General features: G+C 57.7%; 53 protein-coding genes and 1 tRNA gene (2 of these 54 running past the window's edge). 24 read left to right on the top strand and 30 right to left on the bottom strand.

All coding sequences use genetic code 11. The annotated features are described in order from the left end of the window. On the bottom strand, window positions 1–86 hold the beginning of the coding sequence (locus ABVF61_RS14325; protein WP_353994224.1) for an undecaprenyl-diphosphate phosphatase. Its footprint begins 721 nt before the window's first position; 86 of the gene's 807 nt are visible here — the first part of the coding sequence; its start codon is at window positions 84–86; its stop codon lies off the left edge, out of view. A 188-nt stretch (window positions 87–274) separates the two neighbouring features. Here ABVF61_RS14325 and ABVF61_RS14320 point away from each other — a divergent pair, with 188 nt between their 5' ends. The 3 genes from ABVF61_RS14320 to ABVF61_RS14310 all read left to right on the top strand — a co-directional run bounded on the left by ABVF61_RS14320 (window position 275) and on the right by ABVF61_RS14310 (window position 4,424). Then, the gene (locus ABVF61_RS14320) at window positions 275–967 is read left to right on the top strand and encodes a glutathione S-transferase family protein (RefSeq protein WP_353996430.1); all 693 of its coding nucleotides are present in this window, start codon (window positions 275–277) and stop codon (window positions 965–967) included. A gap of 17 nt (window positions 968–984) precedes the next feature. Continuing rightward, on the top strand, window positions 985–2,142 hold the full coding sequence (gene queG / locus ABVF61_RS14315; protein WP_353996429.1) for a tRNA epoxyqueuosine(34) reductase QueG: 1,158 nt from the start codon (window positions 985–987) through the stop codon (window positions 2,140–2,142). 176 nt (window positions 2,143–2,318) lie between these two features. Continuing rightward, window positions 2,319–4,424, top strand: a complete 2,106-nt coding sequence (locus ABVF61_RS14310) for an aq_1923 C-terminal domain (RefSeq protein ID WP_353994223.1) — start codon at window positions 2,319–2,321, stop codon at window positions 4,422–4,424. A gap of 216 nt (window positions 4,425–4,640) precedes the next feature. Here the strand turns inward: ABVF61_RS14310 and ABVF61_RS14305 are convergent, their stop codons facing one another. Beyond that, window positions 4,641–5,594, bottom strand: a complete 954-nt coding sequence (locus ABVF61_RS14305; protein WP_353994222.1) for an AraC family transcriptional regulator — start codon at window positions 5,592–5,594, stop codon at window positions 4,641–4,643. A gap of 95 nt (window positions 5,595–5,689) precedes the next feature. Here ABVF61_RS14305 and ABVF61_RS14300 point away from each other — a divergent pair, with 95 nt between their 5' ends. Beyond that, window positions 5,690–6,439 carry an SDR family oxidoreductase gene (locus ABVF61_RS14300; RefSeq protein ID WP_353994221.1) on the top strand — a complete coding sequence of 250 codons (750 nt, stop codon included), beginning with the start codon at window positions 5,690–5,692 and terminating at the stop codon, window positions 6,437–6,439. Window positions 6,440–6,484: 45 nt separating this feature from the next. Here the strand turns inward: ABVF61_RS14300 and ABVF61_RS14295 are convergent, their stop codons facing one another. Then, complete coding sequence (locus ABVF61_RS14295; protein WP_353994220.1) at window positions 6,485–7,120, bottom strand: TetR/AcrR family transcriptional regulator; 636 nt, start codon at window positions 7,118–7,120, stop codon at window positions 6,485–6,487. Window positions 7,121–7,226: 106 nt separating this feature from the next. Between ABVF61_RS14295 and ABVF61_RS14290 the strand changes: the two genes are divergently transcribed. After that, on the top strand, window positions 7,227–7,688 hold the full coding sequence (locus tag ABVF61_RS14290) for a nuclear transport factor 2 family protein (RefSeq protein ID WP_353994219.1): 462 nt from the start codon (window positions 7,227–7,229) through the stop codon (window positions 7,686–7,688). Then, a complete protein-coding gene (locus ABVF61_RS14285) occupies window positions 7,681–8,526 on the top strand; it encodes an ergot alkaloid biosynthesis protein (RefSeq protein ID WP_353994218.1) in 846 nt (281 codons plus the stop codon). Before ABVF61_RS14290 ends, ABVF61_RS14285 begins: the two co-directional genes overlap by 8 nt. Before the next feature lie 223 nt (window positions 8,527–8,749). On the opposite strand, the gene fdhF is transcribed toward ABVF61_RS14285, so the two are convergent. The 19 genes from fdhF to ABVF61_RS14190 form a co-directional block, all read right to left on the bottom strand. Then, window positions 8,750–11,518, bottom strand: coding sequence for a formate dehydrogenase subunit alpha (gene fdhF / locus ABVF61_RS14280; RefSeq protein WP_353994217.1), 2,769 nt, complete (start codon window positions 11,516–11,518; stop codon window positions 8,750–8,752). After that, window positions 11,515–13,191, bottom strand: a complete 1,677-nt coding sequence (locus ABVF61_RS14275; RefSeq protein WP_353994216.1) for an NAD(P)H-dependent oxidoreductase subunit E — start codon at window positions 13,189–13,191, stop codon at window positions 11,515–11,517. The genes fdhF and ABVF61_RS14275 overlap by 4 nt, the downstream gene beginning before the upstream one ends. 211 nt (window positions 13,192–13,402) lie before the next feature. Continuing rightward, window positions 13,403–13,933 (bottom strand): RNA pyrophosphohydrolase, encoded by a 531-nt coding sequence (locus ABVF61_RS14270; RefSeq protein WP_353994215.1) that lies wholly within the window; start codon window positions 13,931–13,933, stop codon window positions 13,403–13,405. Between the two features lie 40 nt (window positions 13,934–13,973). Then, window positions 13,974–15,119: a divergent polysaccharide deacetylase family protein gene (locus tag ABVF61_RS14265; RefSeq protein WP_353994214.1), complete on the bottom strand. Its 1,146-nt coding sequence runs from the start codon at window positions 15,117–15,119 to the stop codon at window positions 13,974–13,976. A gap of 110 nt (window positions 15,120–15,229) precedes the next feature. Next, window positions 15,230–16,558: a S41 family peptidase gene (locus ABVF61_RS14260; RefSeq protein WP_353994213.1), complete on the bottom strand. Its 1,329-nt coding sequence runs from the start codon at window positions 16,556–16,558 to the stop codon at window positions 15,230–15,232. Continuing rightward, window positions 16,555–17,946 (bottom strand): murein hydrolase activator EnvC family protein, encoded by a 1,392-nt coding sequence (locus ABVF61_RS14255; protein WP_353994212.1) that lies wholly within the window; start codon window positions 17,944–17,946, stop codon window positions 16,555–16,557. The genes ABVF61_RS14260 and ABVF61_RS14255 overlap by 4 nt, the downstream gene beginning before the upstream one ends. 276 nt (window positions 17,947–18,222) lie before the next feature. Then, window positions 18,223–18,723, bottom strand: a complete 501-nt coding sequence (locus tag ABVF61_RS14250) for a GNAT family N-acetyltransferase (protein ID WP_353994211.1) — start codon at window positions 18,721–18,723, stop codon at window positions 18,223–18,225. 44 nt (window positions 18,724–18,767) lie between these two features. After that, entirely contained in the window at window positions 18,768–19,250 is a 483-nt protein-coding gene (gene rlmH, locus ABVF61_RS14245; protein WP_353994210.1) for a 23S rRNA (pseudouridine(1915)-N(3))-methyltransferase RlmH, read from the bottom strand. A gap of 118 nt (window positions 19,251–19,368) precedes the next feature. Beyond that, window positions 19,369–19,779: a ribosome silencing factor gene (gene rsfS / locus ABVF61_RS14240; protein ID WP_353994209.1), complete on the bottom strand. Its 411-nt coding sequence runs from the start codon at window positions 19,777–19,779 to the stop codon at window positions 19,369–19,371. Between the two features lie 206 nt (window positions 19,780–19,985). Then, entirely contained in the window at window positions 19,986–20,618 is a 633-nt protein-coding gene (locus tag ABVF61_RS14235; protein WP_353994208.1) for a nicotinate-nucleotide adenylyltransferase, read from the bottom strand. Further along, complete coding sequence (locus tag ABVF61_RS14230; protein ID WP_353994207.1) at window positions 20,615–21,895, bottom strand: glutamate-5-semialdehyde dehydrogenase; 1,281 nt, start codon at window positions 21,893–21,895, stop codon at window positions 20,615–20,617. The genes ABVF61_RS14235 and ABVF61_RS14230 overlap by 4 nt, the downstream gene beginning before the upstream one ends. Window positions 21,896–21,947: 52 nt before the next feature. Beyond that, window positions 21,948–23,093 (bottom strand): glutamate 5-kinase, encoded by a 1,146-nt coding sequence (proB, locus tag ABVF61_RS14225; protein ID WP_353994206.1) that lies wholly within the window; start codon window positions 23,091–23,093, stop codon window positions 21,948–21,950. Beyond that, window positions 23,093–24,139: a GTPase ObgE gene (gene obgE, locus ABVF61_RS14220; protein ID WP_353994205.1), complete on the bottom strand. Its 1,047-nt coding sequence runs from the start codon at window positions 24,137–24,139 to the stop codon at window positions 23,093–23,095. Before obgE ends, proB begins: the two co-directional genes overlap by 1 nt. A 47-nt stretch (window positions 24,140–24,186) precedes the next feature. Beyond that, a complete protein-coding gene (locus tag ABVF61_RS14215; protein WP_353994204.1) occupies window positions 24,187–24,732 on the bottom strand; it encodes a GNAT family N-acetyltransferase in 546 nt (181 codons plus the stop codon). After that, window positions 24,732–25,271 (bottom strand): GNAT family N-acetyltransferase, encoded by a 540-nt coding sequence (locus ABVF61_RS14210; RefSeq protein ID WP_353994203.1) that lies wholly within the window; start codon window positions 25,269–25,271, stop codon window positions 24,732–24,734. Before ABVF61_RS14210 ends, ABVF61_RS14215 begins: the two co-directional genes overlap by 1 nt. Further along, entirely contained in the window at window positions 25,268–25,837 is a 570-nt protein-coding gene (locus ABVF61_RS14205) for a GNAT family N-acetyltransferase (RefSeq protein WP_353994202.1), read from the bottom strand. The genes ABVF61_RS14210 and ABVF61_RS14205 overlap by 4 nt, the downstream gene beginning before the upstream one ends. After that, window positions 25,834–26,439, bottom strand: a complete 606-nt coding sequence (locus tag ABVF61_RS14200; protein ID WP_353994201.1) for a GNAT family N-acetyltransferase — start codon at window positions 26,437–26,439, stop codon at window positions 25,834–25,836. Before ABVF61_RS14200 ends, ABVF61_RS14205 begins: the two co-directional genes overlap by 4 nt. A gap of 142 nt (window positions 26,440–26,581) precedes the next feature. Continuing rightward, window positions 26,582–26,851, bottom strand: a complete 270-nt coding sequence (gene rpmA / locus ABVF61_RS14195; protein WP_299475865.1) for a 50S ribosomal protein L27 — start codon at window positions 26,849–26,851, stop codon at window positions 26,582–26,584. A gap of 55 nt (window positions 26,852–26,906) precedes the next feature. Next, the gene (locus ABVF61_RS14190; protein ID WP_353994200.1) at window positions 26,907–27,602 is read right to left on the bottom strand and encodes a 50S ribosomal protein L21; all 696 of its coding nucleotides are present in this window, start codon (window positions 27,600–27,602) and stop codon (window positions 26,907–26,909) included. 492 nt (window positions 27,603–28,094) lie between these two features. Between ABVF61_RS14190 and ABVF61_RS14185 the strand changes: the two genes are divergently transcribed. The 8 genes from ABVF61_RS14185 (at window position 28,095) to ABVF61_RS14150 (ending at window position 35,613) form a co-directional block, all read left to right on the top strand. Beyond that, window positions 28,095–28,184, top strand: a tRNA-Ser gene (locus ABVF61_RS14185). A 267-nt stretch (window positions 28,185–28,451) separates the two neighbouring features. Beyond that, window positions 28,452–29,021: a histidine phosphatase family protein gene (locus tag ABVF61_RS14180; RefSeq protein ID WP_353994199.1), complete on the top strand. Its 570-nt coding sequence runs from the start codon at window positions 28,452–28,454 to the stop codon at window positions 29,019–29,021. Window positions 29,022–29,396: 375 nt separating this feature from the next. Next, window positions 29,397–30,080, top strand: coding sequence for a glycosyltransferase family 29 protein (locus tag ABVF61_RS14175; protein ID WP_353994198.1), 684 nt, complete (start codon window positions 29,397–29,399; stop codon window positions 30,078–30,080). A 188-nt stretch (window positions 30,081–30,268) separates the two neighbouring features. Continuing rightward, window positions 30,269–31,009, top strand: a complete 741-nt coding sequence (locus ABVF61_RS14170; RefSeq protein ID WP_353994197.1) for an acylneuraminate cytidylyltransferase family protein — start codon at window positions 30,269–30,271, stop codon at window positions 31,007–31,009. 202 nt (window positions 31,010–31,211) lie between these two features. Beyond that, window positions 31,212–32,600, top strand: a complete 1,389-nt coding sequence (locus ABVF61_RS14165) for a glycosyltransferase (protein ID WP_353994196.1) — start codon at window positions 31,212–31,214, stop codon at window positions 32,598–32,600. Further along, the gene (locus ABVF61_RS14160) at window positions 32,597–33,694 is read left to right on the top strand and encodes a Gfo/Idh/MocA family protein (protein WP_353994195.1); all 1,098 of its coding nucleotides are present in this window, start codon (window positions 32,597–32,599) and stop codon (window positions 33,692–33,694) included. The genes ABVF61_RS14165 and ABVF61_RS14160 overlap by 4 nt, the downstream gene beginning before the upstream one ends. Beyond that, entirely contained in the window at window positions 33,694–34,596 is a 903-nt protein-coding gene (gene aroF / locus ABVF61_RS14155) for a 3-deoxy-7-phosphoheptulonate synthase (protein WP_353994194.1), read from the top strand. The genes ABVF61_RS14160 and aroF overlap by 1 nt, the downstream gene beginning before the upstream one ends. 135 nt (window positions 34,597–34,731) lie before the next feature. Next, window positions 34,732–35,613 (top strand): shikimate dehydrogenase family protein, encoded by an 882-nt coding sequence (locus tag ABVF61_RS14150; RefSeq protein WP_353994193.1) that lies wholly within the window; start codon window positions 34,732–34,734, stop codon window positions 35,611–35,613. Between the two features lie 600 nt (window positions 35,614–36,213). On the opposite strand, the gene ABVF61_RS14145 is transcribed toward ABVF61_RS14150, so the two are convergent. Together ABVF61_RS14145 and ABVF61_RS14140 are read right to left on the bottom strand one after the other, a co-directional pair. Further along, entirely contained in the window at window positions 36,214–36,759 is a 546-nt protein-coding gene (locus tag ABVF61_RS14145) for a hypothetical protein (RefSeq protein WP_353994192.1), read from the bottom strand. 99 nt (window positions 36,760–36,858) lie between these two features. Further along, entirely contained in the window at window positions 36,859–37,764 is a 906-nt protein-coding gene (locus ABVF61_RS14140) for a LysR substrate-binding domain-containing protein (RefSeq protein ID WP_353994191.1), read from the bottom strand. A gap of 95 nt (window positions 37,765–37,859) precedes the next feature. Between ABVF61_RS14140 and ABVF61_RS14135 the strand changes: the two genes are divergently transcribed. The 4 genes from ABVF61_RS14135 to ABVF61_RS14120 all read left to right on the top strand — a co-directional run bounded on the left by ABVF61_RS14135 (window position 37,860) and on the right by ABVF61_RS14120 (window position 44,463). Then, window positions 37,860–39,374 (top strand): trimethylamine methyltransferase family protein, encoded by a 1,515-nt coding sequence (locus ABVF61_RS14135; RefSeq protein ID WP_353994190.1) that lies wholly within the window; start codon window positions 37,860–37,862, stop codon window positions 39,372–39,374. Then, entirely contained in the window at window positions 39,361–40,536 is a 1,176-nt protein-coding gene (locus ABVF61_RS14130) for a mandelate racemase/muconate lactonizing enzyme family protein (protein ID WP_353994189.1), read from the top strand. Before ABVF61_RS14135 ends, ABVF61_RS14130 begins: the two co-directional genes overlap by 14 nt. A 10-nt stretch (window positions 40,537–40,546) precedes the next feature. Beyond that, on the top strand, window positions 40,547–43,012 hold the full coding sequence (locus ABVF61_RS14125; RefSeq protein WP_353994188.1) for a GcvT family protein: 2,466 nt from the start codon (window positions 40,547–40,549) through the stop codon (window positions 43,010–43,012). Between the two features lie 359 nt (window positions 43,013–43,371). Continuing rightward, complete coding sequence (locus ABVF61_RS14120; RefSeq protein WP_353994187.1) at window positions 43,372–44,463, top strand: peptidoglycan-binding domain-containing protein; 1,092 nt, start codon at window positions 43,372–43,374, stop codon at window positions 44,461–44,463. A 15-nt stretch (window positions 44,464–44,478) separates the two neighbouring features. Here the strand turns inward: ABVF61_RS14120 and ABVF61_RS14115 are convergent, their stop codons facing one another. Continuing rightward, window positions 44,479–45,456: a GlxA family transcriptional regulator gene (locus tag ABVF61_RS14115; RefSeq protein WP_353994186.1), complete on the bottom strand. Its 978-nt coding sequence runs from the start codon at window positions 45,454–45,456 to the stop codon at window positions 44,479–44,481. A gap of 128 nt (window positions 45,457–45,584) precedes the next feature. Here ABVF61_RS14115 and ABVF61_RS14110 point away from each other — a divergent pair, with 128 nt between their 5' ends. From ABVF61_RS14110 to ABVF61_RS14095, 4 genes are read left to right on the top strand one after another with little or no spacing between them, the layout of a single operon-like run. Next, complete coding sequence (locus ABVF61_RS14110; protein ID WP_353994185.1) at window positions 45,585–46,295, top strand: GntR family transcriptional regulator; 711 nt, start codon at window positions 45,585–45,587, stop codon at window positions 46,293–46,295. Window positions 46,296–46,314: 19 nt separating this feature from the next. Next, window positions 46,315–47,220, top strand: a complete 906-nt coding sequence (locus ABVF61_RS14105) for a dihydrodipicolinate synthase family protein (protein WP_353996428.1) — start codon at window positions 46,315–46,317, stop codon at window positions 47,218–47,220. 2 nt (window positions 47,221–47,222) lie between these two features. Further along, window positions 47,223–48,722 carry an aldehyde dehydrogenase gene (locus ABVF61_RS14100; RefSeq protein WP_353994184.1) on the top strand — a complete coding sequence of 500 codons (1,500 nt, stop codon included), beginning with the start codon at window positions 47,223–47,225 and terminating at the stop codon, window positions 48,720–48,722. Further along, the gene (locus ABVF61_RS14095; RefSeq protein WP_353994183.1) at window positions 48,719–50,062 is read left to right on the top strand and encodes an NAD(P)/FAD-dependent oxidoreductase; all 1,344 of its coding nucleotides are present in this window, start codon (window positions 48,719–48,721) and stop codon (window positions 50,060–50,062) included. Before ABVF61_RS14100 ends, ABVF61_RS14095 begins: the two co-directional genes overlap by 4 nt. Window positions 50,063–50,349: 287 nt before the next feature. Here ABVF61_RS14095 and ABVF61_RS14090 read toward each other — a convergent pair whose 3' ends face one another. Beyond that, on the bottom strand, window positions 50,350–51,372 hold the full coding sequence (locus ABVF61_RS14090) for a permease (protein ID WP_353994182.1): 1,023 nt from the start codon (window positions 51,370–51,372) through the stop codon (window positions 50,350–50,352). A gap of 90 nt (window positions 51,373–51,462) precedes the next feature. On the opposite strand from ABVF61_RS14090, the gene ABVF61_RS14085 reads away from it, so the two are divergent. Then, window positions 51,463–52,317 carry a LysR substrate-binding domain-containing protein gene (locus tag ABVF61_RS14085; RefSeq protein ID WP_353994181.1) on the top strand — a complete coding sequence of 285 codons (855 nt, stop codon included), beginning with the start codon at window positions 51,463–51,465 and terminating at the stop codon, window positions 52,315–52,317. A gap of 29 nt (window positions 52,318–52,346) precedes the next feature. Here ABVF61_RS14085 and ABVF61_RS14080 read toward each other — a convergent pair whose 3' ends face one another. The 4 genes from ABVF61_RS14080 to ABVF61_RS14065 are packed head-to-tail and all read right to left on the bottom strand — an operon-like array spanning window position 52,347 to window position 56,531. Further along, window positions 52,347–53,081 carry an SDR family NAD(P)-dependent oxidoreductase gene (locus tag ABVF61_RS14080; RefSeq protein ID WP_353994180.1) on the bottom strand — a complete coding sequence of 245 codons (735 nt, stop codon included), beginning with the start codon at window positions 53,079–53,081 and terminating at the stop codon, window positions 52,347–52,349. Beyond that, complete coding sequence (locus tag ABVF61_RS14075; RefSeq protein WP_353994179.1) at window positions 53,078–53,809, bottom strand: SDR family NAD(P)-dependent oxidoreductase; 732 nt, start codon at window positions 53,807–53,809, stop codon at window positions 53,078–53,080. Before ABVF61_RS14075 ends, ABVF61_RS14080 begins: the two co-directional genes overlap by 4 nt. 14 nt (window positions 53,810–53,823) lie before the next feature. Continuing rightward, window positions 53,824–54,927: a mandelate racemase/muconate lactonizing enzyme family protein gene (locus ABVF61_RS14070; RefSeq protein ID WP_353994178.1), complete on the bottom strand. Its 1,104-nt coding sequence runs from the start codon at window positions 54,925–54,927 to the stop codon at window positions 53,824–53,826. 56 nt (window positions 54,928–54,983) lie between these two features. Next, window positions 54,984–56,531, bottom strand: coding sequence for a trimethylamine methyltransferase family protein (locus ABVF61_RS14065; protein ID WP_353994177.1), 1,548 nt, complete (start codon window positions 56,529–56,531; stop codon window positions 54,984–54,986). Window positions 56,532–57,288: 757 nt separating this feature from the next. On the opposite strand from ABVF61_RS14065, the gene ABVF61_RS14060 reads away from it, so the two are divergent. Further along, window positions 57,289–57,671, top strand: the 5' end (the start) of a protein-coding gene (locus ABVF61_RS14060; protein ID WP_353994176.1) for an ABC transporter substrate-binding protein. It continues 1,228 nt past the right edge of the window; only the first 383 of its 1,611 coding nucleotides appear in the window; its start codon is at window positions 57,289–57,291; the stop codon falls past the right edge of the window.

Below are 57,671 nucleotides of genomic sequence, written 5' to 3'. Positions count from 1 at the left end.
TGCCCGGTGGAGGACACCGGAATGAATTCCGTCAGGCCCTCTACAATTCCCAAAATTAATGCACTTACAATTGTTTGGCCGTCCATTGGATGACATATCTCCGGCAGGCTCGATAAAAACTGGCCTGAAAAAGTAAAATTCGCGACTCAGGCACTGCCTGCGGCTGCTTATTTGCAGGACCAATCGGACAACGTCAAACCCTTGATAACCATATCTGGGGCAAACTGTGGTCAGAATTCTTAGTCTTGCCACAGTTCGGGCTCTAAACCCATTCATGCTCACGCTCTATCATCACCCCTTTTCTCCTTCTTCCAGGTTCGTGCGCCTCATCCTGAGCGAATACGGCGCGGCGTTCGAGGAGCAGCACGTTGAGCCCTGGGCGCGGCCGCAACACCTCCTGATGCTCAACGCCGCAGGCACCGTACCCGTCCTGGTCGAAAACGACGGTCCGTCGATCTGCGGGCCCGGACCGATCATGGAGTATCTCGACGAGACGCGTGGCTACGCGGTGGCCGACCGCCGTTTGATGCCGGATCATCCCGAGGCGCGTGCGGAAACCCGGCGTCTGGTGGAATGGAGCCTGATGAAATTCGATCAGGAAGTGGTCGGACATCTCGTTCGTGAGCGTATCTACAAACAGATCATGCCAAAGTCCGCCGGTGGCGGCGAACCGGATTCGGCAGCGCTTCGTGTCGCCCGGGCCAACATCCATCATCATCTCAAGTATTTCGGATATCTGGTGGCCTCGCGCCGCTGGCTTTCCGGCGATCGCCTGTCCTTTGCCGATTTTGCGCTTGCAGCCGGGCTTTCATGCGCGGATTATCTGGGGGAGGTGCCGTGGAGCAATCAGGAAGATGTGAAAAGCTGGTATGCGCGTGTCAAATCACGTCCCAGCATGCGCCCGCTCCTCGGTGAAAAAGTTTTGGGCATGCCGCCCGCCTCGACCTATGCGGACCTGGATTTTTAGATCTGCCACAAGCGAACCTGGACACAAAGACCCGTAAACTCCTGAGCGCTGTTGAAACGAAGGCGCACGCCCTCGGCTTCAGCGCGATGAAAATCGCGGCTGCGGACGCCACCCCGGAAGCTGCCGGGAACCTGCGCGGATTTCTCGACAAAAAATACCACGGCACAATGTCGTGGATGGAAGAGACGGCCGACCGGCGGGGCTCTCCCCGGTCGCTATGGCCGGATGTCCGTTCGGTGGTGATGCTGGCGATGAATTACGGCCCGGATGATGGCCCTGAAAATCATCCGCTGGCGCATCTTGAAGACCCTACCAGCGGCGGCATTTCCGTCTATGCCCGTCACCGGGACTATCACGACGTTATCAAGGGAAAGCTGAAAGAACTGGCGGCTTTTCTGACCTCCCGTGCAGGCGGGAACGTCAAGGTTTTTGTCGATACCGCTCCGGTCATGGAAAAGCCGCTCGGACAGGCCGCGGGACTTGGCTGGCAAGGCAAACACACCAACCTCGTTTCGCGGGAACTCGGATCCTGGTTTTTCCTGGGCGCGATCTTCACAACCCTGGACCTTCCGCCAACCTGCGCCGAGGTCGATCACTGCGGCTCATGCCGGGCGTGCCTTGACAGCTGTCCCACAGACGCCTTCCCGGCGCCCTATCAGCTCGATGCGCGCCGGTGCATTTCCTATTTGACCATCGAACACGCCGGTTCCATACCGCTGGAATTCCGTGAAGCGATGGGCAACCGGATTTACGGATGTGACGACTGCCTCGCGGCGTGTCCCTGGAACAAGTTCGCGCAGACAGCTCGCGAAGCTAAACTCAGAGCGCGCGCTGACCTCACCCGTCCCCGTTTAAGCGACTTGCTCGCTCTGGATGATGCGGCTTTCCGCAAACTCTTTTCCGGATCACCCATCAAAAGGATCGGGCGCAACAGGTTCTTGCGAAATGTCCTGATCGCTGCCGGCAATTCCGGTGATATAAACCTCGTCAGCAAGGTCGACTCTCTGCTCACGGACCCGGACCCAACCGTCCGGGGCGCTGCGGTCTGGGCGTTTCACAGGCTTTCGGGCGAAGATACTTTCAAGCGGCGCAAAAACGAGCTGTTGGGCGCGGAAACCGATGACGATGTCCGCGCAGAATGGCGCTCCTGGGGTTCCAATGAACGGCACCCGTGAGTCGACGGGATCAAAAGAATGGGCCATAGTCATGGAATGGTCTGAAACAAACAACTATATCGGAACCGGCCGTCCCACGACGGTTGATTCTGATCATCTGATTTGGAGCCAAAACATTGTTTTCAAAGCCCGCATCCTCAATAAATCCGCAACCGATCCGGAGCCGCACAAAACTTTTGACCCTGACCACAGCCCTCGCGCTCGTGTCCGGGACAGCCTTTGCGCAAGACACCGGTGAAGCCGCGTTCGAAGCTTATTCCGAAGGTTTGAAAAAACTCGGCCTTCAATTCGAAAACGGTTCGGTCGACTATGATGCTGGCAGTGACACGCTGACCCTGACGGACAGCACGCTTTCGCTCAGTGGTAAAATTGAAGATTTTCCGGCTGAAGAAACGGATGTGACGGGCAATGATGGTGGCACGGACATCGACCCTTCGAAACTGGCCGACATTGACTATTCGATTTCGATCAGCTCCGGCACAGTTACGATCACCGGACTGACACACGAAGACAGTTTCTTCTCCTCTGCAAACTGGACCTACTCCGACGATACCGAAATTGTCATTGAAGGATCGGTGGAGGATGAAGGCCGCCTCAAGATGGAAGGGCGCCTCGCCGGCATGTCAGCGACGAACTACGAGTTTGAGCTGCCCGAATTGCCGCCCGAGGATTCCGCCAAGCAGGCAAGCCGCTGGCTGCCTTTCCTCAAGTCGGCATTCCTGACGTCCTATGACGAGGTCAAGGTCGACAGCACAGCCGTCACCCTGGAAGCCTACGCTTCTGAAGGAGGTTCGGAAACACAGGTTCTTTCCGGTACCATGCAGATGGACGGATACCGTTTGGCCGGCGCCCGCGATGGGCAGGTCGACGAATATTCGATGGACAAGCTGACCCAGGTCATGAACACGCTTGATCCAGCATCCGGCCAAATGCTTGCGCAGACGACAAGCCAGGGAAAGACCGTCTACAACGACATTGATATCCGCGGTTTCATTGATCTTTTCGACCCGGCTGTTCCGGAGAGCGGAGAGGTATGGACACTGATCGGGTCAGGATCAGCGGTCGATTACGTCTCCAGCCAGGAAATCTCGCAGGGGCTGTCGATCAAGGTGGAAGCCGAAAAGGCAACACTTGACGATGTCACAATGATCAAGCGCGAAAACAATGTCCTGCAGCTGCTCGATCAGATTTTCGACAAACAGGCGCCCGGCCCTGAAGAGCTGATCACCAACGTGTTCCAGTTTTACCGGTCCTTCGCATTTGCCGACGCCCGTGTGAGTGGCATTTCGGTCATTGTTCCTGTCGGTCCGGGGTTGGAATCGGCGATCAAGATCGAAGAAATCGCCATGACCGATATCGGTTCTGACGGTATCGGCGAAATGATGCTGGTCGGTCTCGATGCCCCAAAACTGCCTGAGGGCGCATCGGTCAAAATCGATTGGGCTGCGATCGGCGACATTGAGTTTGCCGAGTACTCGCCCATGAAGGAGATGATCAGCACGCTCATGGCCGATCCGTCGTACGGTGAAAACAACCCGCTGGAAGTCGCCAAGGCCTTCATGCCGCGCTCTTTCGCTTACGAGATTGAAGGCCTCGACGTGAACATTCCAAATGTCGGACAGACGGCCATCGGCAAGGCCGAAATGACCATGTCGACAACAGTGCCACCGATCCCGACAAGTGTGCATTTCAAGAGCGACGGCATTCGTATGCCGGTCAGTGCGATCGACGACCCGCAGGCACAGGCACTGTTTCAGGCGCTCGGCCTGGACACGATCATCTGGTCGGACGAGGCCCGTCTCTATTGGGACGAAGCGACGTTGGAACTCAGACTGGAACGCCTGATGCTCAATGTTGAAGGGCTTGGACGGGCAGAAGCCTCCATGCGGTTCGCCAATGTGCCGAAGGCATTGTTCGAAGATCCGGAAGGTCAGGGCCAGTTGGCTGCCATTTCGGCTCAGTTCGTTGATGCCGCGATTTCATTCCGGGACGAAGGCCTTACGACCAACGGCCTCAAGTTCTTTGCCGATGCGCAAGGTTTGCCGGAAAACGTTCTGCGCGAGGCGCTTGTGGCACAAGCTGCGGGCGCAACGGCTCCGATCCAGAACGAGGCTTTCACCAAGATGGTCAGCGACGCGGTTTCTAAGTTCCTGGACGACCCGAAGGATCTGAGGGTGACACTCGCCCCGGCAAACCCAGTGCCTCTGGCGCAGATCCTCGGCAGCATGGCAGCGCCGCAGACCCTACCCGATCTTCTGAACGTGAAGATTGAAGCAAACTGAGCCAGTCAGTTTCAACCCTAGCGGAAGGACACGCCATCTCACTCCGCTAGCTTCTTGCCCTGCTTCGAAAGGCTCCCGTTTCGCACGTGTGGAACGGGAGCCGATGCTGCGCAGCACCAGGCTTTTTCGCAAAACGAAGAATTGGGTCGTTCAATTTTCCAAACTTGCGATATCTACCCGTTTTTTAGCCGCCGAGCGTTTTGATGCCCATTTCCCTCAGGGCAAAACGTGTTCATGTTTTCCTGACGCCGTTTGCTCGACAGATCGATCACTCTTGACGACTTTCGCGTATCTCGCAGGCGGCAAACCGACGTAACGCGTGAACGCTGTGCTGAACGCGCTTGAGGAACCGTAGCCAGTCTTGCCGCAAATTTCGGCTATGCTCATGTGACCGGATCGGAGCATGTGTTTAGCAAGCGTCATCCGCCAATTCAGCAAGTAGGTCATCGGCGGTGCGCCAACGATCTGGCTAAATCGTGTGAAATAGGCAGACCGTGACAGCCCCGCTTCTCTCGCGAGCTCAGGTACGGTCCAGGAACGTTCGGGCGCAGCATGCATGGCTCTAAGCGTCGGGCCTACTCGCGCATCAGCCAATCCACGCAAAAGGCCGGCCGTTGCATTCGGCTCAGCGCCAGACCTGAATGCTTCGATCAAAAGGACCTGCAAAAGGTGCTCGACGACGACACTTCGCGCCGGGCGGTCAGAGCGCACTTCTTCACGCAACAAGCCCGTAAGCGCCGACAACCTGCCCTCGCCGCGGACAACAACCAAATCAGGCAAAAGCGACACAAGCAGTTCCGCATCCGGACTTGTAAAAGTGCAGTACCCGATAAGCTGCTGCACTCCGGCTTCCGTTTCCGGTGAACCCAGCCTGAAAACACCGTCTTCATCTTCAACAGGCAGACTGTCGAGGTTTTCCGGTGGTTTGGGATCGACGCTGGAAAACGTGAAGGATCTTGCGGCGGGGATAAGCACGAAATCCCCGGACATCAGCATCAGCGGCTCCTTGCGGTCAACCTGCAAGCTGGCCCGGCCTGACAAAAGCGAGCAATAGAACGCATCATCCACATCGTCACGGCGAACTCGGAAAGCCCCGGCGGCATGCACGAGTTTTGAATGACGTGCCTGAGGCTTCAGCAAGGAGATAACTTCGGAATATGGATCACTCATTCCTGGACTTTTGATAAATTACTTTGGATTTTCAATTATAGATTGTCCAACTCTGACTGTCTACGTTTGGGCTTGACCACAACAGGAGACTGGCCATGAAGACTGTGATGATCACTGGATGTTCCTCGGGCTTTGGACAGGCGACGACCCGCCATTTTCTGGAAAAAGGCTGGTCCGTCGTTGCAACGATGCGGAACCCGGACCCGAAACTTTTGCCCGTCTCTGACCGGTTGCGCATTCTCCCGCTCGACGTTTCGATCCGCGACAGTATTGCCAATGCAGTTCGTGAAGCCGGACCCATCGACGCCCTTGTGAACAATGCCGGTGTCGGTTGGTTAGCGCCATTCGAGGGCACTTCCAACGACAACCTGCAACGGATTTTCGAAACCAACACACTGGGCATCTTCGAGATGACCCGCGCCGTCTTGCCACAAATGCGGGCGAATAGAGCCGGCGTGATCGTGAACGTATCCTCAAGCGTAACGCTCAAACCCTTGCCGCTCGCATCCGTCTACACGGCGAGTAAGGCTGCAGTGAATGCTTTCACCGAATGTCTTGCACTTGAGATAGCTCCTTTTGGAGTTCGGACGCATCTCGTGTTGCCGGGCCAGGCACCGACGACAAATTTCGGAAAGAACGCTATGAGCCTGATGCAAGAATCCAATTGCACACCGGCGGAGTATCAGGATTTTGTTGGACAGGTGCTGGAGGCTTTCAGAGATCCGGCAGGCAAAGAGTTCACGCAATCGGACGATGTTGTGCAGGCAATCTGGAATGCAGTCACAAACACCGATGCCCCGCTTCGTATTCCAGCTGGCAAAGATTCTGTCGCCCTCGCGGCTTAGATCCAACGACCCAGGCTGGCTGCGTGCATGTTCTCGCCCGGGATCTCAGGCCTTGCGCGCTCTGCCTTTGGCAAATTGCGTGACCAGGTTCGTGTACATCTCAATATCTGCTGACGTCGTGCGTTGTCGTTGTATGATTGAACGCCAGTAAAGCGGCGCAATAAGCAGATCCAGTATGGTCTGGCGGTCCGCCGTTTCCGGAAGTTCACGGCGGGCAATCGCCCTTTCGATCATAATGCTTGCTTGCGCCCGCCTGTCATGACTGACGTGCTCCAACAGGCCCATCAGCTCACCCGAACGCGCGACTTCTGCATGGAGATCGGGCAAGATCCGTCTTACCAGTCGGTGTCTTAGTGTTGCGGCCATGCGACGTATCAACAACCTGACATCACTCTCAAAGGAGCCACTGTCAGGTATCGGCGTGATGTTTGTCGCCATCGAACTTATGACCCCACTCACCAGCTCCAGCTTGGACTTGCAGCGGCGATAAAGAGCCGCCTTCCCAACCCCCGCCCGTGCCGCGATCTTCTCCATGCGGAGGCCGGCGTACCCGTTTTCGGCCCATTCCTCGAACAACGCTCTTTCGATGGCATTTGTAACTGAATCCTGCAAAAGCGCCGCTCCCGCGGGCTTTCGCGTCGACTTCTGCTGCTTTTTTACGTCGAAACTATTGCGTTCCATCGCATCAATCCATAAATAGAACGAAACGGTACCGTTCCATCCTATTTTGAACTAACCTGTGTGAAACATCAAGCAGAGCGACACCTTTTTTCCAAAGGAAGAAACCATGTCTGACACGAATACGATCCCAAGCTTTGGCGCGATGCTGCGTGATGCCCTGGGTGATGCAATCATTGCCCAAGCAGGAGAAAACTTCCTGGAAATGTGTCATGAGAACATCGTCTTCGAGTTTCCGTTCGCACCGGAGGGCAGCGTCCGTGCACTGAATGGACGCAACGCCATGGCAGCCTACCTGCCCAAGGTCGGCGAACTGATCGACTTTGAAGCCATGAGCCCGGCCGTCACACACCGATCCGCAGACGGTGTGACCTTCGTCCTGGAATTTTCCTGCAGCGGAAAAGGCGCGAAGACAGGTGAGCGATATGATCAGGACTACATCTCGATCATAAAGGTCCAAGACGGGCGCATCGTCCACTATCGGGATTACTGGAATCCACTCGTCCTGTTGAACGCCGTTGGTGGAATTGAGCGGTTGAAATCCGGTTTTGAGGCATTTCTCGATGACTAAGCCTATTCTGGTCACGGGTGGAACAGGAAAAACCGGTCGCCGCGTCGCTGCAGAACTGCAAGAGAATCGCATCGTCCCGCGTATCGCGACGCGCAATCCGACAGATAAAGCCCATCAGCGATTTGACTGGAGTGATCCTAAGACATTTGCCGAAGCGTTCGAAAATGTCGGTGCAGTTTACCTTGTCGCGCCGACCGACACTGTAGACTCGCTAACAGCAATGAGGCCTGGTCTCGAAACGGCGCTGAAAGCTGGCGTAAACCGGTTCGTTTTGCTCAGCGCCTCTTCGCTCGAAGAAGGCGGGCCGATGATGGGTGCTGTCCATAGCTGGCTTGGAGATAATGCACCCGAGTGGGTCGTCCTGCGGCCAACCTGGTTTATGCAGAATTTCTCAGAACTGCATCACCGTGGACCCATCCAGGATCAATCCGCGATTTACACTGCCGCAGGTCACGGGCGCGTCGGTTTCATCGACGCTGCAGACATCGCAGCTTGCGCAGCTGCCATGCTCACCGCGCCAAAAGTCAAAAACACGGACTACATTCTCACCGGACCAGAGGCTGTTTCGTATGACGACGTCGCACAAATCCTAAGTCAGCATTTGGGACGCGAGATCGTCCATCACTGTCTTACCGTTGACGAACTGGCAGAACGCCATCGCAAAAACGGACTGCCTGATGACTACGCAGCGACACTGGCTTCCATGGATGACGCAATCGCTGCTGGTTCCGAGGATCGTGTTACAGGCAGCGTCTTGAGACTGACCGGGCGGGCGCCAATTTCCATGTCCGAGTTCGTTCAGAAGAACCTTGGGGCGTGGTTAACAACACAAGACTAATCGACCAACCATACACATCGTCCGGACCCTGACTTGCTTACCGCAAAAGACGATCGAGCTCGGTTAGCCTGAGTGAACACCGCCCTCAAATCGACAACCGAATTGCGGACTTCCAAACTCTACGTCGGGGTTGAAACGAGGCTCATGCTTGATCATTGCTGTCAAACGGAGTGCGAAAGGGCGGCCCCAAGGACCGCCCCATTTCATGACTTGCAACTGCCTGTCACTCGGCAGCGACTTGATGTTCCGCCGGGCCGATCCGCGCAGCGCAGAACTTGAATTCCGGAATTTTTCCGAAGGGATCAAGCTGTGGGTTCGTAAGGAAGTTGGCCGGTGCTTCGAAGAAGCAGAACGGGATAAAGAGCATGCCCGAAGAGACATCCCGATCGGCGCGTAACGTCAGCGTTATGGCTCCGCGCCGTGTCTCGACGGTGACCTGCTGACCGATCTCCAGTCCCGACATCTTGATATCGCGCGGGTTCATGGAAACAGCAGGTTCAGGCTCGATCGCATCCAGAACGGTGGCCCGGCGCGTCATCGCACCAGTGTGCCAATGCTCCAGCAAGCGGCCCGTCGTCAGAACCAGCGGGAAATCCTCATCCGGCAACTCACTGGGAGGAACAAGATCCGTTGGAACGATCTTTCCGCGTCCGTCTGCCGTCGGGAAGGAAGAACCAAAGAGAATTTCGTTACCCGGCTCATCCGGTGCGTCCGCCGGATACGTTACCGTGCCGTCCCGTTCAAGCCGGTCCCAGGAAATGTTGTTAAGCGAACCCATATGCGACCGCATTTCCTCGTAGATCGCGGGAACACCGTCATAGGACCAGCCCAAATCGAGGCGATTGGCAATATCGATCAGGATCTGCCAGTCAGCTCGCGCCTCACCGGGCATCGGGACACAGGGCCGCCCGATCTGCACCTGACGATTGGTGTTGGTGTAAGTCCCTAGTTTTTCCGCGTGGGCCGAAGCCGGCAGAATGACATCCGCATGCCACGCCGTTTCCGTCAGGAAAATGTCCTGAACGACAAGATGCTTGAGAGTCGACAGCGCCTTGCGTGCGTGGTTCTGATCCGGATCCGACATGGCCGGGTTCTCGCCTTGTACAAACATGGCCTCGATACCACCAGCGAGAATGTCGTCCATGATCTCCACGACGGTCAGACCCCGAACCGGGTCAAGTGTCCGTCCCCAGGCATCTTCGTAACCGGCGCGGATATCCTCGTTTCCGACAGACCGATAGTCCGGATAGAACATCGGGATGAGACCGGCATCGGAAGCGCCCTGCACATTGTTTTGTCCACGGAGCGGATGAAGACCTGTCCCAGGCCGCCCAATCTGACCGGTCGTCAGCGCCATTGCGATCAGGCAGCGGACATTATCGGTTCCGTGCACATGCTGGGACACGCCCATGCCCCAGAAAATGATCGACCTCGGACTTTTTGCATAAAGGCGTGCGACTTCACGCAAGGTCTGCGCATCGATACCACAAACCGGTTCCATCGCCTCCGGCGTGAACTCGCGGATCTTTTCGGCAAGTGCTTCGAACCCGTCGACATGTGCAGCGATATATTGGCTGTCGTAAAGGCCCTCGGTCACAATGACATTGAGGATCGCGTTGAGCATCGCGACGTCGGTACCGGGCTTGAACTTCAAGCCGTAATCGGCATGCCGCATCAGATCCTGGCCGCGTGGATCCATGACGATCAGTTTTGTGCCTTTTTTCGCAGCCTGCTTGATATAAGTCGCAGCAACCGGATGGTTCTGCGCCGGCCGCGCGCCGATAACGATCATGCAGTCCGTGTCTTCGGCAGCGTTGAAAGGCGCCGTTACGGCACCCGATCCGATACCTTCGATAAGGGCCGCAACGGACGAGGCATGGCAAAGCCGTGTGCAGTGATCGACATTGTTTGTCTGAAAACCCTGGCGGATCAGCTTCTGAAAGAGATAGGCCTCTTCGTTGGACCCCTTGGCCGATCCGAAACCTGCGACACCGGCACCGCCTTTGGCATTGAATGCCGCTTTCAGGCCACCAGCGGCCCTATCGAGCGCTTCGTCCCAGGTTGCCTCGCGGAAATAGTCCAGATGGTTCTCCAGCGTCATGGAGATATCGCCACGCTTGGGCGCATCGTCCCGCCGGATCAATGGCTTGGTGAGACGCTCGGGATTGGACACATAGTCAAACCCGAAACGTCCCTTGACGCACAGCCGGTTTTCGTTAGCCGGGCCGTCCCGGCCGTCTACCTTCACGATCTTGCCGTCTTTGACGGAAACGGAAGTGAGACATCCGACACCGCAGAACGGACAGACGCTGTCCACTGTCTCCTCGGTAAAGACCTCGCGGACTTTACCAGCCTCATCCAGGAGGCTCTTTTCCATCAGTGCGCCGGTGGGACATGCGGACACGCACTCGCCGCAGGCGACGCAGGTGGAAATACCCATCGGATCGGCCAGATCGAAAACGGGCATGGTGTGGGACCCGCGGTCCGCCATGCCGATCACGTCATTTACCTGAACCTCACGGCATGCCCGCTCACACAGATTACACGCGATGCAGGCGTCAAGGTTAACCGCTATTGCCGGGTGAGACACGTCCTGCGCCGGCTTCTCACAAGGCGCGAACCGGCTCTCCGTGACGCCAATCGCGTCCGACCATTTCCAGAAATCACTCTCCGGATCGGGGTGCGCCTCGCGGCTTGGCTGATCGGCCGCCAGCAGCTCGAACACCATTTCGCGAGCCTTGGAGGCGCGTTCCGTTTCCGTCTTGACGACCATGCCCTCCGACGGCATGCGAATGCATGAGGCCGCCAGTGTTCGCTCGCCGTCGATATCGACCATGCAGGCTCGGCAATTGCCGTCTGAGCGGTATCCGGGAGCATCCTTGTGGCACAGATGCGGGATCGCAACGCCTTCGCGTTTTGCCACCTGCCAGATGGTTTCCCCTTCCTGGGCGGTAACGTCCTTGCCATCGAGGGAGAAAGTGACTTGGCTCATCTTTCGAATTCCTCCGGGAAAAACTTGAGCACAGACGCTACGGGATTGCTCGCCGCCTGGCCGAGGCCACAAATGGAGGCGGAGCGCATGACTTCGTCGAGATCCGCGATCTTGGCCTCGTCCCAGTCACCGTCTGCCAGCAGATGTTCCATCTTTTCTGTACCGGACCGGCAGGGCGTGCACTGGCCGCAGCTTTCGTGCTTGAAAAACCGCATCAGGTTAAGCGCCACGTCTCGCATGTCATCCTGATCGGAAAAAACGACGATCGCATGGCTGCCGATGAAGCAGCCGTGCTTGTCGAGCGTGCCGAAGTCGAGGGGCTCGTCCGCCAGTCTGGCCGGCAGAATGCCACCCGAAGCGCCGCCGGGAAGATAACCCTTGAAAACGTGGCCGTCTTCCATCCCGCCGCAATACTCTTCCAGGAGTTCGTTCATCGTGATGCCTGCTGGGGCGAGCTTAACGCCCGGCTCCCGCACGCGCCCGGAGACGGAGAAGGACCGGAAACCCTTGTGATCGCGCCGGCCCTGGGATGCGAACCATTCCGGGCCTTTCTCGACGATGTCGCGGATCCAGAACAGTGTCTCGACATTGTGATTGAGGGTCGGACGCCCGAACAGGCCGACCTGCGCGATGAAGGGCGGCCGATGGCGCGGCAATCCGCGCTTGCCTTCGATCGACTCGATCATGGCACTTTCTTCACCGCAAATGTATGCGCCAGCGCCGCGGCGCACTTCGATGTCGATCGTCGTAATGATGCCTGCGGTGCGCAATGCGGCGATTTCGGTCGCCAGGATCTGAAGCACCGCCGGATATTCGTCGCGCATGTAAAGGTAGACGCGCTCGGCGGAAATCGCATGGGCCGCGATCAGGGCTCCTTCCAGAAGACGATGCGGATCACGCTCAAGATGGTAGCGGTCCTTGAACGTTCCAGGTTCACCTTCGTCGCCATTGATCGTCAGGTATTTCGGTCCCGGCAGATCATTCACGATCTTCCACTTCGTGCCCGTCGGAAAACCTGCTCCGCCGAGGCCACGCAAGCCCGCTTTAAGAGCCATGTCCGCAATTGCGGCTGCATCGAATTCGCCAGACCGCACTCTCTCCAGCAGTTTGTATCCACCGTCTGCGCGATACTGATCAAGTTTGATATGATCAGGGATCTCCGCCGCGTTCTGACCCTCGAAAAGCAAGGCCCGGACGGACATTTCGCTGGCGTTGTCAACCGCGCGCTTGCCAACCTGGGCAGCAGGAGCGCCGGCGCACCGCCCGATACAGGGCACTTTCTGAATTCGGACCTTTGCAGGATCGACACCGCTTTCAAGAGCTTCTGCCAGCGCGTCGGCCCCTTTGATCGAACAGGCAACGCTGTCGCAGACCCGAATGGTCAGAGGTGCCGGTCTGGTTTCGTCTTCGCGGACAATGTCAAAGTGGTGATAAAAGCTGGCGACCTCATAGACTTCGGCCTGCGCCATGCGCATTTCGACCGACAGTGCTTTCAAATGCCTCGCCTCCAGACACCCGTAGGCGTCCTGGATCTTATGCAGATGCTCAATAAGCAAGTCGCGCCGGCGCGGTTCGTCACCCAAAAGCGCCTGTACTTCGCTATGGGCCGCATCTTCCAACTGACGCCCTTTTGGCTGGGACGGCTTTCGCGAAAGCCCCTTGCCGAAAGACATTGGCGTTCCTCCTAAACGTCCGAAACACGCTCTCTCAACAGCGCGCACCGGCAATGATCCGCTGAGTGACCTCGGGAAGAAACCGGTCTCCGATCTCAACACCTTCGGTCAATTTGGACCGGATGCTAGCTGTCCAATTACGCCTTGTCTGTTTGAAAAACGACAACGGGACTTCAAATGCTGACGCTTTGAGGATGGCGTTGTTGGGCGATCACGCCGTCAGGTGCGAGAAGGCTGCCACAACGCGTTCATAAACAGGCCTTTTGAAAGGCACGATCAGGCCTGGCAACTTTTCGGCATGTTCCCAGCGCCATGCGCTGAATTCCGCCGAATGTCCGTCGGGCGGCTCCAGGATATTGATTTCGTCATCCGACCCATCAAAACGATAGGCGACCCACTTCTGTGCCTGTCCGCGATGCTTGCCGCGCCGGGAAGAGCGGATGACCTCTTCCGGATAGTCATAAGCGAACCATTCCGGCGCTTCTTCCAAAAGCGACACGGACCTGATCGATGTTTCTTCGTAAAGCTCCCGCCGCGCCGCGTTTTCCGGGTTTTCCCCCTTGTCGATCCCACCTTGCGGCATTTGCCAGGCGAACTCGTAGTTGGAAGAACTGCCGCCATCGTCGCGGCTGCCAATCCAGACCATGCCGTCCTTGTTGATTACCATTATGCCAACACAGGGACGGTATGGCAGGCCATCGGATGGTTCTGGAAACCCAGGCCCGAGCGCACGCTTTTTCACTGAACTCACCTATCTGAAAATGCCCCCTGGAAGCGAAGGCCTATCTGTCAATCGTCGCACTGACCGGCACGAGCTGCAATCCGCGCTGTTCCAGATCCTTCACCCATTTTTCCAGTTGTCGAACGGTAACGGGCAAAGCCGAGCCCGCCGCGACGGCGACGCCTCTGGATCGTGCGATGCTTTCAAGCTGCAGCAGTTTTGCATCGATATTGTCTTCTCGCGGGACTTCATCGAGAACAACATCCACACCCGCAAAGGGCATCCTGAGACCAGCGGCCGTTTCGGCCGAAAGACTGCGCGACGACGTCCCGTTGTCAACGAACATCAATCCACGCGACTTCAGTTTTTCCAGCAGATATTGCATGGAAGGTTTGGTGGATGTGAACCGGGAACCCATGTCCGGTATCGTGCCCACATAATTGGTCACCCGCGTCAGCAAAAACGCAAGCCGGTCCAGCATTTCACTCGGTTGAAGGCTCACCAGAAGCGTGTGGGGTCCGGGGTCATTGTCCGGAAAATCGAAGGGTTCGAGCGGCAGTTGCAGAAGCAATTCATGACCTTTGGACCGTGCCTGTTGCATCCAAAGATCAAGATCGTCGCCATAAGGTGCCAGCGCAAGCGTGACGTCGGCGGGCAGCCGGTCGATCGCATGCTGCGTTCCGGTTTCGCTCAATCCCATGCCGTTGAGCACAACGGCAATCTTCGGGATCGATGTAAACTCGCGCACCACGGGCCGGGAATAAGCATCCAGCGGACGGACGCCGGCGTCGCTGATCTTGGGCAGGAAGCCATAGTCCGAGCGTTCGCTCACCCGTGTATCCGGTGTTGGCGACAACCCTTGGACCGGGCTGTCCGTGCCCTTTCCGTCCGGCCTTTCAACCATTTCATAGCGCGGCCCGAGAAGATCCTGATTGGAGCCCGGTCTCAAGTTCGGTCCGAGATCTCCGGTCAGACCCGGTCGGATTTCGACAACCTCGATGTCCTGGGACGTCACGCCTTCCACGGTGGCGTCAAGCGGAATGACTGCGACTGGTTCGCCGCCCAGGGGATCGTCGACAACCGCCACCCAGATAAGCGTCGTGGTAACAAAAACGCTTAATAGTCCGACACCGATGAGACCAAACGGCAGCCTGACCAGCCGCCGCTTGCCCATCCCTAAGGGAGCTGTGAGATCTTCGCTCGACATATCGTCCTGAGCCTTTGTTCCGGCAGGGCGCCGGACGCATTCTTGATTTAAGGATACGCAGAACGAGAACGGAGGCTCTGCGCGCCGGAGACCGGCGCGCAGGAAAAGTGTTAGTTTTTGACCGCAGCGCTATCGGGCACTGGCGGGAATGCGCTGTCTACCTTTTCTCCGCGCAGGAGATCAAGAGCAAGGTTCAGCTGCGTGTCGTCTTCGGGATCCGGCGGGACATAGGCCTGGCTGCCTGACTGTTCTTCACCGTCGGCTTCCAGATGGCCGCGCAGACCGGCTTCACCCCGTGTTTCCACACGGCCAACCAACTCTTCAGGGAGTTCTTGCAGGGACTCGATGTCCGGCACGATGCCCTTTGCCTGGATGGAGGTGCCAGACGGTGTGTAGTACCGCGCCGTTGTGAGACGTATCGCACCGTTTGCACCGAGCGGGATAATTGTCTGAACAGAGCCTTTGCCGAAGGACCGTGTGCCGAGGATCGTTGCCCTGCGGTGATCCTGAAGCGCGCCAGCAACAATTTCGGACGCTGACGCGGATCCGCCGTTCACAAGAATGATCACCGGCTTGCCATTGGTCAGGTCGCCCGAACGTGCATTGTAGCGCTGCGTTTCATCAGCTTCGCGGCCACGCGTCGAAACGATTTCTCCCCTATCGAGGAACGCATCCGACACTGCGATCGCCTGATCCAGAAGACCGCCCGGGTTGTTGCGCAGATCGATGACATAGCCTTTCAGCTTGTCTTCACCGATCTTGGCTGTTGTCTCCTCGATGCCCTTTTTCAGGCCATCATAGGTCTGCTCGTTGAACTGTGTCACCCGCACGTACCCGACATCTTCTTCCTCGCGCCAGCGCACGGACCGGATGCGGATAATGTCGCGCGTGATCGTGATGTCGAACGGCTCAGTACGTCCCTCGCGGCGGATCGTGACGATGATATCCGTGTTGACGGGACCACGCATTTTCTCAACGGCTTCATTGAGGGTCAGGCCCTGGACCTGCTCGCCATCGATGTAAGTGATCAGATCGCCCGCGAGGACACCGGCCTTTGCGGCGGGTGTTTCATCGATGGGCGACACGACCTTTACGAGACCTTCTTCCATCGTGACTTCGATGCCAAGTCCGCCAAATTCGCCGCGCGTCTGCACCTGCATGTCACGGAAGCTTTTCGGTGACATGTAGCTGGAATGCGGATCCAGCGAGGTCAGCATGCCGTTGATGGCGCTTTCGATCAGCTGCGCATCGTCCGGAACTTCCACATAATCGGACCGAACCCGCTCGAATACGTCGCCAAACAGGTTGAGTTGCCGATAGGTGTCGGTTGCAGCGGCATTCGCTGTTGCTGATACCTTGAGCGGCATCTGGGACATTGTCGTAACTGCCGCAGCCCCAACAAGGGCACCCACCAGCAGCAAGGAAGCTTTCCGTATCATCCGCGAGCCTTTTCTTCTTCTGTGCGTTCCCACCAGGGCGTGGGATCGATCGCACGGCCGTCCTTCCGAAATTCAACATATAGGATCGGCTGGGTCGAGCCCAAGCCGAACGTCGAGGCGCTTGCCCACTGGGTAGCGCCCATTACGCCAACCGGTTCCCCGGTAAGAACAAACTGCCCCAATTCCGCGTCTATCCGATCCATGCCGGCGAGGAGCACATGGTAGCCGTCGCCGGTATTCAGGATCAAGAGCTGCCCGAACGAACGGAACGGCCCGGAATAAACTACCCAGCCATCTGCTGGGGAAGTCACATTAGACCCCGGCCTTGTGGCGATAGATTGACCTTCCGTCAAACCACCGAATTCATCTTCCTGACCGAAATCCTTCAGTAACGTTCCTGCAACCGGCTGCGGCAACCTGCCCTTAGCTTCGTCAAACGATATCTCCGGAGCAAGCCTTCCGGGGTCTGCAAAGGGATCAACATTGCGCGAGGCGTCGCGTTTTGCATTCAGCGCAGCCTGCCTGGATTTTTCTGCTGCGACCTGTGCGCTCTCGATTTCCGCTTCGAGATTTGCGATCAACTCCTGCAGAGAACCTGCCTGTTCCGCCAACTCAGCCGCGCGTTTTTTCTCCTCTTCAAGCACCTGGACTGATTGCAGATGTTCCTGTCTTTTGGCGCTTAAAAGAAGTTCCAGCCGCGACTTTTCCTCAGCCAATCGCATTGCGTCGCCGCGAAGACGGTTTTTCTCCTCGGCAATAACCGACTTAAGCCGCTGTAATTCTTCCAGATCTGCCGCGAGCGCCTCGGTTTCGACCTTCAGTTCCGGCATCACCGCATTAAGAAGTATCGCGCTTCGCACGGCTGACAAGGCGTCACTTGGGCGCACTGCAAGAGCTGGAGGCGGCCGTTTTCCGATTCGCTGAAGCGCAGCAAGCACTTCGGCCAGAATGTCCCGGCGGGCAATCAGAGAGAGCCGAACGGCATCCTCGTTTTCGCCAAGGCTCATCAACCGGCGTTCCGTATCAGTCAGCTCAGTTTCAAGACCCTTGATGGTATCCGAGGAACTGATGATCTTCGCGTTGAGTGTTTCCCGGTCGCGATCCAGTGCGCGTATTTCGCGCGCAATGGCATCCTGGCGATCCGACGACACCTCGATGTCCCTGGAAAGCGCCGCCAATTCCTCCTCACGCTCTTTCTTGCGTTCCAGAAACGCATCAATCTCGGAGGTTTCAGCGACCGGCGCCTCAGGCTGCTCATCGAGGCTTTCGCTTGAAAGAGACGGGGCGGGAGCGAGTATAAGGGCAAGCGCCACAAAACTCGGGACAGGCCCTGTTTTCCGCCACTTCCAAAATCCAGGACGCACTTTCCTGATGCGATCCGGTTTCAATTCTCGTCAGCTCCCAAAGGTTGCCCTTCCTGCGATACACAGTCTGCGTTAACGAAGCGTTTACACAGTTAACCGGATTGTTAATCCACCCATCGCAATAGCGCGTTCACGTGGCTTTGTCGCGACAAACTCCTGCTTTCATACCGGTTAAGTGCGGAATACGGCGAGATACGGGCAAAATCGTGTTTTCTTGCCCTTTTGCCTGGTTAACAATATTTAATGTTGACGGCTGTGGAACAAACATTTGCGCGCCGCTTTGGAGGATTTGCAAGCTTCTTACGCGCGGGTGTAGCGGTAAACCTGATCCCCTGGATCAGGGCGCGCCGCGTCCGCATCCAGCACCCCACCGAGCCTTTCAGCAAGGCGGCGTGAGCGAATATTGCCGGCATCCATATAGCTTACAAATGTCACCAGGCTCAGTTGCTCGAATGCCCAGTCGCGCATAACCGCCGCCGCTTCATAGGCGACACCTTTGCCTTCGGCGCGCTCATAGACAAACCATCCAAGTTCATGTTCCGGGAAGAGCGGGCCGTGATTGAGACCGACCTGACCGAGACACTCGGCTGTCTGACGGTCTTCGATCATCAAGGCGCCGTGACCCATCAACGCCCACTGGCCGGCGTCATGACAGAACATGCCCCAGGCCTTCTCCCTGGACATGGGGCCACCCATAAACCTTGCACGCACTGACCGCATAAGGCCCGCATAGTCCGGCCAGTCCTCCAGTGTCATCGGCCGCAATGCGAACCGCTCCGTCAAAAGCGTGGGTGTTTGCATGGCAAAATGGTCCGTGCTTGACATCAAACATTGCCCGGGCGCGTTCACGCCCTGTGATATGGATGCCCCGATTGAATTGTCATGGCCCTGTAGATCTGCTCCGCGAGTAGAATACGGGCAATCTGATGCGGCCAGGTCATGGCTCCCAGAGCCAGTTTCAGATCGGCGCGGGAAAGCACGTCCTGACCGTGCCCATCCGCCCCGCCGATTGCGAATACGATTTCCGGAACACTGTCATTCCGCCAGTTTTCCAGTTTTCGGCTGAAGTCTTTGCTTGTCAGATGACGACCGTTTTCGTCGAGCGTGACGAGCTTTGCGCCGTTCGAAAGAGAATTCAACAGCGCCGCGGCTTCTTCATTTTTCCGCTCCGAGGCACGCTGCGCACGGCTCTCGGCCATTTCATTCAAGGTAATTTCCGAAACGCCAAGCGCGCGCCCTGTCTTGCGAGCACGGTCGATATACCGGTCAAGCAAGTCCTTGTCCGCACCGGCCTTCATCCTACCGATACAGGAGAGTGTGAAGCGCATAAGGTCCCCGCCGGATGTCCATCCGGTCTTTACTACCGCATCGTGGCCCGCGCGGACCAGGCTTCTCTCAGATCAGCCTGCTTTCAAGATACGCCTCGAAAGCAGGATCTTTTCCGGCTCAGCCTATGTATTGCGGCGCATCGTCCGTTTCGGGTGCCCACATCTTTTCCAGATTGTAGAATCCGCGAACTTCAGGACGGAAAATATGTACGATGACATCACCTGCATCGATCAGAACCCAGTCGCATGTGTTCTGACCTTCAACCGTTGCCTTGCCGGCACCGGCCGCTTTCAGATCCTTCAGCAAATGATCCGCAATTGCACCCACATGGCGGTGGGAACGTCCGGACACAATTACCATGTGATCCGCAAGGGAACTTTTGCCAGTGATGTCGAGAGTTACCAGGTCCTCAGCTTTCGAGTCTTCCAGACTGCTCAGAACCGTATCGAGGAGACCTGCCGCAAGATCAGCGCTTACGGAAGCCTGCAGAGGAGTGGACAATTCTGTCCGCCCACTTTCAAAGGTCATGGTCAGGTGTAGTGCCTTTCGCCGTTTGTGCCGTCCCGCTACCAACGTCGTCACGAACCAGATAGTTCGGCTTCATACGTCACCCGTTTTGGATGCAGGACCGGTTGACCGTACCTCGGCCGCGCTCTTCGCGACCGACCCTATAATACCGCTTCCCGTTTGGCATTTTCAAGACAACGGTTTTTCATCGTTAATTTTGTCAATATTCAAGCACGTAAATTTCGCAGATCCGTTGAGGACGTTCGATCAAGCGCCGTGTGCAAAAATGTCCAGATCGGTGGCTTCATATCCGGCAGCAGTTTTGCGTCTTCTTCCGGAAGCCTATATTTTTCATAAGCTTTTGCCATTGGCGACCAAAGGGCCGAAAGCGACGCACCGGGTCTGTCTACAATGGCAACCGGTATGGAGCCGACAATCGTCCGCCAATCCTGCCAGCGATGAAAACTGCCAAGATTGTCAGCACCCATGACCCAAACGAATCGCAAGGACGGGCGCTTTGCTCTCAGCGCCATGATCGTTTTCGCCGTGTAAGGTGTCCCAAGGACTGTCTCATAGGCCGTAATTTTCATGCGCGGATGATCGGCAACGGCGCTTGTCATGTGAAGCCGCATTTCAAGGGGCGCCAAATCCGCATGACTTTTCAGCGGATTGCCGGGCGTAACGAACCACCAGACCTGGTCGAGACCAAGACGCTTTATAACCGTCTCCGCAACAAGCTTGTGTCCGGAATGCGGAGGATTGAACGAGCCTCCGAATATTCCGATACGATTGCCGGGCTCGGCATGCGGAAGTTTCAGCCAATCACCGCCGATGTCCTGCCCGAATGCGATGGGGTTCATGGGCGCGTCTGACCTGTCCCATGCACCTTGTATTTGAAACTGGTGAGCTGCTCGACGCCGACAGGGCCGCGCGCGTGCATCCGCCCAGTCGCGATACCGATTTCCGCGCCCATGCCGAATTCGCCACCGTCGGCGAACTGGGTCGATGCGTTGTGCAGAACAATTGCTGAATCCACTTCGGCCTGGAAACGTGCCGCAGCATCGCCGTCTTCCGTCAGGATGCAATCCGTATGGTTCGATCCGTAAGTGGCGATATGGTCCATCGCCGCATCAAGGTCGGGCACGACCTTGACCGACAGAATCATGTCCAGATACTCGGTGGACCAGTCCTGTTCGCTTGCCGGAATGACGTTTTCACAAATGTCACGGACCACATCACAACCACGAATTTCGCAATTCCGGTCCTGCAAAGCCTTCACGATCGCAGGCATATGGCTGTGTGCGACCTGTTCATCGACAAGCAGCGTTTCAAGCGCACCGCAAATGCCGGTGCGGCGAAGCTTCGAGTTGACCACAATGTCGATCGACTGGGACAAGTCGGCCTCTTTGTCGAGGAATATGTGCACCAACCCCTCAAGATGAGCAAAAACCGGGACGCGGGCTTCCGTTTGAACGCGTTCGACAAGACTGCGGCCGCCCCGGGGGACGATGACATCGAGATTGCCGCCAAGCCCCTTCAGCATATCACCTACTGCCGCCCTGTCGGTCACAGGCACAATCTGGATGGCATCTTCCGGCAGACCGGCCTCCTTCAGGCCGTTCTGAAGCGCCGCATGGATTGCCCGATTGGAATGGATCGTATCCGAGCCGCCTCGCAGGACCACCGCATTGCCGGCCTTCAGGCAAAGCGCGCCGGCATCCGCCGTTACATTCGGGCGGCTTTCGTAGATCACCCCGATGACGCCAAGGGGCGTGCGCACCCGCTCAATCTTCAAACCGTTGGGGCGTTCCCAGGCCGCAATGACACTGCCGACCGGATCTTCCAGGGCGACAATATCTTCGAGCGCGTTTGCAATCGCCTCGATCCGCTCTTCATTCAGGGTGCCCCGATCAAGAAAGGCCGCCGTCTGGCCATTGGCCTTCATCGCCTCAACATCACGTGCATTGCCTGCGAGGATGTCCGCGGTTGCGAGCCTGACTGCCTGTGCCATCTCACGAAGGGCTCTGTCTTTCTGTTCCGCTGGAGCGGTGGCAAGAACCCTGCCGGCAGCGCGGGCGCGCTGCCCGATCTCTGCCATGAGATCCTCGGTCGTTCTGGCCTCAACCACTTCCAGCATTGTCGTTTACTCCCAAAAAGGCGGCTCTTCAGAGCCGTTCTACCGTCGCGTTTTAGCGCGTTCCGTTTAAAAACGCATCCTCAAGTACGAGATCGTCCCGGTGGATCATCTCCGCACGTCCCGGGTAGCCGACGATTGCCTCGATCTCGCGGCTGTTCCGTCCCGCGATCAGGCGGGCTTCATCAACATCATAAGCAACGAGCCCGCGGCCGATCGTGCGTCCGTCGGGGCTGAGCAGCGTGATGGCATCGCCGCGCGAAAACGTTCCGGATACCGCCGTCACGCCAGCCGGCAGAAGGCTCTTGCCGGATTTCAGCGCCCTAACGGCGCCCTCGTCCAGAGAAATGTTGCCGCGCGGTTCAAGATGGCCGCCGATCCAGGCCTTGCGCGCGCTCGAAGGTGTTGCCAGGGCCGGAAACCATGTGCCGCGGCCACCCTCATGCAGACGCTTGAGCGGGTTCAGTTCCTTGCCGGACGTAATTACCATGGATGTACCGGCGGCCGTCGCGATTTTCCCTGCGTCGATCTTTGTTTTCATGCCGCCGCGGGACAGTTCCGACCCGGCACTGCCCGCCATGGCTTCAATTTCAGAAGTGATGCGCGGGACTTCGGGCAGGAATACCGCCTCCGGGTTCTGCGCGGGAGGGGCCGTATACAGCCCGTCGATATCCGACAGAAGGACCAGACAGTCCGCGCTGGCCATCGTAGCGACGCGCGCAGCAAGCCGGTCATTGTCGCCATAGCGGATTTCGGAGGTCGCTACAGAATCGTTTTCGTTGATGATCGGAACGGCTCTCATCTTCAAAAGCATGCCGATCGTCGCCCGCGCATTGAGGTAACGTCGCCTTTCTTCGGTATCTCCAAGGGTCAGCAGGATCTGTCCGGCCTTTTTGCCTTGCTGGCCGAGGACATCGGCATAAGCCTGCGCAAGTGCGATCTGACCCGCCGCGGCAGCCGCCTGGCTTTCCTCCAACTTGAGCGGGCCTTGCGGCAATCCAAGAACACCGCGTCCGAGGGCAATCGAACCGGATGACACGATCAAGACCTCTGATTGCGCCTCGGAGAGCATGACGATATCGCTCACCAGCGCTTCCAGCCAGGTGCGTTTCAGCTCGCCACGTTCCACCAGCAAGGCAGAACCGATCTTCACGACAATACGCTTGTAGCGGCCGAGACTGCGGGACAGGTCGGTTGCCATCAGGGATGCCACCCCTCCTGTTCTGGCGCCGGAACCTGATTGGCGGCTTCTTCCTTGTCCCTGTCGATAGCACGCACAATCATGCGCAATGCGCGATCCACATTCAGACCGCTCGCCGATGACAGGATAAGGGGCTTTTGACCGCAGGCGACTTCGAGCGCCGTCGCTTTTTCCGCGATCATGTCCTCCGTAAGAGCGTCGCACTTGGAGAGCGCCACGATTTCAGGCTTTTCGGTAAGACCTGCGCCATAGGCATCCAGTTCACCGCGCACAACCTTGTAGGCTTCACCGGGATCTTCCAGCCCCGAGCCATCAACCAGATGCAAGAGAACCCGCGTTCTCTCCACGTGACCGAGAAAGCGGTCGCCAAGGCCAGTTCCTTCGTGCGCGCCTTCGATCAGGCCGGGAATATCAGCCATCGCAAAACTGTGCCCGTCGATCTGGACAATGCCAAGATTGGGATGGAGCGTCGTGAACGGATAGTCGGCAATCTTCGGTTTTGCCGCAGAGACAGTGGCCAGAAATGTCGACTTTCCCGCATTCGGAAGCCCGACAAGACCCGCATCGGCAATGAGTTTCAGGCGCAGCCAAACCCATTTCTCTTCGCCTTCAAGCCCGGGGTTGGCACGCCGCGGCGCCTGATTGACCGACGACTTGAAATGCGCATTGCCAAAGCCGCCATTGCCGCCCTTGAGAAGGTGGACACGCTGGCCGAGTTCGGTCAGGTCGGCAATCAGCGTCTCGTTGTCGTCTTCCAGGATCTGGGTTCCGACGGGGACCTTCAGCACCACATCCTTGCCATGCGCACCGGTGCGGTTCCGGCCCATGCCGTGAATGCCGGTTTCGGCCTTGAAATGCTGCTTGTAGCGATAGTCGATGAGCGTGTTCAAACCATCGACGCATTCAACGATCACATCGCCGCCCTTGCCGCCGTCACCGCCGTCAGGCCCGCCATATTCAATGTATTTTTCACGCCGGAACGAGACACAGCCAGCGCCGCCATTGCCGGATCGCACGTAGATCTTGGCCTGATCGAGGAATTTCATTGTTCTTCTCTTTTGTATCCTGTTGTCAGGCCATGACCTTTCAAAGGTCAAAGACCGCGCATAAAGTCCGCTCGTGTCATTTCGCTTCTGATGGCAGGCAACGTTTCACCGCGTGATACGCTTGCGCAATTGACTTCGCCGACAGGGCGAAATCCGGTTCTTTCCATCACCTTGATCGAAGCCGGGTTTTCCATCATGGCTTCACAGGCAAGCCGTTCATGGATCGTGTTTTCAAACACCCAGCCGATCGCTGCATTCAAGGCTTCGCTCATGAACCCCTTGCCCCAGTAGGCTCGCCCCAGCCAATAGCCGATCTCGGGGGTCCCCTGCAACTTTTTGAAGCCCAAGCCGCCGATCAATTCGCCTTCATGGTCAATGTGAAAGCCGAGTTCGTCTGCTTCCGCAAGATTTTCCCAGCGAGCAACGGACCTTTCCAGATACTGACGTCCCTGTTCAAGGTCGTATGGATAGGGGACCCGTGAGAGCATCTTGGCGACCTGGTAATCGCCAAGGAGTTCTGCGCATCGGTCGATATCGTCGGCATGCGGTGGTCTTAACACCAGGCGTCCGGTTTCAAGCACAGGGGTTTGCATCACGCAGTTTCCCCTGCCACGAATTCTTCCCTACTGAGAAACACCCTGGTGGATGCCATGACTTTTCCGCGTGCGCGCACATTCAGTTCACGGGCAACACCATGTCCGAAACCGAGCTTGGTCAGAACACTCATGGATGCAGGGTTCTCGTCCAGAGCGCCCGACTCAATCACTTGAGCGTCGGACACCGAAAAGAACCAATCCAATGCCGTGCGGGCAGCTTCCGTCATATAGCCGCGCCCCCAATAGGGCTCTCCAAGCCAATATCCCAGTAATGGGTCGGTACCCGGACAGCGAAACGAGACCGCGCCGATCAGACCGGTGCCGTCGTCAATTGCAAATGCACATTCGCCTGCCTTGTCATCGGATGCGATCTGACCGAGCCACCAGCCGGCATCATCCAGTGTGTAGGGATATGGCACCACAGACAGCATCTTGGAGACTTCATAGTTTCCTATCAATTGAAACAGCCGTTCAGCGTCCGACTCAGCAGGCGGGCGCAGTGTCAGACGCTTCGACTTCAGAACAACGGGTTTCATGCCGGCACCCGCTGTTTCTCAAAATCGGCCTGCGACAGGCGAACAACAACGTTCGAAACCCTTCGGTCAAGCGGTTTGGCGAAGCGTTCCGTGATGGAGTAAGGCTTGAACCCGACCTTGCGCAGAAGCGCGCGCGAACGTGTGTTTTCCTCGTAGGCGCGGGCAGCAATCACATCGGTCGCAAAGGCCCCGAAGGCCCAGTCGAGCGCAGCCTCGACGGCTTCACGGGCGTATCCGTGCCCTTGAAATGCGCGTCCGATCCAGTATCCGATCGTCGGCGCGTTCGGCAATTCCTTGAGGTCACCGGGTGCTTCGACCGCGACAACACCGATAAACACACCCCCAAGGGTGATCGCAAATACAGCTTCCGTCTCCAATGGATCCTGCTCAATAACGGTGTCCAGAAAAGCTTCAGCGGATCCGTCCTCATAGGGCCACGAAAAAGACGTCAGCCAGCGGGCGACCTGAAAGTCCTTCCCGGCAAGTTCAATCACTGCCTCAGTGTCTCCTAGCGAAATCGGCCGCAAAACCAGGCGTCGTGTTCTCAACTCAGGTAAATGTGTCATCGTCCTTGCCCCCAACCTTTCAAAGACTTCCAAACTGTTTTTTCCAAAACGTACCGTTCGATCGGCACGGACCCGCCGGCGCCGACAGACCTGATCATGGCCTGATCCCGGTACTGGAAACCGGACTTGACCAGCACACGGCGCGATGCCGGATTGGTCACGCGGCAGGATCCCTGAAGTTCTTCAATGTCGTTGTATGTAAAGGCATGGTCGACCAGCGCATGCACCGCTTCGGTCGCATACCCCAGCCCCCAGAATGGCTCGCCCAGCCAATAGCCGACATGCACGGCACCGTCTTCCTCGACGGCGGCATATTTTGCGACACCAATCAAGCGACCGGTGCTCTTGAGCCGGATAGCGAACATGGCCGAGTTTTCCCTGACCTGACCGGCCCGCGCGATCAGATTGCGGCCATTTTCCAAAGTAAAGGGATGGGGCAAGGCGGCAAGGTTCGCCGCGACTGTCTTGTTGTTGGCCAGAAATACCAGATCGGCCAGATCGTCCTTGCGCGGCTTGTCGAGCCGTACATGAACCGCTTCCTGCGGCAACGGGGCCGCGGTCAAACTGCTTTCGTCCAGCAATCCATCGCTTTCAACAACCATCATTTCCTCCAGTACAAACAAATCAAGGGAGAGATGGCGTCCCATCTCCCCCTTGGATCTTCGACTGGTCTTCTGGTTGCTGACCTGTCTCGAACTGCCGGGGTCTTACGGGACGCCGGCGTTTCGAAACTTCACGTCGGCTTTACTCCGCGGCTTCCGCCACTGGGACCACATTGATAAGTGTTCGTTTGTTGGCTGCCGCCTTAAACTGAACCTTGCCTTCTACGGTCGCGAAAATGGTGTGATCCTTACCCATGCCCACGCCGGTGCCCGGGTGCCACTGTGTGCCACGCTGACGAGCGATGATGTTGCCGGGAATCACGGATTCCCCGCCATACTTCTTGATGCCGAGACGGCGGCCAGCTGAGTCGCGGCCGTTGCGGGACGAGCCGCCTGCCTTCTTATGTGCCATCGTTAGAACTCCTCGTTCTTCGAATTCTTAAATCAACAGTCCTGAAACAGCGGCCTTAAGCGCCTGCAAGTTCCTTGGCCTGTTCAACCCAGTTGTCGCGCTCGATGCGGCCCTTGAAGTTCAGGACCTCGTCTACGCGGGCGATGTCTTCCGCAGAGAAGTTCACGATTTGCTCGTAGGTGGTGATGCCCAGAGCGTTCAGCTTCTTCTCAAGAACCGGGCCGACGCCGGAGATCTTTTTCAGATCGTCCTTGCCTTCCGGTGCGGCGAAGAGCGGCTCGACAGCTGCTTCTTCTTTTTTGTCTTCCTTCACCTCGGAAGCCTTTGGAGCTTCTTCAGTCTTCGGAGCCGCTTCAGCTTTCGGCGCTGCTTCGGATTCCTTTTCTTCAGCCTTCGGCGCAGCCTTTTTCGGCGCTGCCTTCTTGGCCGGTTTTGCGCCACCGGTCAGGATGTCCGTCACCTTGACAAGGGTGTAGGACTGGCGGTGGCCATTGCGGCGGCGGGAATTCTGGCGCCGGCGCTTCTTGAACACGATGATCTTGCGGCCACGGCCCTGATCGACCACTTCCGCAACGACGCTGGCGCCTTCCACAGTCGGAGCCCCAACAGTGGTATCCGCGCCGTTTCCAACCATCAGCACTTCGTCAAAGGTTACGGTGCTGCCGGCTTCGGCTTCGAGTTTTTCGACCTTCAAAAGGTCGTCTGCGGCAACAGTATACTGTTTGCCACCGGTTTTGATTACAGCGAACATGTCGCGCACGTCCTTCTTTTCGTTTTTGACACACCGGCACGACCATTCGGCCAAGAAACACCGGTTGCTTTCAGGTCGAACTCAAGGCGCCTGTCCCTCCGGACATCCGTCCGGTTGACAGGTCTTTGTGTCGGGTTGCGTGAAGCTTTAAGCCCGTCTGGCCTGGATCGACAAAGAAAACCCGAAAAAGATAAACTTTTCCGAGCCCGCGCAATATAACTCTCCGAAGCGTGGAGTCAAACGGAAATATGCCGAGCGCTGCGCGCCGTGCTCAGGCCTCGACCGCAGCTTCATCCCGTCGTAGCCTTCACCTTGAATAGATCAAACGGGCAGAGATTTGCCCTGCCAAGCAACAATCGCCGCTGGCCCAAAAGAACGCGCGGCACGCCACAACGAATCCGACTGTTCAAAGAATGCAAATCGGGTCTTGCGGTTGAAATGGAGCTTGTCTATGTTCCGCGCCACTTGAGACCCGTTTGTCGAAAGTGCCGCGGAGAGGTGCCGGAGTGGTTGAACGGGGCGGTCTCGAAAACCGTTGAGCGCGCAAGCGTTCCGGGGGTTCGAATCCCCCTCTCTCCGCCATTTCCAAAAGTATCCAGCCAGAACACATCGACAAGCGCCTGCACTGCTGGAAGAGTTTGTACGTCTTCCGGAGCATCCGGTTTTGACAATGCCGCCTGAAACATCATTTGAAGTCGATCTTGAAGATCGCGGTCCGGCACATTGGACCGCACCGTCGCCGGCATGGCCGTCAAGGCGACGAGCTCCCTCCGCCGCACAGATTGTCCGCCGAAGAACCGCCTGCTAGACAACGGTCCTGTACAGCGATCAGACATTTGAGCAGACAATATGCAGATTATATTGATGCGGCACGGTAAACCCGAACTCGATCTGGAATCATTGAAACAGCAGAAGGTTTCCGCCAGGCAAGTAGGCGAAATCGTCGCCAGCTACGAGTTTTCCGGACTGTCGTCAACGGCAACTCCGACGGAGGCAGCCAGCACTGTCGCCGATGAATGTTCAGCCGCTTTCAGCAGTGATCTGAAACGTGCAACGGATTCGATCCAGAAACTTGGGATCCAGGCCAAAACCACTTACGATCACGTGTTTCGAGAACCTGTCTTGCCGTATCTTGATTTGGGCTGGCCCAAATTCTCGTTTTTTACCTACTGCATTCTGTTTCGCGTGCTTTGGTTCCTTGGATTTTCAGCGAACGGAGAGTCCTACAATTCCGCCAAATGGCGCGCGCGAACCTGCGCCAAGATACTTCGAAAGAGTGCCAAAGAAGAAGGCCAAGTCCTGCTTCTTGGCCACGGAATGATGAATCGCCTCATTGCCCGTCAACTCAGAGGCAGGGGGTGGTACAACGCGCAAAACGGCGATGACGGGTATTGGTCTTTCACCGTTTTCCGAAAGTGAGCAATGTCTCTTCACGCGTTGCGGCAACGGCAGGCTCCCAGCCATGACGGCCTTTGGCCGTTATGGTGACTAGTCTCGCAACTTCCCTTGTTCGCTTTTGTCGCCGATTGACCCTTTTGATTTCTTGCTTTGATGCTGGCTCCTAAAACAGGTGCCTGCGATTTCGGATCTGTCATGTGCTTTGCTCCGTCCGGCCCCGACGGTGCCCAACGCGGTCGGCCTGGATCCTCCAGCGAATTTGCCCTGAAAATATCATTCGTTGCGCCCCCACCCTCTCAACACCGAGACAATACTTGTGCTCTTTACAGTTCTGTCTGATAAGGCGGTCAAAATTGATACCAAGACGTGGTTCACGTGGAGCGTTTCAGGACAAGAATGATCGACAGCAGCCTGTTGGCACGAAACCCCAAGACACTTGCAATCGTCGGAAACGGACCTGTCTCGCAGGAAAATGCCGCAGTAATCGATGAGGCCGATATCGTTCTGAGATTCAACAGAGCCACTTCGTGCGGCGCGGCCGGCAAGCGTGTGGACATTTTGATGATCAACCGCGCCCGCGTTTACATGAGCAAACGGATCAATCCCGTCGCCCTTCACCGCGCCAAGGAAGTCTGGATCAACGACATTGAAGAAAACGGGCAGGTCGACTGGCTGTTCGAACATGAATGCAAGCCGAAATATCTGGGCTTTGGTCCGCTGGAGAAGGCGCGCAACCACCTGGAACGCTACGCTGCGGGCCCTGATTTCCTGCCGACAACCGGCATTTGCGCCATCGCTGAACTGCTGGACATAAAACCGGAGGCGGAACTGCGCATGTTCGGCTTTACCCACCAGGGCATGCACACACATGACCTTGATGCGGAAAGAGACTGGATCAATGATCTTGTGAAAGAAGGACGGCTCAAGAAGTTCGATGCGAGCGGAGTTCCGGCTCGGCGCCCTTTTGCCGAAGAGGCGGAATTCTGGCTTCGGTTGACGGAAAAGCGCCTGAAGCACTACGTCCAGAACAAACTCATTCATTCCAGCGCCGAGACCAAAAAACGAATATACGGCGAATGAGACCCCTGCCTCCGCCAGCTTGTGGCCTCGACGCTAAGGCAACCTGCGCCGCGGAAATCCCGGCGTGTTTGCGTTGAAGAGGCGTGACCCAACCGCCCTTCCTGATTTGTCAGAATATATGCTAGACGGTGCGCAAACACCGGGCCACGCACGGATAACCGAAATCTCAACCGACAGAGAAAACAAGAATGAAAACGATCGCAATTATCCCTGCGCGAGGTGGTTCGAAGGGACTTCCGGGAAAGAACATCAAGCTTCTCGACGGACACCCCCTGATTGCCTATCCGATTTCGGCTGCGCGTCTCAGTGGAGCCTGCGATGAGATCATCGTCACAACGGATTCAGAAGAGATTGCGGACGTTGCCAGGCGTTACGGCGCCAGCGTCCCCTTCATCAGGCCGAGGGAACTGGCTCAGGACCTTTCGACGACGGAAGAAACACTCCAGCATGCGCTCGCGTCTTACGAAGAGCTTACAAACGAGACGTTTGATATCTGCGTGTTTCTGACGGCAACAGACATCTTCAGGAACCCGGCCTGGGTCAAACAGGCTGTAGATGCGCTCAAGAACGATCCAGACCTTGAGAGCGCATTTTCTGTTCACGGGACCCACAAGAACTACTGGATCAAGAACGATGGCGATGATGAAGGCTACAGCCGCCTGCAGGATTGGATGGCGTCTTATTCGTCGCGGCAGGTTCGAAAGAAGATCTACCGGGAAGATACCGGACTGACCTGCGCCAGCCGGGCCCATCTGTGGCGGAACGGACGCCGTATCGGCGATCGCATCTTGCCGATCATCAACGATCGCTCGGAAACGGGCCTGGATATTCACTCCGAGTTCGATTTCTTCCTCTGTGAGCAGGCAATTGCGTGGCTTAAAGCCAACGATCCGGACAATGCCCCGCAAATCATAGAGCCAGACCGCTGAGGTGTTTTCCGCACGGTTGCGTTCAGGCCGTTCCCGTGGTTAACAACAGCGCCGCACGACGGCCTTGAGCCAGAGGTACCGGTGCGACTGAGCGGACAGGCGCCCTGGCAAAAGGCAGGCCAGTGGCGCATCCCGGGAGCTCACCACGCGCACGCCCAACGACAAACAATTGACGATGGCTCGCCAGTAACAGACCAGACAGATGAATAGTGCACCACTCGTTTCCATTATTATAAGAACAAAGAACGAAGAACGTTGGATCAGCGCCTGCCTGAAAAGCGTCTTCAGGCAGAATTATCCGAACCTTGAAGTTATTCTTGTCGACAACAAGTCGACCGATCGCACCGTCGCCAAGGCAAAGCAGTATCCGGTCACGCTCGTCGAGATTGAGGATTTCAAGCCGGGGCTGGCCATCAATCTGGGTATCGAGGCAAGCAAAGGCGACATTCTGGTGTGCCTGTCAGGACACTGTGTTCCAACAGACGAAGCCTGGCTGACAAATCTGGTCGCGGACCTTGATGATCCGCAGGTCGCCGGGGTCTATGGCCGCCAGCAACCTCTGTCGTTCAGTTCGCCTTTTGACAAGCGCGATCTGATGATCGTGTTCGGCCTCGACAAGAAGGTCCAGCACAAGGACAGCTTCTTTCACAACGCGAACTCTGCCTTCCGGCGTGAAATCTGGCAGCGTTTTCCCTTCGACAACGATCTTTCAAACATTGAAGACCGGTTGTGGGGCAAAACGGTGATCGATGCGGGTCTCAAAATCGTTTACGAGCCTGAGGCGTCGGTCTATCACTATCACGGCATTCACCAGGATCTCGACGTCAACCGCGCCAACAATGTTGTGCGGATAATGGAACAGATCAGCGGTGCCGCGGATCTTGGCCGGCATGCCATGCACAAGTCCGAAGTGTTTGCGATTATCCCTGTGCGCGGCAAGTCCATAACGGGTGAAAACGGACCATTGCTGAATTATGCCATCAGGCAGGCACAGGCGTCGCCCTCGATCGACAGGGTCATTGTCAGCACGGATTCAGAAGAAACCGCCGAGCTTGCCAAGAGCCTCGGGGCAGACGCTCCGTTTCTGCGCCCCGAACACCTGAGCGACGATATCGTCGGCATCGGAGACGTTCTTCAATGGACGCTTGAGGAAGTCGAGCAGCTCTATGGCGTGCCGGACCTTGTAGTTGTTTTGGGAGAAACCTACCCCTTCCGTCCCGACGCGCTCATCGAGGACATGATTTCGCTGACCCTGGACCAGGGGTTCGATGCCGTAATCGCCGGGCAAAGCGAGAGCCGGCACATCTGGTTCCGCGACCGCGACGGCCAGATCGAAGACACCAGCGAGCCTGTCTCAACCCCGCGCAATTTACGCGACAAACATGCTCTTGTCGGCCTGTTCGGACTTGGGTGCGTTACCCATCCGATGAACATCCGCCTTGGCGATCCTTTATCCGGGCGCCTTGGCATAGTGGAAGTCAATGACCCTTTGTCGCGGATTGAAGTCCGCGATCAAAAGACCATGCAGCTCACAGAACCGATGCTGATCAACTGGCGCACGGCAAATGGCAGCGAGAACCCGAAATCATGACAGAAACAAAACTTCGCGTCGGCCTTCTGGGCTGTGGCCGCGTTGCACAGCACTACGTCAAGATCCTAAACGGTGACCCTGGCGTAACCGGGCTTGAGATCGTCGGGTGCGCGGATGCACGCAGTCAGGCTGCAACAGCGACAGCCAATGCGCTCAACTCAACAGCCTTCGCGTCCCTTGATGCGATGATCGACGGGGCAAAGCCGGATCTTGTTCTGGTGCTTACGCCGAGCGGCGATCATACGGTGCATGCCCGTGATGCGCTGGAAAAGGGCTGCCACGTCATCTGCGAAAAACCGATCACGCTACTGCCCGGTGATGCCTATGACCTCGCCGAACTTGCGGCTTCCAAAGGTCTCATGTACGGCTGCATCTTCCAGAACCGCTACAACCCGGCGGTTATGAAACTGAAGGAAACCTTCGCCGAAGGACGTTTCGGGCGCATTATTTCAGCCTGTGTTCGCCTTCGCTGGTGCCGCGAACAATCCTATTATGAGGATGAGTGGCACGGCACGTGGGCGATGGATGGCGGTGTCATCAACCAGCAGGCGATCCATCACGTGGACGCGCTCAACTGGATCTGCGGCCCTGTAGAACGGGTGTCCGCCGCCATGGCAAACCGCATGAATGAGCTTGAAGCCGAAGACACCATGGTTGCAGCACTGCAATTTTCAAACGGTGCCCTCGGCACGATCGAGGCAACAACTGCCGCCCGCCCGCGTGACTTTGAAGCATCGCTTTCCATTGTCGGCGAAAAGGGCATGGCGCAGATCGGCGGGATCGCGCTCAACACAATCGATACCTGGGAATTCACGGAGAGCAGGCCGTCCGACCACACCGTTTTTGAAGAGTTCAGCCGGTCGGTACCGACGGGCTATGGCCTCAGCCATGGACCGATGCTGCAGGATATCGCTGATCGCCTGCTTTCCGGCGACATTCAACCACCGATCACTGCACTGGATGCGGTTCGCAGCGTTGAGCTGGTGCATGCGCTCTACAAAAGCATCGAAAGCGAAACCTGGGTGAATATAGGCGACCAACCGCTGTCATCGCGGCTCGGCGCCGGCATAGCTAACGACAAGGGAGACACTTAATGGCCATCGAGAACAAAGCCCCCGGAAAGGACGTTTCGAGCGAAGATCTCGCGTCAAAGTTTCCCCTGGCTGCGAAGAAATCGGAAGATCACTTCTCGACCTTCGAGATTGCCGGCGCGCAATTCGGCGGTGGCCATATCCCGGTGTTTGCCGGACCGAATATGGTCGAAAGCGAGGAGTTGATCGTCGAAACCGCGACCGCGGTCAAGGCAAGCGGCGCGCAGTTCCTTCGCGGCGGCGCCTTCAAGCCGCTCTCCTTTCCTTACCGCTCGGCCAAGTACAACGAAACACGGGAAGACGGCATTCGCTGGCTCGGAACGGCGAAGAAGGAAACCGGGATCGGGATCATCACCGAAATCATGGAGGAACGTTATCTGGACCTTGTGTGTGAAGTCGCGGACATTCTCCAGATCGGCTCCCGCAACATGCAGAACTATCCCCTGATCACGGCAGCTGCGAAGACCGGCAAACCGCTGATGATCAAGCGGCATTTCGGATGTTCGCTGCGTGACTGGCTCGGCGCTGCCGAATACGCGTTGGTTGAGGGAAATGAAAAGATCATTTTGTGTGAACGCGGCGTGACTGTGCCACATACACACAAGGATTCCTCGCGTTTCCTCCTGGACCTGCAGGTTGTTCCCGCCGCCAAGGAAGTCACCCATCTGCCGATTGCGGTCGATCCGAGCCATGCCACTTTCTGGCGCAGCTGGGTCAAGCCGATGGCGCTTGCCTCTGTTGCTTCGGGTGCCGACGCGATCATGCTCGAGGTTCACCCTGATCCGGAAAACTCTGCCGTCGATCCGCTTCAGCCGATCACGTTCGAGGCTTTTGAGGATCTGATGGTTTCGATGGAGGGCATTGCGCAGGTCGTGGACCGCACCATGGGCAGAACGCTTTCCTGACCCGAGGCTAAAATAGCGCGGCGTCGTCAGCACTGGTAATTCGAATGGCCCGCACGTTTTGACGTGGCGGGCCGTTGCTGAAAACGCCGCGAATGACCGTTTCGACAATGACTTGATGCTCAGGGACCCACTGCCATGAAGATTGTAGCACTCCTGGAAAACGACCCGGGCCTTAAGGCCGGAGAACGCTATGCCGGCATTCTTGGCGCTTCACCGTCAAAAGGGGCGCGCTCTCCCCTTCTCTGGAATGCCGCTTTCCAGGACTTTGGGAAGCCGGAGCGCATGGTTCCGATGGATGTTGTTCCGGAGAAACTCGATCAGGTTCTTGAGGCGCTCGCCGGCGATGCGGATTTTGTCGGCGGGGCTGTAACCATGCCCTACAAGGAAAGCATTGCGGCCTGGCTGGGCAGTCATCGACTTACGCCGCAGGCGCTGAAAATCGGCGCGGTCAATTGCCTCTATCGAAACGATGCCGGAGAGCTGTGCGGCACCAATACCGATGGCGAGGCGGCCCTTGCTGATATCAAAGCGTCCATTCCGGACCTTCGGGGTGTGGACACCTTGTTGATCGGGCCAGGTGGCGCGGGCAAAGCGGTTGCCGCGTTCCTGGCGGATGCTGGAGCCTCCCTGACGATCGTTTCAAGATCACCTGAAGCAGCTCAAGACTTTTGCACCGGGATCAGTGCCAAATCAGCCGCTTATGCCGATATCCGCACGCTCACGCCGACGTGCTCGCTGATCGTGAATTGCACCCCGGTCGGATTTGCCAACGGGGTCGCGGGCGAAAGCCCGATAGCAGCCGCCGACCTGGACCAGGTGCGGCCCGGCAGCCTCGTCTTCGATATCATTTACGACCCGCAAAAGACGCCGTTGCTGACCATGGCCGAAAAGAACGGCCTGGAAATCAAGAACGGGTTGGCCATGAACCTGCTGCAGGCCGTTCTCGGGTTTTCCAAGGCGACCAGGATCACGGATCTGGACCGTATTTCAGCGAGTATGAGAAAGGCGGCTGGCTGATTAAAGTCATGCGTTCTGGTGCCTTTTAAAGGTCGCCCGAATTCGACGTTTGGAATTCGCAATAGATCGTTGATCCTAGAATTTTTTTCGGCCGGTCGAGATCACAGGTAACGCTGAATGGACCTCCTGCGAACCCTGTTCCAGAGTCTCTAAATCCGAGGAGACTCTGGCCTTTGTGCCTGATAACAAGTGCATAGACCAGCAGCTCGTCGCCGAACATATGTACGACCTTAACAGTTTTGATCGGCCCGACCGCAAACCTGCCGCTTGCGTCCGATCTAGTGCTGATTGAACGTTGGTCTTTGGAAACTTGTGTCGCATCAACCGTAGAAAGATACGAGCGGACCAAAACCACTTCCGCGCCTTCGACAGGCACACCATTCTCAAGGACGACACCTGCGACCTTTGGTGCCAGATCATGCGGCACGGGAAACAGAACGCAGGCTGGCAAAACGCTACAGATTGCGAACGACGCAAGCAATCGGAACAAAAGGTTCAAAACGAAGACCGACTCTTTGTCTCAAGAAAAAACGATGTCGTCAGAACAGTGTTGAAAAGCTTGGCCGATCTATGGCGCTCCACCTTTCCGAGCTTCGGTCCCTACTCCACCGGAAAATCAATCCTCGGCAGGCGGGTGCGGGAGCGGTAGAGGTGGCGTTCGGTGGGAACGTCGGAGCTGTAGAAATAAGTGTCGTCGACCTCATCCAGTGGGACGCGGCGTTGCAGGGGTGCCGTGCCGTTCTTGCTCGACAGGATGAGCCCGTTCCCGGACCATTCCTCCACACGTGCTGAATGACAGGGCATGCCGGCATGCTCGCCGCTGACTTCAAACCAGACCATGATGTCGTGGACCTGCGGCTCGTCAACGGCGCTCCATTCCTCTTCCAGAACCGTCAACATGGGAACGCCGGAGAACGGCGTGTAACCGTAGAGCGGGTACGTTCCGGTAGCCCAGCCATGGCAGAAATAGCGTTCCGGCAGACGCGTGCTCGCCTTGGGAACCCAGACACGGACAGGTGTTCCGCCGTTTGTGCGGGCGAATTTGATATTGCCCCAGGCGTTGGGGTTCCGCTCCTGCCAGGCACGCGGCACGATGCCGTGGCACGTCAGCGTTTCGGGCATGTCGTTGGGATCAATCGGTTGCACGTGTTGTCCTTTCAAAAAACGCAATCAACGACACCGATGCCAAAGTGAACGCCTTTTCAGCCATGAGATCAAGTGCAAGACACTGACCCGAGCACTCAATCAGCCCTCATCCGCCGCTGAAATCAGCCAGTTTCGCACCCGCTCCGCATTCTCGCTGAGCGGTCGGGATTTCGACCAGACGAGGTAAAACCCCATGCCCGTCCGCCAGCTCCAGTCCCGGCGGGCGCTGACAAGACTGTTCTCGATGAGCGGATACGCGAGATGGTTCCAGCCGAACGCAAAGCCCTCGCCCGAGATGGCCGCGTTCAGGACCAGCGCATAGTCATTGAGACGCAGCCCGGATGGTGGGATCGCGACTTCGCAGCCTTGCGCGTCGAACCAGTCCTTCCAACTGGGGCGTTCACGGACCGGTTCTTCAAGGTGGATCAACGTGTGTTCAAGAATGTCTTCCTTGCGCTTGAGGTCGCTGGCAGACATCAGGGCGGGACTGGCAATCGGATAGATCACCTCCTCCGCGATCAGCGAGGCGTTGCAGCCTGGCCAGCGCCCGTCGCCGCGGCGCACGGCAAGCGTGATGCCGCCGTCGTCAATGTCGGGCTCCCGGTCGCTCGACTGCAGGCGCAGGTCGATATCGGGATGAAGGTCGCGCAGGGTCCGCAAACGCGGCATCATCCAATAGGTGTTGAAGGCGGTCGAGGCGCACAGGGTGACAATGGCATTTCTGGCTTCCGCCTGGACAGAACGGGTCGCTTCGAGGATCTGGTGCAGGCCTTTGGAGAGCTCGGCGTAAAACCGTGCACCGACAGGCGTCAGTTCCACCTTCTTGTGCGCCCGGCGAAACAGCGGTGCGCCGAGTGCGTTTTCAAGGTTTTTGACAGCTGCACTGACGGCCGGTTGCTGCACATTCAGTTCTGCCGCGGCACGGGTGAATGAGCCATGCCTTGCCGCCGCCTCAAAAATGAGGATGTAGCGCGGAGAACCAACGATCTTCCATAGGCTTTGCATAATTTCAGTTTATGCAAATCGCGAATTTTTTCAATCGTCACAAGCTGTTTCCAAAGCGCTAGATTTTCTGGATCGGTCCATGGAAAGGCGACGAGATGGCAAGACGTTCACGTGCTGCACGCGGGCGGAGCGCGGAGGCAAAGCCCGAGGCACCCTTCATCCGACGTGCGCTGCCTTATTTCGAAATTCTTGATGAAGAACGCCTGACGGCACTCGAAGCCCAGGTCGACTGGATTTTTGAGAATGTTGGTGTGGCATTCAGGGACGACCCTGAAGCTCTGCGGATCTGGGCGGAAGCCGGTGCGGGCATTGAAGGTGATCTCGTGCGCGCGGATGCGTCCTGGATCCGCTCCTTGTGCGCCAAGGCGCCACGGCAGTTTATCCAGCGCGCACGCAACCCGGAAAGGTCGGTCACCATCGGCGGCGACAACCAGGTCTTTGCTCCGGTCTACGGATCGCCCTTCGTGCGCGACCTAGAAGGCGGGCGCCGCTACGGAGACCTGGCAAGCTTCGAGAAGCTGGTGAAGCTCACCTACATGCATCCCCACCTTCACCATGGCGGCTTCGTGACCTGCGAACCCTGCGACGTACCCGTCTCGAAACGCCATCTCGACATGCTCTTTGCTCACATGACACTGAGCGACAAGCCGCATTTGGGCGCGATCACGGAGATGAGCCGGGCCGAAGACAGCGTCGCGATGGCCGAGACTGTGTTCGGCCAGGACGTGATGGAGCGGGACTGCGTCATCATGGGCAACGTCAACACGAACTCGCCGCTTCTGGTGGACAAGGTGGCGAGCGAGGCCGTACGCGTTTATTGCGGGCGTGGCCAGGGCATTGTCGTCGTGCCGTTCATTCTGTCCGGAGCCATGGGGCCGGTCTCGACAGCCGCATCCGTTTGCCAGGCGATGGCCGAGGCCATGATGGTCTGCGCCTTTTCGCAGATCGTGCGGCCCGGCGCACCGTTTGTGCTCGGCAACTTCCTCAGCTCGATGAGCCTGAAGAGTGGAGCGCCAACGTTCGGAATGCCCGAACCCGTGGTGTCGAACTATGTGATCGGTCAGCTTGCCCGGCGCGCGGGTCTGCCGCTCAGATGCGGTGGGTCACTCACAGCTTCGAAAATCGAGGATGCGCAGGCCGCCTATGAGAGTGCCGATTCCATGCACTCGACGATGCTCGCGGGCGCGAATTTCGTTCTGCATGCCGCGGGATGGCTCGAAGGCGGGCTCTGTACCGGATTTGAAAAACTGATCATGGATGCGGACCGGTTGGGGTCCTACGAGAAAATCCTTTCCGGCGGTCTGGACACATCGGAAGAAGCATTCGCCCGCGATGCCTATGGCGAGGTCGGTCCTGGCGGCCACTTCCTCGGGTCGGCACACACGATGCGGAATTATCAGACAGCCTTTTACGAACCGCGACTTTCAGACAGCGAAAATGTTGAAAGCTGGGAGGAAGGCGGTTCAAAGGATATGCGCCAGCGTGCCTTCGAACGGTGGCAGGCGATGCTGGCCGATTATCAGGAGCCGCCGATGGATCCGGCCATACGAGAGGAATTGGAGGCCTTTGTGGCCCGGCGGAAGGAGGAGCTTCCAGATGCCTGGTATTAAGATCACGGGAGTAAAAGCGACACCGGTCAACATTCCGCTTGAAAAGCCGATGTGGTGGACGGGAGGACATTATCCAGGCACCTCAAAGGTCATCATCGAAGTGGAAACCGACCAGGGACTGATAGGGCTCGGCGAAGCCCCTTCAGTTGATGTGCTCGAGACCGTCAAAACTATGGGCGAACGCCTGATCGGGTTCGATCCGCTGGATATTGCCGGCTGCGAAAGCCTGTGTGTTCCGCCCTGGCAGATCGTGCAGAACACGGACGACAGTTCGGTCGTGAAGGCATTCGGCGCAATCGAGATCGCGCTCTGGGACCTGCGCGGCAAGGTCGCGGGAGAACCGCTTTACCGGCTGCTCGGCGGCGCGGTGCGCAAGGACATCCCCTTCACCGAGTATTTCGCGTTTCGGCATGGAGGCGAGACCAACCCGCACGAAGTTGCCGACTATTGCCTGCGCATGCGCGAAGAACACGGCGCAACCATGTTCGAGGGCAAGCTGATCCTCGGTGACCCGAAGCTGGAAATCGATACCGTCAAGGCACTTAGGGAGGCGCTGGGTCCGGACGACATGATCCGCCTGGACAGCAACATGCAATGGTCGCTCCCGAGCGCGATCCGGATTTTCCGGGAGATCGAGCCCTATGACATCCGCAACTACGAGGACCCTGTCGCAACGTTCGAGGAAATGGCCGAGCTGCGCAAACACTCTTCCATCCGGCTCTCCACCCATGTGCCCGACATCCGCCGCGCCGTCAGCTTTGGTGCGCCGGACTATATCGTCACCAATTTTGCGGTGCTGGGCGGCATCTCCCGAACCGTGCGTTTTGTAGGTGCCTGTGAGGCGATGGGCATAGGTTTCTGGTGCTACTCGGGCGATGCCGGGATCGCGACGGCAGGATATCTGCATATGTCGGCGGCAATGCCCTGGATTACCGAGCCGAGCCAGTCGCTGTTCCGCTGGCAGGTCGGCGATGTGATCGAGGGCGGACCGTTCCGCCAGAAAGACAACACGATCGCGGTTCCAGAGGGCCCTGGGCTCGGCGTCACGCTTGACCGGGACGCATTGGCACATTGGCACCGGCACCTGGTCGACAACGGACCGCTCGATCATTTCCACGACCCCGCAATGCCGGGCCGCTTCAGGCGGCTGCCGCTCAATTGAGGAGACAATGATGCCCGAGATCCAAAACGACGAGACCGGTAGCGGCAAACAACTTCCCGGCCATGCGCGCGTCGTGGTGATCGGCGGCGGTGTCGTCGGCTGTTCCATCCTGTTTCACCTGGCCAAGTTCGGCTGGAAGGATGTTGTCCTGCTGGAGCGCGACGAGCTGACATCCGGGTCGTCCTGGCACGCGGCCGGGCAAATCCACACGATCAGTTCCGATCCGAATATCTCGCGCCTGCAGTCCTATACGATCGATCTCTACCGGGAAATCGAGGAGATCTCCGGTCACAGTGTCGGGCTGCACATCACCGGCGGCTTTTATCTGGCGTCGACGAAAGACTGGTACGACTATCTGAAGCGGGAACGCTCGAAAGCCCGCTACATGGGTCTTTCGCAGGAATTCATCAGCCCCAAGGAAGTTGCCGAACGCCACCCGCTGATCGACCCCAAACACTATTATTCTGCCCTTTGGGACGACCAGGACGGGGATCTCGATCCCTCTGGCGCGACCTATGCCTTCGCCAAGGCCGCCCGGCACCACGGCGCAGAGTATTTCACCCATACGCCCGCAACAGCGACACGCCAGCGCGCCGACGGATCCTGGGATGTCACGACACCCAAGGGCGTGATCAACGCAGAACATATCGTCAATTGCGGTGGGTTGTGGGCACGTGAGGTCGGCACCATGCAGGGGCTTCATTTGCCTGTGCAGCCGATGGAGCACCACTACCTGATCACCGAAACGATTCCGGAGATCGAAGAGCGGATGAAGCAGGGCGAGGCAGACCGCCTTCCCGCCGGGATCGACTATGAAGCCAATATCTATTTCCGCCAGGAACGCCACGGCATGTTGCTCGGCACCTATGAGCCGAAGGGTACCCCGTGGAAAGTGGACGGCACGCCGTGGAGCTTCGGGCACGAATTGCTGCCGCCGGACATCGACCGTGTCGCGGACCGGCTCGAAATGTCGTTTGAGCGCATTCCGGCCATGGGTCATGCCGGCATCAAGAATATCGTCAACGGGCCGTTCACCTTCGGTCCGGACGGGAACCCGATGATCGGACCGGTTCCAGGCATGCGAAACTACTGGTGCGCTGTTGGTGTGATGGCAGGCTTCTGCCAGGGCGGCGGCGTCGGCCTGACGATGGCTGAATGGATGATTGACGGAGAACCTTCAATCGACGTCTGGGCCATGGACGTCGCCCGTTTCGGCGATTTCGCCACGCCCGACTGGGGCACCGTCAAGTCGACGGAAAATTACGAACGCCGGTTCGTGATGACCTTTCCGAACGAAACGCTTCCCAAGGGCCGCCGCCAAAAGACAACGGCCCTATACGACAGGCTGGTCAGCAAAGGTGCAGTGATGGGCCAGGGCTTCGGGCTGGAGCACGCGCTCTGGTTTGCTGACGGACCGGAGGATGCACATGAAGATCCGACCTTCCAGCGCAGCCGCTGTCATGACTATGTTGCCCGCGAAGTAAAAGCCGTGCGCGAGGCTGTCGGCGGCATTGAAATCGCCAACTTCGCCAAACACGAGTTCAAAGGGCCCGGCGCGCGCGCCTATCTCGACAATGTGCTTGCCGGGCATGTGCCCAAACCCGGTCGCCTGACACTGACGCCAATGCTGACCGAAGCAGGCAGGCTTTACGGCGACCTGACGGTCGCCTGTCTTGCAGAAGATCACTTCATGCTGTTCGGATCGGGGGCCATGCAGGAGGCGCACCGACGCTGGTTTGAGCGCAACCTGCCGTTCGATGTAACCTACGCCAATGTCTCTGATGACTGGCACGGAATTGCATTGTCCGGACCGAGATCTCGCGCCTTGCTGCAGCGTCTGATGCGTGACGACATTTCCGCGGACAGTTTCAGGTTCCGTGATCTTCGCCGGACATTTGTTGCCGGTGTGCCAGTCATACTAAACCGCATCAGCTTTTCCGGTGAACTGGGTTACGAGATCTACTGCCGGCCGCAATACCTGCTTCGTCTTGCCGAAGCGATCGAAGAGGCCGGAGGGGATTTCGGCTATCGCTGGTACGGCGCGCGCGCGCTCATGTCGATGCGGCTGGAAAAAGGCTGGGGCGTCTGGACGCTCGACTACCGGCCTGATTTTAATGCCGTCGAAAGCAACATGGACATCTTCATCAACTGGAAGAAGGACTTTGTCGGCAAGAAAGCAACTGAAACGTTCCGCACCGACGGTGTAAAGCAAAAGCTTGTCACCATGACCATCGATGTCGACGGTATTGATGTCTCCAATGACGAAGCCATTCTGAAGGACGGCGCCGCGGTCGGTTATGTTTCTTCAGGCGGGTTCGCGCACCACGTCAATCGCTCGATGGCAATGGGCTATGTGGCAACGGAGCACAGCACACCGGGAACGGCCCTTAAGGTTGAGATCCTGGGTGAGTTCTTTGATGCTGAGGTTCTGGGTGCTCCGATCTATGATGCGAACGGTGCGAACATGCGCGCCTGATGCCGCCCGAGATCTTGTCGTCAACCCAACGGACAAAGGCACGCGTCGAAACACCGCCGCTTTTAGAATTGAGCCCGTTTGTCCATCCGCGCCGACTTGAACCACGCGACGACCGGTCACGAATGCATGCTTCACATCCCTACGTTTACTTGCGTACAATCGAAACGCGCAGCATACAATTGAAACAAACTCGCCTCTGTAAAATATTCATATTTCTATTAAATTGAAAAGCGGTCAAACTATTTGTTTGACAATCAAATTATTCTTACTTGAGAGATATTTCTTTCAAGATCCGCCAAGTGTCAAGCCTCATTACAGAGAACTGACCCAGAGATATTCCGAATTGTTGGATTTTGATCATGCCAATTTATTCATCCATCGGGATCACCGCCTCGGTCGGACGAAACGGCCAGAACCGGCCGGCAGATGTCGCAACGGTGCAAGAACGGCTTAACGAGCTCATGCATCCACCGCGCGTTCTGCTGGTGCCGGACGGCATTTCCGGACCCAAGACTCGCGACATGATCAAGGATTTTCAGAAATCGGTGCTAGGCTTTCGGTGGCCGGATGCGCGTGTCGACCCCGCCGCAAAGACAATCGTGGCCTTGAATGACCCGAACTCGGAGGACATCTGGGCGCAGATGTCCATCCCGGACTTTCCGCCGGAGCCTGCTCCGGAAAATGACGATGACGACAAGGGCAAAGGCAAAGATGACAAGATCACCAAGGAGGATGTCATCGATGCAACGATCGACCAGATCAAGTCAACCCAGAGTATCTCGTCTCAAGAAGAGACCTATTATCGCGACTTGCTGGAAGAAATCTGGAAGGCAAACAAAGGCGCCTACACGGACGGTGGCGCGGGACTGACTGTCGAACAGCGTGAAAAGCTGATCTCGATCGGCCTCAACGGTTTCAAGATCATCAAAGCCTCGCTTACCTTCGCGGCCGCCGGCACCGCCGCAGCCACTGTTTTCGGTTACATGAGCCTGCTTGCGCCGTTTCTCATGGTTTACGGGTTTTATCGCGCATTGGGACATGCGATGGAATCAGGTGCGCGCATCTACGGATTTGTGGGCATGTCCTACTACATGACGCATTGGGTGTTCGGCGGCTTAAAGCCCGTCAGCTGCCCGACCATCGTCAAACGGCAGGAAGAGGCAAAAGGGCAAGACAGAACCAACCCGGAGAAGATGGAAAAATTCTGGCGCAAGGGACAGGCGGACGCCAAGCGCGGACTGGAAGAATATTGCAAGAGCGTCGCCTCAAAGACAGGCACGACAGAAGCGGAAGCGCAAGCGGTGTTCAAGGCCGCCCTTCGCGTCGGCAAGCCGTATATGCTCGCGCGTGCCGTCCTAAAGGACCTGTCAAAGAAGGCGCGTGCCGACGGTGACCACAACGTGGCCAACATGCTGGAAATCCACTCCGACGACCTGTTTTACCCGAACTAGTTCGTACATGCCACGTCAGGCGAGCTGATGAACTGCCAGCGTGTCTTTTGAAAAGACACGCTGGTTATGCGGTGTCACGCCGAACCTGTTCTGATAGGTGCGGATAAAATGAGATGGGGACTCATACCCGCAGGCGAGTGCGATTTCCGAGATCGACTGTTCGGTCTGAAGCAGAAGGTTCCGTGCTTTGGTGAGTTTCTGGTTAATCGCAAATTTCTTCGGCGACATTTTCAGATGCTTTTGAAACAGCCGTTCAAGCTGCCGCGTTGAGATACCGATCCGGCGCGCGATTTCCGATGTCGGCATGAAATAAGGAGCGCTCTCATTGAGGAGCCTGATTGCTTCGGCGATATGAGGGTTACGGATACCATAGCGGGCCTGAACCGAAATCTGCTGCGTGGCGTGGGCTGGACGGACACCCGAATAGACCATCTGGTCCGCGATCGCCATCGCCAGGTCCATTCCGTGGGTTTCACCGATCAGGTGCAGCATCAGGTCCGTTGCAGCAGTTCCCCCTGATGCGGTGACAAAGGCTTCATCGGCAACAAACACATTTCGAACCAGATCCACTTCGGGAAAGTTTTCCTGAAAACTGTCGTGAAAAGCCCAATGAACAGCTGCGCGGCGTTCGTTGAGCAGACCGGCCTTGGCAAGCACAAAAGCGCCGGAGCAAAGCGCGCCGATCTGAGTTCCGCGCGCGCGTTCCCTTCGAATGAACGACAGAACTTCAGGCGATGCCCTGTCGCCAACATTCAATCCTGAAATGAGAAAGAGGCTGCTCCTTGCCGGAAGCGGCTCCAGGCCCTGATCGACCAGCGTGATTGTCCTGTTTGAACAGACAACCCTGTCCCCGGACGGTGACGCCAGTTGCCAGCGGTACAGTTCCTTTCCCGAGAGCAGGTTGGCGATCCTGAGCGGCTCGACCGCGCAGGAAAACGCAATGTGCGAAAAATCGTCAAGCAGCAGAAAGGTGACGTCGGTGGTGCGGGACATGTCGCTTTTCTCCGGCCTCTGTCGCCTCATGCTCATACGGCCAGGCGAGGTGTTTGTATAATTTTTGTGTTGCTATTGTATTCAACATGTATACAAGCAGGTCAACAAAAATCGAAAGGTGCGGTTCCATGCCGAGTGTTCGTGGCACAGCCAAATCAGCCGCCTATGAGGATCTGAAACGCGCAATCCTGACCTTGGAGCGCGAACCTGGAAGTCCCCTTGAGGAAAGCGAACTTTGCGACCAGTACGGCCTTTCGCGCACGCCCTTGCGCGAGGTACTGCAACAGCTTTCGGGCGAAGGCTACGTGACGCTGCAGCTCAACCGGGGTGCGCGCGTTTCCGACATGACGCACTATACGCTCCGGGACTTTTTCCTCGCTGCCCCACTTATTTACAGCGCCGTCCTCAGGCTTGCGGTTCAAAATGCAACGCCACGTCAGATCGAAGCTTTGAAAGAGGCGCAGGATGCGTTTCGGGACGCGCTCAACTCGAGCGACACGACAGCCCGCGCGCTCACCAACGACCAGTTCCACCGGATTACGGGGCACATGGCAGGCAACAGCTATCTGCTGGCGAGCCTCGACCGGCTGCTGATCGATCACACACGCATCGCCATGACGTTCTTTCGCCCCAAGTCGGGCGCAACGGACGACCGGCTCGCCCTCGCCTGTCAGCAGCATGACGACATGATCGCATGCATCGAAAGCGGTGACGAAGACCGGGCGGCCGAACTGGCGCTGGAACATTGGGCGCTCTCGCGCGACCAGATCGAACTTTTCGTGATGCCCGAGGGGCTGGAAGCTCCGCTCGGCGCACCACCGAAGCAAAAATCCGCATGAGGTTCATATGACGCCGATAATGACGTTCGAAGGCATCTATACGCCTGTGGTCACTCCCTATGACGACGACGGGAATGTCGTCTGGGACGCGCTTGAAAAAGTGATTGATCACCTCGTCGACAGCGGAGTGCACGGACTGATTTCCGGGGGATCGACCGGGGAGAACTACACGCAGACAGTCGAGGAGCGCCTTGAGCTTGCGCGCTTCACCCAGGAAAAACTGTCCGGGCGACTGCCTCTCATCATTGGCACCGGCACGATGCGGACGCCCGATTCCATCGCACTCGCTGAGGGTGGCGCAAAACTCGGCGCGGATGCGTTGCTGGTGGCGACACCCCCCTACGCCGTTCCAACGGAGCGCGAGAATGCGCTGAACGTGCTGACGATCGACCGGGCCGCGAACCTGCCGATCATGCTCTATAACTATCCGGGCCGGATGGGTGTGAACATGGGCGAGGAATTCCTCGACCGCGTCGGCCGCTCGCGCAATGTCTGCGCGATCAAGGAAAGCTCGGGCGACATCAACCGGGTCCATCTGCTGGCGCGGGACTACCCGCATATCCAGATGTCCTGCGGCATGGACGACCAGGCGCTGGAATTTTTCGCCTGGGGCGCTCGCAGCTGGGTCTGCGCCGGGTCGAATTTCCTGCCGCATGAACATGTCGCGCTCTACGAAGCCTGCGCAGTGAAGGGCGACTTCTCGAAGGGCCGACGGATCATGTCGGCCATGATGCCGCTGATGCGGGTTCTTGAGCAGGGTGGAAAATTCATCCAGTGCGTCAAGCATGGCGTCGCCATGACCGGGCTTTATTCCGGCCCGCCCAGGCCACCTCTCAAGGCGCTCAACAAGGACGACAAGCGTCAGCTTGAACAGGTGATCCGGGTTCTGAAATCAACCATCGACGACATCACGGCGGGAGCATGACCATGACGGATCTACTGACACGCGAGGAATATAGGGCACTCGCCGCCAAGCTCGACTTTCCGACCAGCGCCTTCATTGATGGCGGGTACCGGCCTGCACAGTCCGGCAAGACGTTTGCGACGGTCAATCCAGCGACAGGCGAGACCCTTGCGGAGATCGCGTCTTGCGGCGCGGAGGATGTCGACTTTGCCGTTTTGAAGGCGCGAGAAGCGTTCGAGGACGGCAGATGGTCGAAAATGCACCCGTCCGAACGCAAGGATATCCTTATCCGCTTTGCAAAACTGCTCACACGCAACCGGCGCGAACTTGCCGTTATGGAAAGCCTCGACAGCGGCAAAACGATTTACGATTGCGAGACAGTCGACATTCCCGAAACGATCCATTGTCTCAAATGGCACGCGGAGGCGATCGACAAGATCTACGATCAGGTCTCCCCGGCATCCGATGAGCACATCGCGATGATCGTGCGCGAACCGGTTGGCGTCGTCGGCCTCGTCCTGCCCTGGAACTTCCCGCTTTTGATGCTGGCCTGGAAGATCGGTCCGGCACTTGCGGCCGGCTGTTCCGTTGTCGTGAAACCCGCCGAAGAGACATCGCTCACCGCGTTGCGCGTTGCTGAACTGGCGGCAGAAGCCGGCATTCCGCGCGGTGTTCTAAACGTCGTTCCGGGAACCGGACCCGATGTCGGCGAACCGCTTGGACGCCACATGGATGTCGACATGATCTCCTTCACGGGATCGACGGAAACAGGCCGGCGGTTCCTGCGCTATTCCGCGGACAGCAATCTGAAGGAAGTTGTCCTGGAGATGGGCGGCAAGAACCCGAGCGTCGTTCTGAAAGATGCGGAAAACCTGGACCGGATTGCCGCGCATATTGTTAACGGCGCATTCTGGAACATGGGTGAAAACTGCTCTGCCAGCTCGCGCCTGATTGTTGAGGAAGAGGTCAAGGAACCGCTCCTGGAACGCATCTACGCCCACGCGCGCGAATGGACAATGGGCGATCCCCTCGATCCGGAACACAGGGTTGGCGCGCTGGTTTCGGCGGAGCACTACGGCAAGGTCTGTTCTTATCTGGAAACCGGTGCGAAGGTCCTGATGGGCGGCAAGGCGCATGACGGTGCGTTCGTGGAGCCGACCATCCTGGAAGCACCAGCCGACTCCAGCGTTGCGCGGGAAGAAATTTTCGGTCCTGTTCTGAATGTGCTTACCGTCAAGGGGTTCGACGACGCCATCGAACTTGCCAATTCCACGGAGTACGGGCTGGCGGCCTCGATCTTCACGGCCAATACAAAACGTGCTTTACGCGGTGCCAGGGCCATTCGTGCGGGGACAGTTACGGTCAACTGCTTCGGTGAAGGCGACATTTCAACGCCGTTCGGCGGTTTCAAGCAGTCCGGTTTCGGTGGGCGCGACAACAGCCTTTCCGCCCATGATCAGTACACACAGATCAAGACGATCTGGATCGATCTCTCCGACGATGGGGATGAGGCCGTGGGATGATAAGCGAGCGGTCCGCCAAGACGCTGCCGAACCTCCAGGGTCCGGCAGCATGGAACCGGATACTGGCGGACCAGCCGGAAGCAATGCCCCTGAGCGAAGCGACGAGCGCCGACATCGTCGTCATCGGAGCGGGATTTGCAGGACTTTCTGCGGCAAGGCGATTGAACCAAATCGACAGCGGTCTGAACATTGTCGTCTTGGATGCGTGCCGGATCGCGGAAAGTTCTGCCGGCCGCAACTCAGGTTTCATGATCGATCTGCCGCATGAGTTGAACTCGGATGACTATGCGGGCGCCGGAGACGATCAGGCGATTACCTCCCTCAACAGAAAGGCAATCTCCTTCGCTGGCGACGCTGTCGAAGACTATGGCATCGACAGGAACTTCTTCGACTGCGCCGGCAAGATCAATGGCGCGGCCAGCTCCAAGGCTGTTGAACACAACGTAAGTTATGCGCGGCACCTTCAGGAGCTCGGTGAAGCCTATGAAATGCTGGACGCACAGCAAATGGCGGATCTGACCGGCAGCCGTCACTACCTGTCCGGCCTCTACACACCCGGAACCGTTATGCTCCAGCCGGCTGGTTATATTCGCGGCCTGGCCAAGGGCTTGCGGCGCAAAGGCGTCCGGATATTCGACAAGAGCCCGGTGCAGCGCTATGCACGCCAGGGATCCGCCTGGAAGGTGGTCACGCCGGAAGGATCCGTTGTGACGCAAAAAATCATCCTGACGGTCAATGGTCATCTGGAAAGCTTCGGGTTTGAACGCGGCCGCCTGATGCAACTCTTCCTGTTTGCGGTCATGACGCCGGAACTCGACAAGGAGGCCCTGTCGCGGCTGGGAGGCGCGCCGCGGTGGGGAATAACCCCGTCAGACCCCATGGGCACAACCATGCGCCGGATCGACACTGCCCAAGGTGGCAACCGGATCGTGACCAGAACCTGCGCTGTCTTGAAGCCGAACATGCAGCTGCACGCCAAAAGCCTGGAACGCGCGGCCTGTGTGATGCAGCGCAAGTTCGACGAGCGTTTTCCGCAGTTGGTCGGTATCAATATGGAGTTCCGTTGGGCCGGACATCTGTGTCTCAGCCTCAATTCAGTTGCAGTGATGCGGGAACTGGACGAGGGCGTCTATTCGGGCTGCGTTCAAAACGGGCTCGGCACGGCGCGCGGAACATTGACAGGCATAGGGGCGGCCGAACTTGCCTGTGGCGTATCGAGCGACATCACCTGCCATTTCGGCGCTGAGGCCCCTCCCAGGAAGTTACCACCCCAGCCCTTTCGCGAGATTGGCGCCAACATGGTGCTGCGCTGGAAAGAATGGCGCGCTGCCGCGGAATAGGCAAAGGCTGTTCAGGGGAAGGTGCTGGGCAGACAAGGACCTGCCCGGCGGTCATCTCCTGTTTCAATTGCTTGCTCGAAAACAAGTCTTCTCAAACTCTCATTCCCCAACGACCTCATCCTGAGGAGGGCTGAACGCCCGTCTCGAAGGATGGGCAGCAGACTTGGTCGTTGGGAGCAAGTGGCCTTCCTTCGAGACAGCGCCCGCGGTTCCTCAGGATGAGGAAGCGCATCTCACGCGGATGACCTGGTAGCAGCACATGGGCTCGGGACCGGATGCAAACCGCATCAATAGACCCAGCCGAAAACATATCCCGCCAGAACCGACCCGGTCACAGCCAGGGCCAGATACAACAGGAAAGGCCTCAATTTCAGGACAGGGAAAATCGCTAGGGCACCCCAAATGCTGACGACGCCACCGGAAACCAGAAAGGCCATCGCGGCACCGGGTGCCATCCCGTTGTCGACCAGTGCGCGCGTGAGCGGCAATGCGGCGTAGCCGTCGATATAGGCCGGCGCGCCCACAAAAACGGCAGCCGGGATCGCCCACCATTTGTCTTCCCCGACATAATGCGCAAGCGCGCCAGGTGTCAGCGCGGCGTTTAGCGCATATTCTGCGAAGAAGGCCGGGAACAGGCAGATCAGGATTAATCGCGTCGTGGCGCGTGCCTGACGAACAAAGGCCTGGCGGCGGTCTGCTTGCTGCCAGACACGTGGCTCGAATGACGTGGCACCACAGCAAGATTTTGCTGTCAGGTCCGCCGCGAGACCACCTGTGCGCAGAACAGATTGCTGTGGCTGATGGCGTGTCAGCAAGGCCGTGACCGTGCCCCCGAAAACACCCAACCCGAAGGCCGCGACCGTCTTGCCAATCGCGAAGGCAAAACCGAGCGTCGCGGCCGTTGTCGCGAGCATCGCCGGGTCGGTGACCGGTGAAGACAGCCAGAAAGCCATCACGGGCGCAAGGGGAACTCCGGCTGCCAGAAGGCCGACCATCAGCGGCAGAACCGTCACGCCGCAGACCGGAGTGAGCGCGCCGATCAGCGAAGCCGCCAGGACCGTGTATGCCATCCGGCCTTCGAAAGCCTGCTTGATGATCCTGTCTGCACCACTCGACATTATCCAGGCGGTCAGCAGGATGCCGGGTATGACAAGCGGCGACACAGAGACAAGCCCGGTCAACGAAAACCAAACACCGTCGAATACGAAAGCAGGCCAAATCACGATAGGGGCAACGACCAATACGGCGATGGCTGCCAATCGCAACGCCTGCCCACGGTTCCAGTTCACTGTCATTTCCCGAACGTTCATTGGCGACTCCCGCTGTTGACGGCAGCACCATACGGGTGTTTCTTACATTAGAAAAACGAATATCTTGCATATCAGACATTGGTAAATTCGATGGAAAATCTTGACAGCGATCTCCTACGCACATTTCTCGCGGTGGCTGATACCGGCAGCATTACCGAGGGCGGGCAAAGGATCGGCCGCTCTCAGTCGGCCATAAGCCTGCAGGTCGGAAGGCTGGAGCATATAGTCGGCCAAGCGGTGTTTCGACGAACCGGGCGCGGCGTCTCGCTGACCGATGCGGGAAAACAATTGCTGCCCGTTGCCAGGGATGTGACCACGCGGCTCGACGCGACATTGCGCGATCTGACCTCGACCTCCTTGCGTGGAACGCTGCGCCTTGGAATTCCCGACGATCACGGCAGGGCAAAGCTGACGCAGATTATCGGACGGTTTGTCCAGGCCCATCCTGAGGTTCGTCTTGAGGTCACCTGTTCGCTGAGCCCGGATTTTCCAGAGATGCTCGCCAGAGACAAGCTGGATCTTGCCGTTTACGAGGTTGAAAACCCGACCGCGACCGAAGAGGTTATTTTTGAGGATGCGACACACTGGGTCGTGTCGAAACACAGAAACATCGAGACCCTGGACCCGCTTCCGGTCGCCCTGTTTGACCGCGCCTGCTGGTGGCGCGACGCCGCAATCGCCTCGCTAACGGCGAGCAAGAAACCGTTCCGGGTCATTTATTCAAGTCAGAGCGTCTCCGGGGTAAAGGCCGCTGTTGAAGCAGGGGTCGCGATAGGTCTTCTAGGACGCACTTCAATCGATGCCCAGATGACTGTTCTCGGCGAAGGACAGGGGTTCAAACGGACACCGGTGTCCAACCTTGTTCTTGGAGAGAGCAACGAGCAAGAACCGGATCTCCTGAACTCCATGAAGGCGGCCATCAGAGATGCATTTCGTTACTCGTAGACTGGGCTGCTCTGCCCAAAGCAGTGCGACTAAGGCAAGCTCAATCGTGTCATGCGGCCGCCATCGACAATATAGGTCTGGCCGGTAATGAAGCCGCTCTCAGAAGCCGCCAGAAATGCAACAAGAGCGGCCACTTCCTCCGGCAACCCCGTCCGGCCAACAGGATGAAGCGCACCGACATCGCGGTGGAAGGCTTCGGGATCCGGCATCGCATCGATGAAATCGAGATTGAGATCGGTGTCGATCCAACCCGGAGCAACCGCATTGCACCTTATTCCCTCAGCACCGTGATCGACCGCAACAGCACGCGTTAGCCCATGCAATCCGGCCTTCGAAGCCGAATAGGCGGCATGATTGCCGTTGCAGCCGATGCCTTCGATCGACCCGATATTCACGATAGCACCGCGTGACTTGCGCAGATGGGGCAGCGCATGCTTGATCAGCAGGAAGGGTGCGGTCAGATTGATGTTCAGCGAGCGCTGCCAGTCGGAGAGATCCATATCTTCAACCGAAGCTTCCTGCATGACACCGGCATTGTTGACGAGAACATCCAGGCCACCGGCCCGCGCCGTGACCTCCTCGATGACGCGCTGCGGCGCATCAGGATCGCTGAAGTCCGCCGGCACGCTTTCGAAATCCGGATCCTCGCCCCTCTGTGCCGTAAACACCCGGGCGCCCTCGGCCCTCAGGCGTTCGGCAACGGCCTTGCCGATACCGCTGCGCCCGCCTGTCACGAGAGCGACCTTGTCCGCGAACCGGTTCATGAAACAGGTTTCCCGCCGTTGACCTCGACGAGGGAACCACACATGTAACGTGCGGCGTCGGAGGCCAGGAACAAAACGACGTCCGCAATCTCTTCCGGTTGCGCGACATGGCCCAAAGGCACTGTCCTGCCCAGCTCCGCAATAGCCGACTGAGGATCAAATCCGCGTTTTTCAAATCCGCTGCGCAGCATAGGCGTATCGACTTCGTTCGGGCACACCGCATTGATCCGAATGCCCTGATGCGCATGGTCGCGACCCATGCATTGCGTCAGGGACGCGATCGCCGCCTTGGTCATACAATAGACCGCATGGTTCGGCCCCGGACGGATACCCCAGCAGGACGCCACGTTGACGATCACGCCGCCGCCGGCAACCGCCATGATCGGAATTGCCGCGCGGCAGATACGGAACGGCGCTTCCACATTGACGCCCACGGACAATGCCCAGTCACTGTCGCTGGTCTCGGTCACAGGTCCTCGCGAAATCACCCCGGCATTGTTGACGATGATGTCGAGGCCACCGAGCGCTTCGGCCGCAGCTTGCGCAAGACCATCTGCGTAGCTGCGCTCCAACAGATCCCCGGGCAGATTGACATCCGCATCCAGTCCATCGCAATTCATGTCCGCAACAGCCACCTTTGCGCCTTCGTCACGCAGCAGCCGCGTGATGGTCTGTCCGATACCACCGGCAGCGCCGGTTACGAGCGCTCTCTTTTCTGCAAAACGCAACTCTTGCCTCCCAATCAGAATGACGCGATCGGCGCGCCGAAAAGACGCTCGTCCGGTACAATGCCAAGACCCGGGCCTCGCGGCAGTCGGATATGGCCGTCTTTGATGCGAACGCCGCCATCCTCCACGTATGGCGTTTCGATCATGGGTTCGGCGAGCCAGACCCCCTCCAGCAATGCAGGTTTCACCGTCGCGGCAACATGCGCACAGGCCGATGCAATGATATCGCCACCCCACGCGTCGTCGCATGTGTGCGGCAGATTGAGAGCCTCGCAAACATCGCGGAACGCAGCCATTTGCTGCAGCCCGCCGATCCGGGTCACCTTCATGCCGAAACCGTCGACGAGGCCACTGCCTGCCGCACGAATGACGGTCGCCAGATCGACACCGCTTTCGTCCATATAAATGGCGTGCTGAACCTGAGGCCGGATTTTCGCCAAATCCTCGATCCGGTTACAGGGTTGCTCCATGACAAAAGGAATGTCAGGGCATTCCCGGCTGACGCGGAGAGCGTCACGCGTCGTCCAGCCACGATTGCCATCGACGGCGAGGCGCATGCCGGAACCTGATACCCGCTCCCAGACCTTGCGAATGGTTTCGATATCCAAGTCCACTGCTCGCCCGCCAACCTTGATCTGGAGGCGTGGATAGCCTTCCTGACGCTTGTCAGCCGCCAATCTCGCGATCTCATCCGGAGCGCCGACACCGGTCGCATAATAGGACGGCAGATTTTCATTCGCGACGCCGCCAAGCAAGTCTGCCACCCGCACGCCGTGGTGCTTGCCGAGCAGGTCGTACCCGGCAATGTCGATCGCTGCCTTGGCGTAGTTGTGGCCATTGAGCTCTGCGTGCATTGTCCTTGCCATCGTGAGCGGCAGGACTTCAGTGCCGATCAAGGCCGGCGCCATTTGCTGCAGGGCGGCCTGCGCACCACGGGCGTGTGCTTCGGCATAGGTGGGGCCGACCGGACAGGTCTCGCCCCATCCGACAAGGCCGTTGTCGGCGATCAGCTTGACCAGCGTTGTTTCCAAGGCCCAGACCTCGGCGTTGGCCATGGTATAGGGCCCGTTCTTCACGGGCAGGTCGTGGCGGAAAATCTCGACCGATTTGATCTTCATTGAAGCTTCCGACTAGCAAGCCTGAAGGGACACCCGGCCCCTTCCCCGTTCACGTATCAATAGTCCTGATTCAGGGCATCTTCCGCCGGAATTTCGCGTTCCCGGCGGGCGATGTAGTCGAGCAGCGCCTCGTTTTTCGCTTCGTCCAGCTTGGGCTCCTGATATTCGGACAACAGCTTGCGTGCCTGTTTCAGGGCGCGTTCGGTGATTTCCACCTCTCCTTCCGCCTTCCATTGTTCGATGGAGTTGTTGTCGAACATGTCCGGCATGAAGAAGGCCCGCTGGAAATTCTCCTGCGTATGGGGATGCCCGAGATAGTGACCGCCCGGCCCGACGTCGCGCACCGCTGCAAGCGCTTCGTCGAAATCATCCCATCGAGGCCCTTCGGCCATGCGGTACACCATTGCAGTTTGTTCGGCGTCGACGATGAACTTGGCAACCGAGCAATGCATGCCCGCTTCGTTCCATCCGGCCGTGTGCCAGACGTAATTGGCACCCGCATGGATGACTGCATTCAAGGTGGTTGCGCTTTCATAACCCGCCTGCGCGTCGAAGGTCTTGGCTCCCCCAAGCGAGCCGGAGGTGCGCCACGGCACGTCATAATACCTGGCCAGCTGGCCGATGATAAAATTCATCAGGCTGATTTCCGGCGTTCCGGCCATCGGAGCACCGGACTTCATGGAAACCGTCGACAGATAGTGCCCGTAGATTGCAGGCGCTCCCTTGCGGATTACCTGCGTATAGGCCAGTGCGCTCAGCGCTTCCGCATTGAGCTGGGCGACCGCAGGCACGACCGATGCCGGCGTGTTGGCGCCGCCAAGCACGAAGGGCGAGCACAGCACCGGCTGATTTCGCTTCGAGAACGCCCGCATGGCACCGAGCATTGTCTCGTCCCAGACAAGCGGTGAGTTGCCATTGCAGTTTCCCGTCGTGACAGGGTGGTCTTCCAGATAGTCCTCGCCGAACAGGATCGCGCACATGTCCATGACGTCTTCCGCATTCTTCGGGCTGGTCGTCATGCCCATGAATGTCTTGTCAGAGTGTTTCATCGACGAATAGGTGATGCGCAGGTGGCGATGGCTGATGGGGTGGTCATAGGGCTCCACAATGTGGTGTGCACTGGAATGGATCGCCGGAAGCATGTGGCTCAATTTGTGAAACATCGCCAGATCATCCAGCGTCGGATTGCGCCTTTCGTCGTCGAGATCCCTGAGGAACGGCGCACCCGTCATGGGAACGAACATGGAGCGGTTTCCACCAAGCGGAATGTTCTTGGACGGGTCCCGGGCGTGATAGGTGAAACTGGACGGGATAGTGCTGATCAGTTCGCGCACATGCCCCCGGTCCAGATAGACGCGTTCGCCATTGACCTTCGCCCCGGCCGTCTTCCAGTCGTTCAGCGCGATCGGGTCGCGAAAGATGATACCGACCTCTTCAAGGATCGACATGGACGCATCGTCGAGTTTTCGGATCTGGTCGCCGTCAAGTGGCTCGCATAGCGGAAGGTTCCGGGTAAGCCCCGGAAGCATGGCATGGTCTGGAGCGGTTCGAATGGCTCTGCGGCCGGCACGGCCACCGCTGCGACTGCGAGCTGCAACACTCATCAAAGTCTCCGAAATCTGATCTGCATTGGTTTCAGAGTGCGCAATTGCCCGGGATGCCGCGTGCCAGAATCCGAACGTGGTACGCATTTTCCGACATTTCATTCAATTTCGATAAGCTTGCCTGGCGATGTGAACACCCTAGAGCTGCGTCCTTATGGAAAATGGCATCACAACCGATCGCTGATCGAAAAAGGTCCTGCCGGATCATAGCGATATCGGCGATACAATCAGATTTTCCGGGGTTGCTGAACTTTGAACGTGACGCTTTGACGGCCTGCCCACGACATCGTGATTGCGATGCAGCAGTCATGTTTTAACGTCTGAAGCGTGCCGTTTCCGAAATCTATTTCACGTTCCGGACCGAATACGCGCGGAACCTTTGCGAATTTCATTCAATCCGCATCAAAAGCTTATCGAGTTAAAATTGAAAAAGTTAAAAAAAGTTAATTTCGGGTGCATTGCCAGATGTCGGCTAAGTATTCAATAATATTGTCTGGCTTGTGCACGCACAGTTGTCACATCGCTGCCCAGAAGTGAAGCAACTGGTCAATTTCTGTGCTGCAACGCAGAAAAACCGGGTTAATCAAAATCAAAAACCCGAAGAAAGAATTTTATCAAAAGGGTAGCGGAATCGGCATTGTTCGTGTTTTGCTGATTAAATGTCGCATATGAGCTTTGCAAATACCGGAAATATGCTGAAGCTGCATGTGGGAAATTGGACGACAAAAGTCAGGCAACGATCCTGAAGGGGAGAACGATGACAAAATCAAAAAATCCAGAGTTGCTAAATAACCTTGAGAAGGCGGCCCGCAGCGGCGGCATCTCAAAACGCGAGTTCCTGCATTACTCGATGCTTGCAGGTGTAACAGCGTCGACAGCGACAGGACTTTGGACGTCACAGGCAAAGGCACAACCCAAGCGCGGCGGCACTTTCCGCTATGGCGTGCATGACGGCAACACCAGTGACAGCCATGATCCCGGCACCTACCAGAGTGTCTACTCCATTCAGCTTGCGCACACGCACCGCAGCTATCTCACAGAAATCACGGAAGAAAATGGCCTTGGCCCTGACATGGCCGTCGGCTGGGAAGCGAGCCCGGACGCCAAGACCTGGACGTTCGAGCTGAACACGGATGCAAC

It is taken from the genome of Roseibium sp. HPY-6 (genome assembly GCF_040530035.1).
Lineage (GTDB): Bacteria > Pseudomonadota > Alphaproteobacteria > Rhizobiales > Stappiaceae > Roseibium.
This window is presented reverse-complemented; position numbering and strand designations above follow the sequence as displayed.

Coding starts and splice junctions, on each gene's coding strand:
- ABVF61_RS14230 (WP_353994207.1), bottom strand. CDS start 21,895: ATGCTGGAAGTGGTTGAGGCCAGAACGACCGAGGATCTCATGGCAGAG.
- ABVF61_RS14150 (WP_353994193.1), top strand. CDS start 34,732: ATGAAGATTGTAGCACTCCTGGAAAACGACCCGGGCCTTAAGGCCGGA.
- ABVF61_RS14250 (WP_353994211.1), bottom strand. CDS start 18,723: ATGCAAACACCCACGCTTTTGACGGAGCGGTTCGCATTGCGGCCGATG.
- ABVF61_RS14110 (WP_353994185.1), top strand. CDS start 45,585: ATGCCGAGTGTTCGTGGCACAGCCAAATCAGCCGCCTATGAGGATCTG.
- ABVF61_RS14265 (WP_353994214.1), bottom strand. CDS start 15,119: ATGTCGAGCGAAGATCTCACAGCTCCCTTAGGGATGGGCAAGCGGCGG.
- ABVF61_RS14235 (WP_353994208.1), bottom strand. CDS start 20,618: ATGAACCCCATCGCATTCGGGCAGGACATCGGCGGTGATTGGCTGAAA.
- ABVF61_RS14095 (WP_353994183.1), top strand. CDS start 48,719: ATGATAAGCGAGCGGTCCGCCAAGACGCTGCCGAACCTCCAGGGTCCG.
- ABVF61_RS14275 (WP_353994216.1), bottom strand. CDS start 13,191: ATGTCTTTCGGCAAGGGGCTTTCGCGAAAGCCGTCCCAGCCAAAAGGG.
- ABVF61_RS14065 (WP_353994177.1), bottom strand. CDS start 56,531: ATGAGTGTTGCAGCTCGCAGTCGCAGCGGTGGCCGTGCCGGCCGCAGA.
- ABVF61_RS14085 (WP_353994181.1), top strand. CDS start 51,463: ATGGAAAATCTTGACAGCGATCTCCTACGCACATTTCTCGCGGTGGCT.
- ABVF61_RS14295 (WP_353994220.1), bottom strand. CDS start 7,120: ATGGAACGCAATAGTTTCGACGTAAAAAAGCAGCAGAAGTCGACGCGA.
- ABVF61_RS14260 (WP_353994213.1), bottom strand. CDS start 16,558: ATGATACGGAAAGCTTCCTTGCTGCTGGTGGGTGCCCTTGTTGGGGCT.
- ABVF61_RS14130 (WP_353994189.1), top strand. CDS start 39,361: ATGCCTGGTATTAAGATCACGGGAGTAAAAGCGACACCGGTCAACATT.
- ABVF61_RS14180 (WP_353994199.1), top strand. CDS start 28,452: ATGCAGATTATATTGATGCGGCACGGTAAACCCGAACTCGATCTGGAA.
- ABVF61_RS14170 (WP_353994197.1), top strand. CDS start 30,269: ATGAAAACGATCGCAATTATCCCTGCGCGAGGTGGTTCGAAGGGACTT.
- ABVF61_RS14100 (WP_353994184.1), top strand. CDS start 47,223: ATGACGGATCTACTGACACGCGAGGAATATAGGGCACTCGCCGCCAAG.
- ABVF61_RS14160 (WP_353994195.1), top strand. CDS start 32,597: ATGACAGAAACAAAACTTCGCGTCGGCCTTCTGGGCTGTGGCCGCGTT.
- obgE (WP_353994205.1), bottom strand. CDS start 24,139: ATGAAATTCCTCGATCAGGCCAAGATCTACGTGCGATCCGGCAATGGC.
- ABVF61_RS14135 (WP_353994190.1), top strand. CDS start 37,860: ATGGCAAGACGTTCACGTGCTGCACGCGGGCGGAGCGCGGAGGCAAAG.
- fdhF (WP_353994217.1), bottom strand. CDS start 11,518: ATGAGCCAAGTCACTTTCTCCCTCGATGGCAAGGACGTTACCGCCCAG.
- rsfS (WP_353994209.1), bottom strand. CDS start 19,779: ATGACCTTTGAAAGTGGGCGGACAGAATTGTCCACTCCTCTGCAGGCT.
- ABVF61_RS14200 (WP_353994201.1), bottom strand. CDS start 26,439: ATGGTTGTTGAAAGCGATGGATTGCTGGACGAAAGCAGTTTGACCGCG.
- ABVF61_RS14080 (WP_353994180.1), bottom strand. CDS start 53,081: ATGAACCGGTTCGCGGACAAGGTCGCTCTCGTGACAGGCGGGCGCAGC.
- ABVF61_RS14320 (WP_353996430.1), top strand. CDS start 275: ATGCTCACGCTCTATCATCACCCCTTTTCTCCTTCTTCCAGGTTCGTG.
- ABVF61_RS14120 (WP_353994187.1), top strand. CDS start 43,372: ATGCCAATTTATTCATCCATCGGGATCACCGCCTCGGTCGGACGAAAC.
- ABVF61_RS14290 (WP_353994219.1), top strand. CDS start 7,227: ATGTCTGACACGAATACGATCCCAAGCTTTGGCGCGATGCTGCGTGAT.
- ABVF61_RS14205 (WP_353994202.1), bottom strand. CDS start 25,837: ATGACACATTTACCTGAGTTGAGAACACGACGCCTGGTTTTGCGGCCG.
- ABVF61_RS14300 (WP_353994221.1), top strand. CDS start 5,690: ATGAAGACTGTGATGATCACTGGATGTTCCTCGGGCTTTGGACAGGCG.
- rlmH (WP_353994210.1), bottom strand. CDS start 19,250: ATGCGCTTCACACTCTCCTGTATCGGTAGGATGAAGGCCGGTGCGGAC.
- ABVF61_RS14175 (WP_353994198.1), top strand. CDS start 29,397: ATGATCGACAGCAGCCTGTTGGCACGAAACCCCAAGACACTTGCAATC.
- ABVF61_RS14305 (WP_353994222.1), bottom strand. CDS start 5,594: ATGAGTGATCCATATTCCGAAGTTATCTCCTTGCTGAAGCCTCAGGCA.
- ABVF61_RS14090 (WP_353994182.1), bottom strand. CDS start 51,372: ATGAACGTTCGGGAAATGACAGTGAACTGGAACCGTGGGCAGGCGTTG.
- ABVF61_RS14190 (WP_353994200.1), bottom strand. CDS start 27,602: ATGTTCGCTGTAATCAAAACCGGTGGCAAACAGTATACTGTTGCCGCA.
- ABVF61_RS14140 (WP_353994191.1), bottom strand. CDS start 37,764: ATGCAAAGCCTATGGAAGATCGTTGGTTCTCCGCGCTACATCCTCATT.
- ABVF61_RS14125 (WP_353994188.1), top strand. CDS start 40,547: ATGCCCGAGATCCAAAACGACGAGACCGGTAGCGGCAAACAACTTCCC.
- ABVF61_RS14215 (WP_353994204.1), bottom strand. CDS start 24,732: ATGCAAACCCCTGTGCTTGAAACCGGACGCCTGGTGTTAAGACCACCG.
- ABVF61_RS14210 (WP_353994203.1), bottom strand. CDS start 25,271: ATGAAACCCGTTGTTCTGAAGTCGAAGCGTCTGACACTGCGCCCGCCT.
- proB (WP_353994206.1), bottom strand. CDS start 23,093: ATGGCAACCGACCTGTCCCGCAGTCTCGGCCGCTACAAGCGTATTGTC.
- ABVF61_RS14070 (WP_353994178.1), bottom strand. CDS start 54,927: ATGAAGATCAAATCGGTCGAGATTTTCCGCCACGACCTGCCCGTGAAG.
- aroF (WP_353994194.1), top strand. CDS start 33,694: ATGGCCATCGAGAACAAAGCCCCCGGAAAGGACGTTTCGAGCGAAGAT.
- ABVF61_RS14285 (WP_353994218.1), top strand. CDS start 7,681: ATGACTAAGCCTATTCTGGTCACGGGTGGAACAGGAAAAACCGGTCGC.
- ABVF61_RS14105 (WP_353996428.1), top strand. CDS start 46,315: ATGACGTTCGAAGGCATCTATACGCCTGTGGTCACTCCCTATGACGAC.
- ABVF61_RS14165 (WP_353994196.1), top strand. CDS start 31,212: ATGAATAGTGCACCACTCGTTTCCATTATTATAAGAACAAAGAACGAA.
- ABVF61_RS14115 (WP_353994186.1), bottom strand. CDS start 45,456: ATGTCCCGCACCACCGACGTCACCTTTCTGCTGCTTGACGATTTTTCG.
- rpmA (WP_299475865.1), bottom strand. CDS start 26,851: ATGGCACATAAGAAGGCAGGCGGCTCGTCCCGCAACGGCCGCGACTCA.